The sequence below is a fragment of the Nocardia sp. AB354 genome (genome assembly GCF_049538315.1).
GTDB lineage: Bacteria > Actinomycetota > Actinomycetes > Mycobacteriales > Mycobacteriaceae > Nocardia > Nocardia nova.
In genome coordinates this window covers 1-56,374 of record NZ_JBMVFU010000006.1, presented here as the reverse complement: position 1 = coordinate 56,374, position 56,374 = coordinate 1, and the positions used below count along the sequence as shown (strand labels likewise).

The following is a 56,374-nucleotide window of genomic DNA, read 5'->3' as shown; positions in this document are numbered from 1 at the left end:
CCCACGATCTGGCCTTCGGGACCAGCCGATGGAGTTCGAAACTCGTCCACGGCGGATTGCGCTATCTCGCCTCCGGCGGGGTCGGAATCGCCCACGAGAGCGCGGTGGAACGCGACATCCTGCTCACCACCACCGCACCTCACCTGACTCGTTCGATTCCGCAGCTGGTTCCGTCGTTCTCCGGCGGTTCCCTGCCGCAGCGACTGCTGGTCCGCGCGGGCTTCCTGGCCGGAGATGTGCTGCGGCGCAGCGCCGGAACCTCGCCGAGGATATTGCCGCGATCGCGCCGGGTCGCCGCGGCCGAAGCGCTGCGGCTGGCGCCGACACTGCGCCGCGCCGGGTTGCGCGGCGGGATGACGGCCTGGGACGGCCAGCTCGTCGACGACGCGCGACTGGTGGTGACGATCGCGCGCACCGCCGCGGCGCACGGCGCGACCGTGCTCACCCGGGTACGCGCCGAGCAGGTGACCGGTGAGTCCGCGGTCCTGCACGATTTGCTGACCGGTGAAACCCTGTCCGTACGAGCACATTCGGTGATCAACGCGGCCGGGGTGTGGGCCGACCAGGTCGATCCGAGCATCGAGTTGCGGCCCAGCCGCGGCACCCACCTGGTCTTCGACGCCGCGGCCTTCGGCGGGCTCACCGCCTCACTGACCGTGCCGATTCCGGGCAGCACCAGCCGTTTCGTCTTCGCCTTCCCGGCCGCGCACGGCCGCGTCTATCTGGGCCTGACCGACGAGGATGCACCCGGCCCGGTTCCGGACGAACCGAAGCCCACCGACTCCGAGGTCGATTTCCTGCTCGACACGGTGAACACCGTGTTGCGGGAACCGTTGCGGCGCAGCGATATCCGCGGGTCGTTCGCCGGCCTGCGGCCACTGCTGCGCACCGCCGAGGATTCCACCGCCGACATCTCGCGGGAGCACGCGGTCCTGCACTCCCCCGGCGGCCCGATCACCATCGTCGGCGGCAAGCTGACCACCTACCGGCAGATGGCCGAGGATGCGGTCGATGCCGCCGTAGCCGCCGCCGGCCTGTCCGCCGCCCCCTGCCGGACCAAGCGAATTCCGTTGGTAGGAGCGGTGTCCGGACGCTCACGCGACCGGATCGCGGCACCCGGGGTGCTGGTCGAACGATACGGAGACCAGGCCACCCAGGTGCTCGCCGCACTGCGGGACAATCCGGGCCTCGCCGAACCGGTCGCACCCGGTATCGACGTCCTGCGCGCCGAATTCGCTTATGCGACAACTCATGAGTGCGCGCTGGACGAGAGCGACCTGCTGGATCGACGCACCCGGATCGGCCTCGTCGACAGTGACCGAGCCGCAGCCCTCCCGGCCGCACAGGAGGCACTCGCCGCCAGCCGGGCCTGAACCGACCGCAGCCCGTCGTGACATCGTACCGGGACGGCTGCGCGCCGATCCCGAGGCGGATCACATACCGAGCCGCTCACCGCGGAATCGGTTCGCGACGTCGGCGCTGCGGGTCAAGACCCCGAAACGCCGCCTAGCCCCACAGTTCGGCGATCCGCGCTGCCGCCGACTTTCCCTGCACCCGACCGGCATGCGCCGACGGCACGCGGGAGGCGGTGTCGAGCGGATTCGCCCCGAAGGCGGCGATCGCGGCCTCGTCGGGGACGATCGATTCCACCCGCGCGCCCCGTTCGATGAGTCCCGCGATCTCACCGTCCAGCGCCGGATCGGGCAGCGGCGCAATGATCAGCACCCGGTCGAATCCGGCCGCCAGATCGGCATTGACACTGGTCCGCACGCCACCATCGGTATAGCGCACGCCGTCGACGGTGTGCGGCGGCCAGACCAGCGGCACCGCCGAACTGGCTGTCACCGCGTCGACCAGCGCGACCCCGGAGTCGCGATCGAACACGCGCGGTTCACCCGTGCCGGCGTCGACGGCGGTGATCAGCAGCCGCTGCCGGGGCCATTCGTGCACCGGCAGCCGCGATTCGATCACCGCGCGCCGGGCGGATTCCGGCACGGTATCGGTCGCCAGGGCGAGGTTGCCGAGTCGCCGCCGCGCCACGGCCATATCGCCGCCGCTCTCGGTGATGATCTGGTTGATCGTCTCCCACACCCCCTCGAGCGGATTGCCCTCCGGCACGATCTCGGCGCTCTGCAGCGCCGGGTCGATCTGGCGGCGGAACAGCTCCTCCGGCGTCAGCCCGCTGGTCAGCTGTGCCGCCACATTGGCGCCCGCCGACGTGCCGATGTACACATCGGCGGCGGTGAGATCGATGCCCGCATCGGCCAACCCGGCAATCACGCCGTTCGCCCAGGCGATACCCGCCACCCCACCGCCGCCGATCACCAGCGCCCGTTCGTCCGACATCATCGCTCCCACATCTCGTACCGCGTTCCCGACCGCTCGGGACAACCTCGACGGTAGCGAGGACCATTCCCCCGGCGCGATTACCGGACGGGTAATGAAATGTCAGGACGCGTTACCACCCACGCTGAACGCGACACCGCTCGGATCGCGCAGCGCGGCCAACCGTCCGTACGGCGTGTTCTCGGGCTCGGATTCGACCGAACCCCCCAGGCTCACCGCCTGCTTCACCGTCGCATCGACGTCCTCGGCGCCGATGTAGACGCGCCACCCGCCGGGAGATCCCGCGGGCAGATGCGCCGCCGAGTCCATCACGCCACCGAGCATCGGCGTCGCGGAATGAATTGTCGTGTAACGGAACTCGGGTGAATCACCGACGGTGAAGGGATCGCGCCAGCCGAACACCTCGCGGTAGAACGTCAACGCCTCGGCATAGGCCGGTGTGTGCAGTTCGAACCACGACGGGTACCCGACGTGCCCGCTCCAGTTGCCGCCACCGGCGACGCCGAAGGAACCGAAACCGCGGTGGACGCCGGGCTGCCACGCACCGACACCCGCACCGGACGGATCGGCGAGGACGGCCATACTGCCCACGTCGCCGATGGCCATCGGCTCCACCACGACCCGGCCGCCGTGCTCGGCGGCGGAGGCAGCGGTGGCATGGACATCGACGCTGGTCAGATACACGGTCCACTGATCGGGCGCACCGTCGGTGCCGTCGTTGCGCATCCCGCCGGCGACGGCATTGCCGTCCTTGCGGAAGGTGATGTACCCGCCGTACTGCTCATCGCTCTCGGCGGTCCAGCCGAACAGCTCGCCGTAGAAATCGACGGCTCGATCGGTGTCGGCGGTGAACAACTCGATCCAGCACGGATCTCCGGGTTCGAAGGTGTAGGACATGATCGCTCCTCTGGATGGGATTGCGTTCTCTCACCGGTACGACGGCGCCGGACGGACAAACTCATCGGCCCCGGTCCAAGCCTGGCACGATCCAGCGGCAGTCGGCCCGATTTGTGGGTAGCGTTTGTGAACTAACTCTTCTACGCTGCTCTCATGACCGACTGGCATCCGACGGCATGCATCCTGTGCGAGTGCAATTGCGGCATCCAGGTGCTGCTGGGCGCCGACGGCCGCAGCTTCGACAAGATTCGCGGCGACAAGCTGCATCCTTCCTCGGCGGGCTACACCTGCAACAAGGCTCTGCAACTGGATCGGTACCAGAACGGGCGCACCGGCCGCCTCACCGCGCCGCTGCGCCGCAACGCCGACGGATCGTTCACCGAAATCGATTGGGACACCGCTATTTCGGAGATCTCCGCGCGTCTGCGCGAGATCGGCGCCGAATACGGCGGCGAATCGATCTTCTACTACGGTGGCGGCGGCCAGGGCAATCATCTCGGCGGCGCCTACGCTCCGGCCACCATGGCCGCCTACGGCATGCGTTATCGATCCAGCGCGCTGGCCCAGGAGAAGACCGGCGACTTCTGGGTCGGCGCTCGGATGACCGGCCATCCGGTCCGCTCGGACGTCGAACATGCCGAGGTGGCGCTGTTCATCGGTAAGAATCCCTATCAGTCCCACGGTTTCCCGCGCGCCCGCTCGGTACTGAAGGAGATCGCGCGCGATCCACAGCGCTCGATCATCGTGCTCGACCCGGTCCGCACCGAGACCGCCGAACTGGCCGATTTCCATCTGCAACTGCGCCCCGGCACCGACATCTATCTGCTGGCGGCGATGGCGGCGATCCTGATCCGTGACGACCTGGTCGACCATGACTGGCTGGCCGCGCGCACCGAAGGTTTCGACGAGGTGGCGGCGGTGCTGCGCACGGTGCCGATCGAGGAGTACTGCGCCCTGGCCGATGTCGAGATCGGCCTGGTCACCGCGGCGACTCACCGCCTGGCAGCGGCGGACTCGGTCGCCGCGCTCGAGGACCTCGGCGTCCAGATGAACCGCCATTCGACACTGGTCAGCTACGTCGAGAAACTGCTCTGGCTGCTCACCGGAAACCTCGGCAAGCCCGGGACGCAGTACGCCTTCTCCGGAATGGCGGCGATCGGGCACGATCGCGGCCATCCCGCCGACGCCGGGCCGCGCAGCCCGGTCGTGGGCGCGCGCATCATCAGCGGACTGGTGCCGTGCAACGTGATCACCGAGGAGATTCTGACCGACCATCCGGCCCGCTATCGGGCGATGATCGTCGAGAGCGCCAATCCCGTTCACTCACTGGCGGATTCGGCCCGGATGCGCGACGCACTCGCGGCGCTGGAACTGGTGGTCGTCATCGACGTGGCGATGACCGAAACCGCTCGCGCCGCCGACTACGTCCTGCCCGCGCCGACCCAGTTCGAGAAGTACGAGGCGACCTTCTTCAACTTCGAATTCCCTCGCAACATCTTCCACCTCAGGCATCCGGTGCTTGCGGCTCCGCCCGGCGTCCTCGCCGAACCCGAGATTCACGCCCGGCTCGTCGAGGCCGCCGCGGCGCTGACCGAGGACGATTACCGGCCGCTGCGCGCGGCGCTCGACCAGGGCCGCGAGGCCTTCGCCATGGCATTTCTCGCCGTCCTCGCCGATCCGGCGAAGGCGAAGCTGGCTCCGATCCTGCTCTACCGCACCCTCGGCCCGACACTGCCCGACGGCGCCGCTGCCGCCGCGGTGTTGTGGGGCGCCGCCTACACCTGCGCCCGGAAGAACCCGGCCGGCGTGGAGCGAGCCGGCTACGGCACCGGCCTCGCTGCCGGGGAGCGGCTGTTCGAGGCGATCCTCACCGGCGAACACGGCGTCGTCATCACCGACGACGAGGTCGACGAGACCTGGAACCGGGTGCGCGGCGGCAAAGTCCGGCTCGCCGTTCCGGAACTGCTGTCGGCATTGGCCGCACTCCCCGCACCGGACGAGGACCACGATTGGCCGTTCGTCCTGGCCGCCGGGGAGCGGCGCGCCTTCACCGCCAACACCATCATGCGCGATCCGGCCTGGCGCAAACGCGATCCCGCAGGCGCGCTGCGCATCAGCACCGCCGATGCCCTCCGGCTGGGCCTGACCTCCGGCGACGAGGTGCGGCTCACCACCCGCAACGGCAGTGCGCAGGTGACCGTCGAGCCGACCGACCGCATGCGCAGCGGACATCTGGCGCTGCCCAACGGCCTGGGCCTGTCCGTCGTCGAGGCGGACGAGGTCCTCACCAGCGGGGCCGCCCCCAACGAGTTGACAGCTTTCGACGATCGCGACGAATGGGTCGGCACCCCGTGGCACAAGTACGTGCCCGCCCGGATCGATACGGTGGGTACATGAAGCGCACCACCTTCGCCACCTGGCCCTGTTCGGTCGCCCGCACGGTCGATCTGATCGGTGACTGGTGGACGCCGCTGGTGTTGCGCGAAGCGTTCTACGGCACAACGCGTTTCGACGATTTCGAACGCACGCTGGGCCTGAGTCGCAATGTCCTCACCCAGCGCCTGACGCGGCTGGTCGGGGAGGGGATGCTGGAGAAGGTCCCCTATCAGGATCGTCCGGTCCGCTACGAATACCACCTCACCGACAAGGGACGCGATTTCTTCCCGGTGCTCACGGCCATGATGCGCTGGGGTGACCGCTGGCTCGCCCCGGAAGCCGGACCGCCGGTGGTCGTCCACCACGACACCTGCGGGCACGACACCCACGCCGAAGTGGTGTGCGCACAGTGCGGAGAACCGCTGCGGCACGCCGAAGTATCGGCTCGGCTGGGTCCGGGCTTTCCGCCGCAGCACCGCGAAAGCGCGCTGCGCAGCGGACGATTCGCCTCCTGAGAGCAGTGCCGCCGCGGCGCTAATCCGCGTTCTCGAGTTTCGGAACCAGACGTTCCAGCAACTCCCGCAGCACCTCTTCGTCCTCCGGCGCCAATTCGGCCAGCGCCTTGTACGCGCGCACCTGTGAGCCGCGGATCTGCGCGGCCAGCTCACGGCCGGCATCGGTGGACACCAGGTATTTGACGCGCCGATCGGCGGGATTCACCGTGCGCTGGACCAGACCGCGCGATTCCATGCGATCGGCGACACCGGTCAGATTCGACGGGTCGCACGCCATCCGGTCGGCCAGTACCCGCATGGGTAGCTCGGCGGGCGGTTCGTTGAGCGCCAGCAGCAGTTTGGCCTGCGTCAGCGTGAGTCCGTGCCCCTCGGCCGCGGTCAGGAAATCCTGCAGGTAGGCCGAGACGAAGCGCGCGATCAGCAATGCCAGCGGGCTCTGCGCTGTGTCCGGTGACATAGCTCCGATGCTACCCAAACGATTGACAACGGCTATCGTCGACTCCTTAAATACTTGAGGTCTTCAAACATATAGGTCTTCAATTTTCTGGAGGTGGCTGTGGAGCGCAGAGGTTCGCTGCTGACCGGCGTATTGGCCTTCGCGGCGATGATCGTCACGGTCATGCAGACTCAGGCCGTGCCGATTCTGGGCCTGATCGCGACGAAGTTGCAGGTCTCGACCACATCGGTGAGCTGGGTGACCACCGCGACCCTGCTGTCGGCCGCGGTCTTCACACCACTGCTGGGCCGCATCGGCGACCTCTACGGCAAGAAGCCCACCCTGCTGGGCGTGCTCGCGGTGGCCACGGCCGGTTCCGCGGTCTCGGCACTGGCGAATTCTCTGAGCGTGCTGCTGGTCGGCCGGGTGCTGCAGGGCGTCGCGACGGCGATCTTCCCGCTGGCCCTGGCCGTCCTCCGGGAGGAGATTCCGGCTCGGCGCCTGCATCACGCGATGGCGATCGTCAGCGGCACACTCGGTTTCGGCGGCGGCCTCGGCCTGGTGTCGACCGGTCTGCTGACCAAGGGGGCCGACCCGGACTACCACATCGTGTTCTGGTTCACCGCGGTGCTGTCGGTAGGGGCGCTGGCCGCGGCCGCGGTGGCGGTGCCGGCCACGGGTAAGCGGCATCCGGGCAGTGTCGACCTGCCCGGCGCGGTCACGCTCGGCGGCTTCCTGGTCCTGCTGCTGTTGCCCATTTCCCAAGGGCACGAATGGGGTTGGACCTCCGCGAGTACGATCGCCTGCTTCGCCGGCGCGGTCGCGACGGCGGTGGCCTGGGTGGCGACCGAGCGTCGTGTGCGTACCCCGCTGGTCGATCTGCGGATGTTCACCCACCGGCCGGTGCTGTTCACCAATCTGTCCGGCATGTTCATCGGCTTCGCGATGTTCATGCAGTTCATGGGCGTGTCATATCTGGCCCAGATGCCGTCACGGGTGGCCGGCTACGGATTCGGCGCCTCGATCCTGCGCGCCTCGGTCGAATATCTGCTGCCCGCGACACTCTCGTCGATGCTGGCCGCACCGGCCGGCGGAATCCTGGTCGGCCGGCTGGGCGGCCGTCGCGTGCTGGCCCTGTCGGGCGTGATCGGTGCGGCCGGATTCGGCGGGCTGGCACTGGCACACGACGCGACCGGTTCGGTGATCGCCGCGAGCGTGGTGATCGGCGTCGCGATCAGCTTCGCGTACGCGGCGATGCCCGCACTGATCGCGGCGAGCGTCCCGCACCACCAGAGCGGAATCGCCAACGGCATCAATTCGATCTCCCGCACTGTCGGCAGTTCACTGGCCAGCGCCATCATCACCACCCTGCTGACGGCGAAACTGCTGCCGCATCTGCCGCTGCCGCAGGAGAGTCAGTTCACCGTCGCGTTCTGGGTCGGCGCCGCCGCGTGTGCGGCGACCGTGCTGGCCGCCCTGTTCGGCTTGCGACCGGAAGGCCGCGAGGCCGGGGCCGACGAGGTCGAACTCGGCGCGAACGAAACCGCCGGTGGCACAGCATCGTTCGAGCGGCACGAGCTTCCCAGCAGGGTCGGTTGAGATCACCGAGCGCATCCCCCGGCGGTATGGCCGTTCACCGCGCGAACAGCCATACCGCCGTGGCCAGGTGTACCGCCGCCAATCCGACGCAGGTGATCGCCATCGGCGTATTCCGTTGGCGCACACCGATGATCGCGTCGCCCACCTGGGCCAGACCCGCGATCACCAGCACGGGCAGCGTGGCCGCCTCGCCTCCCGCGACCAGCACGGCCACGGTCACCACACTCAGCGGCAGGGCCCGCGCGGCATAGGCGCCGAGAAAGAACATCGCCGCCGAGGTCAGCTCCTCCCCCTCCGCCAGGGCCAGACGCGGTCGCGCCAGGCCGATCAGGCACGACACACCGGAAATCACGGCCACCAGCGAATTGGCGACCACAGCCAACACCAACATAATCATTCTCCCCACAAATCATTCACACCCTGAATCGTTCAGGCAAAGATATACTCGTGGGCGTGACGCACGTCAAGACCGCGGTTCCCGCGACGATCGCCTTCCGCCTCGGCACGCTGGGCGCGATCGTGACCGATCGGTTCGCCGTGGCGATCGAGGAATTGGATCTCAAGCCGAAACACGTCGGCGTGCTGGTCGCTCTCGATCACGGCGTCGCCGCCTCACAACAGGATCTCGCGACCCGGCTGGGAGTCGCTCCCAGCCTGGTCGTCGCCCTGGCCGACCATCTCGAACGACTCGGCGCGGTCCGTCGCGATCGCGATCCGGACGACCGCCGGCGCCAGATCCTCACCCTCACCGACCACGGGCGCGCATTGCTCGCCGCGACCGAGGAGCGGGCGCGGCGGCTCGACCGCGAATTCACCGGGTCCTTGACGGCCGCACAGCGCACCGCACTGCAGTCGGCCCTGGCCGTCCTCGCCGCCGACGCGGGGCTACCGGGCGCGGGCGGAGTTCATTCGCCGGGGTGAGCCCTAACCGCCGGCGACCAGGCAGGCATACCCGAGGTGGATGCCGGTGCCGACCGGAAGAACGAGCGTCGCCGCCGGCATCTGCGCCGGCTGGCCGGCCTGCACCGCACTGAGCGTGTGCTGCCCCGGAACCGCCGGAACCCACGTGATGAGCGCATACGCGCCGCCGGGCGGCGCCACGCCGATGGGAGCTCCGTTGTCGTAGAAGGTGACCGGCGCGACCGGATCGGTGACATTCGCCTGCAGCGTGTAACTGCATCCGCTGCCGTAATTGGTGGCGATGCCGAAGTTCATGTCGGGGGTGGCGCCGAGTCTGGTCACCGCCGCGCTCGCCGTCTGCGGGATCGCCACTGCGAACACCGCCGCGGCGCCGAGGATGCCGCCGGCCGCTACGGTGGCGGCCCGACGGCGCACCCGCTGCCGCGGCGGCCCGCTGATCGTCGTCTCGTGCATGATGCCGTCCTCGTCGTAGGCGCCGCAGCGCGAACCGAGACCGTCTGTCGTGCGCGAACATCCCCGACGGCGCCGCACGGTCTGTCGGCACGATACCCCGTAGGCTCGGCCGCGCGGCCCGGTTCGCGGTGTCGATGTCGAGCGATCGGCGGGCCGCAGACGGCGCCCGCACGCGCAGGAGGACGATGGGGCTATGCACCGCACACCGCCGACTCGCGATATCGATGAAGCCAAGCTGGCGGTGACCCCGCCGAAAGAGCAGGCCGCCGGCGTCACGGCCGTCGCGGTCGCCCTCGACCGGGCCGTCGAGGAGATGGGCATCGTTCGCACGGCTCGCACCCTCACCCGGGTCAATCAGCGCCACGGCTTCGACTGCCCCGGCTGCGCATGGCCCGAACCCACCGGCCACCGCCGCCCGGCCGAATTCTGCGAGAACGGGGCCAAGGCCGTCGCCGAGGAGGCGACCCTGCGCACGGTCACGCCGGAGTTCTTCGCCACTCACTCGCTGGACGATCTCGCGGGCAAGACCGGGTACTGGCTGGGGCAGCAGGGACGCCTGACCCATCCGATGGTGTTGCGGCCCGGCGACACCCACTACTCCCCCATCGCGTGGGAGCAGGCCTATCGGCTGATCGCGGACACCCTGCGCGGCCTGGCCTCCCCGGACGAGGCCGTGTTCTACACCTCCGGGCGCACCGCCAACGAGACGGCCTTTCTCTATCAGCTGCTGGTGCGCAGCTTCGGCACGAACAATCTGCCCGACTGTTCGAACATGTGTCACGAATCCTCCGGCGCGGCGCTCACCCGGTCGATCGGCATCGGCAAGGGGTCGGTGTCGATCGACGATTTCGCCGCCGCGGATCTGATCATCGTGGCAGGACAGAATCCCGGCACCAACCATCCGCGCATGCTGTCGGCGCTGAGCACCGCGAAAGCGCACGGCGCCACGGTGATCGCGGTGAATCCGCTGCCGGAGACCGGACTGATCGGCTTCCGGGATCCGCAGACGGTGAAGGGTTTCACCTCCGGCGTCACCATCGCCGACGATTTCCTGCAGATCCGCCTCGGCGGCGATATGGCCCTGTTCCAGGGCCTGGCGAAACTGCTGGTCGACGCGGAGGATCGCGCACCCGGCACGGTGGTGGACCGGGTCTTCGTCGACGCGCACACCGCCGGATTCGCCGAATACGAAAAGCATATGCGCGCAGTCGATCTCGACGAGGTCGTCGAGGCGACGGGTCTGACCCGCGAACAGCTCGACCGCACGGCCGGGCTGCTGGCCCGCTCGAAGTCCACCATCATCTGCTGGGCGATGGGTCTGACACAGCAGCGCCACGGTGTCGCCACCATCGAGGAGGCGACGAATCTGCTGTTGCTGCGCGGCATGATCGGCAAACCGGGCGCGGGCGTCTGCCCGGTACGCGGGCATTCCAACGTGCAGGGCGACCGGACCATGGGCATCTGGGAGAAGATGCCCGAGAGCTTCCTCGACGCGTTGGATTCCGAATTCGGTATCACCGCCCCGCGCGAACACGGCTGGGACACGGTCGATTCCATCCGCGCCATGCGCGACGGGCGCGCCCGGGTGTTCATCGGCATGGGCGGCAACTTCGTCTCGGCGACGCCGGATACCGAGGTCACCGAGGCGGCTCTGCGCGCGTGCGAGCTGACCGTGCAGATTTCGACCAAACTCAACCGCAGCCACGTCGTGCACGGCCGTACCGCCCTGATTCTCCCGACCCTCGGCCGCACCGATCTCGATCTGCAGGACGGGACCAGACAGCAGGTGTCGGTGGAGGATTCGATGTCGATGGTGCATCTGTCCACGGGCCGGCTGCAGCCGGTGAGCGACGATCTGCGCAGCGAGGTCGCGATCGTCTGCGAGCTGGCCGCCGAGTTGTTCGGCCCCGATCACCCCGTGCCGTGGGAGCGGTTCCGGCGCGACTACGACCACATTCGCGACGCTATCGCCCGGGTGGTGCCCGGCTGTGCCGACTACAACCGGAAGGTGCGCGGCCGCAACGGTTTCCAGCTGCCACATCCGCCCCGCGACAACCGCGAGTTCCGCACCGCCTCCGGCAAGGCCAACTTCGCGGTCAACGACCTGCACTGGCCGCGGATCCCGCAGGGGCGGCTGTTGTTGCAGACGCTGCGCAGCCACGACCAGTACAACACCACGATCTACGGCCTCGACGACCGCTATCGGGGCATTCACAACGCCCGCCGCGTCGTGCTGGTGCATCCGGACGATATCGCCGAATTCGGTTTCGCCGACGGCGATCTCGTGGATCTGATCTCCGAATTCAGCGACGGCGTCGAGCGCCGGGTCACCGGTTTCCGGATCGTCGGCTACGCCACGCCGCGCGGCAACGCCGCGGCCTATTACCCCGAAACCAACCCGCTGGTCCCGCTCGACCACGTCGCCGAGCGCTCCAACACCCCGGTGTCCAAGGCGGTCGTGATCCGGCTGGAGCCGCACCGCCACATCACCGCGTGACCGCACGGCGGCACCGACCAGAACTGCGAGGCAGCTTGTGAGCAGAGTAACCGCGCGCAGACCCACCCGGCGCATCACACCCGCCGGCATCGTCTCCCGGCCCGATACGCTGGCCGTGGAGGAGCCGCTGGAACTGCGCGTCGACGGGACGGCGCTGACCGTCACCATGCGCACCCCCGGCCACGACATCGACCTGCTGCACGGATTCCTGTTCAGCGAGAACATCATCGAGTCGGCCGACGACATCGTATCGGCGAGGTACTGCGCGGGCACCGACGACGACGGCCGCAACACCTACAACGTGCTCGATATCCAATTGCGCCGCGCGGTCACCGTCCGGCCCCGCGGATTCGTGACCAACAGTTCGTGCGGGTTGTGCGGCACCACCGCGCTCGATCAGGTGCGCACGCGCAGCCGCTTCCGGCCGCCGGCCGACGCGCCGCGCGTCGATCCGACGCTGCTGGCCACCCTTCCCGGTGAGTTACGTTCGCGTCAGGCGGTTTTCGATGCCACCGGCGGACTGCACGCGGCCGGGCTGTTCACCCCCGACGGCACCGCACTGGTCGTACGCGAGGACATCGGCCGGCACAACGCGGTGGACAAGGTGGTCGGCTGGGCGCTGCGCGAAGGGCGCGTACCGGCTCACGACACACTGCTGATCGTCAGCGGCCGGGCCTCGTTCGAGCTCGTCCAGAAGGCCGTCATGGCGGGCATTCCGGTCCTCGGCGCGGTCTCGGCGCCCAGTTCGCTGGCCGTCGACCTGGCCGCCGACAACGGGCTCACGCTGGCCGGCTTCCTGCGCGGCGACACGATGAACATCTACAGCGGGGTCGACCGGCTCGAGACCGCGCCCGCGGCGGCCACCGGCACCTGAGCCGCGAACCGGCGACCGGATCGACGCAACCCTGCTACCCTGCCAACTAGAACACGTTTCAATTTTCTTGGGAGTTCACATGGCAGCGCAGCAGATCCGCGAAACGGCCGAACGCTACGTGCAGTTGGTGGCCACCGGTCCGACCTCGGAGATCCTGTCGCTCTACGCGCCCGACGCCGTCGTCGAGGATCCGATCGGCAGCGACCCGCGCCACGGTCACGAGGCCATCGGCCAGCTCTATCAGGCGCTGGAGTCGATGGAGCGCAAGACCGAGCTGCACGCCGCCCGGATCGTGGGCAATCACGCCGCCGTCTCGTTCACCCTCGTCGGCGAGGCCGGCGGCCACCGGATGACGCTCTCCGCGATCGACGCCATGGAATTCGACGAGCAGGGCCGGATCACGAGCATGCGGGCCTACTGGGGCCCCGACGACCTGATCAGCGAGCAGATCTGAGTCCCGCGACCGCATCGCTGTCACGGTAGGCGTTCCACCTCTTGTTCATCCGTTTTGCCCGGCTTACCGTAAGGCGACAACCGGCGGACGGGAGGGCGCGCGATGCGGATTTCGGTACACGGCACGGGTGAGGGGGTCCGGGTGCGCATGCGCCTGGACGTCAATCGCCGCCGCTGGTTGATCACCAGAATCTCGTTGTGGCTGTTGGCGATCAACGGCGTCGTGGTCGGACTCTGGGCGCTACTGCTGCCGGAACCGTGGTTTCGCAGTTTCCCCGGCTTCGGGCTGAACTGGGTGGGCATGGACGGCCCCTACAATCACCATCTGGCCACCGACGTCGGGGCATTCTTCCTCGGCTTCGGCGCGGTCAGCCTGGCGGCGCTGTACTACCGCGACAGTGTGGTGGCCCGGGTCGCCGGGATCGGCTGGCTGGTCTTCGGAATTCCCCACCTCATCTACCACGCCGCGCACAAGCCGGAACAGATGAGCGGCGGCAATTTCGCCCTCAGCCTGATCGCCGCCGTGCTGCTGCCGGCACTGGCCGCCGCCGTCGTCGTGGCGGCACCCCGGGAGCGCGCGCAACTGCGCGATCCGGCGCCGATGAATATCCGGTTCCCGCGCCGTCGTAGTAGGTGAAGCTACCGCCCAGCCGCCGCCGGGAAAGGCCCTCCGAACAGCAGTAACGGGCTCGCTCCCGTCGGCGATGAGCAAGCATCGGAGAAAAGGTTCAACGGCGAACCACGGAAGGTCAACGGCGATCTTCGGCAACGGGCGCGACGGGGCAACCGGTCGTCACCGCCTCCGACCAGCTCCACGCGCTACCGCCACAACTCGATACTTCTACTGCGAATCCGCGCCGGCATCGACGATGTCGGCGCGGGGAACCACCGCAAGCACCATCAGGGCGTTGAGGAATCCAGCCCGGTCCGCCGCGTCCAGGCGGTCGAGCAGCGCTTCTTCCTTGGCCTGGATATCTGCCTGTGCCGCCTGCACCAGGGCCTGCCCCGCCTCGGTCACGGCCAGCAGGCGGGCCCGCCGGTCGGCCGGATCGGGATAGCGCTCGATCAGCCCGCGTTCCTGCAGATCGTCGAGGACGGCGATGATGCGGGTCTTGTCGGCGCCGATCTCCTCCGCGAGCACGCCCTGCCCTCGCGCCGGCCCCCGGCCCAGCGCCAGCAGCACCGAATACGCCCACATCGTCAGCCCGTGCGATTCGAGTACCGGCCGCTCGGCCGCCATCAGGGCACGTCCGAGCGGCACGATCATCGCCGCCAGATCGGGTCGCTGCGCATCCGCCATGCCGAACAAGATACGTGCTCGCCGGTCCGCTTCCGCCGCGGTCCGGCCGACTTCGCCGGCGCCGCCGGGAGCTCGGGCGCCGGGATACGCAATTCCATTGGGCGAACGCCTATTTCGCGCCTACCGGCCACGACGGCGATCGGCCCAGCAGGCCGAGGATCCGAGCGAGCGGATCGGAGGGGTCGGTATTCGGCACCGCGGGCGCGAACGCCGAACCCGGCTGCAAGCGAAAGTCTCCGTCGGGCACCGCCTCGGCGATCCGCAGCGCGGGCTCCGCCAGTTCCGGATCCAGCTCGTAGGGCAGACCGATCGCCCGGGCCACATCCCACCCGTGTACGACGTAGTCGATGAGATGGAAGCCGATGGCCTGATCGCCCGCAGCGGCGAACCCGGGCCCGAATTCCGGAAGTGCGAAATCCCTTTCCAGCACACCGGTTTCGGAGAAGGCCGCCGTCACATCGGCCGCCGCCTCGCGATACACCGCCACCGGATCCGCCGGCGGATCCAGCTGCCAGACGGCCGGATCGCCACCGTGGCCGCGCGCGGCGGCCGCGAAGCCGCGGTGCTGCGCGGCCATATGGGTGAGCAGTTGGGTCAGATCCCATTCGCCACAGGGTGTGGGCCGGTGCAGATCGCCACGGGCCACCTTCGACACGATCGTCACGCTGTAGTCGACCGCCTTGCGATCGAGTTCGGAAATACTAGTCATGAACTTATCGTATGCTGGCGCAGATCATATGTCTACGCTTATGACTTTCTGGCTCACCGCGACTACGCTCGGAATTGATGAGACCGGCATCACATTTCTGCCCCGTCACATCGACGGACGGCGTCTCGTCCAAGGGGTGAACCGTCTTCCGAAGGGAGAATCATGAGTGCCACCCGCATCCCCCCGGTGCCGCCGCAGCAGGCGGGCCCGCTGACCCGGTTCATGTACCGCGTCGGCAAGCGCAGGTTCGGCGAGGTGCCCGAGCCGATGGCCGTGCTCGCCAATCATCCGAAAATGCTCACGGCGTACGCGGCCCACGAGTCTTTGGTCGGCCGCGCCACCTCCGTCGTCCCCGACGATGTTCTCGAGATCGCGGTCTACCGGGTGGCCTGGATGATCGGCTGTTCCTGGTGCGTCGATTTCGGCACGATGCTCATGCGGCTGAGCCACCTCGATATCGACAAACTGAAGCAGATCGCGGACTACCAGACCTCGGCGGCCTACAGCGCGGACGAGCGCGCCGCGATCGCCTACGCCGACGCCATGACCGCCACTCCCACCACGGTCACCGATGAGCAGATCGAGGACCTGCGGGCCCGCTTCGGCGACGCGGGCGTGGTGGAGTTGAGTTACCAGATCGCGCTGGAGAATTCCCGCGCCCGAACATATTCCGCGCTCGGCATCACCGCGCAGGGCTTCAGCACCGATTCCTGTCGAGTGCCCTGGGCGCAGGACTGAGCGAGAAGCGATTCCGGATCGCGGGCACGAAAAAGGGGCGGGAGGTTCAGACCTCCCGCCCCTTTCGCAGCTTTCGGAAATGCTCCGGCGGTCAGGCCGACTTCTCGCGGCGCTCGGCCGCCTGGCGCTTGCGCGGCACGATGGTCGGCAGCACGTTGTCGTTGACCGTATCGGCGTTGATGACCACCTTGGCCACATCGTCGCGGCTGGGGATGTCATACATCACCGGCAGCAGCACTTCTTCCATGATGGCGCGCAGACCGCGAGCGCCGGTGCCGCGCAGGATGGCTTGATCGGCCACGGCCTCCAGCGCGTCCTTGGTGAACTCCAGGTCCACACCGTCCATCTCGAACAGCCGGACGTACTGCTTCACCAGAGCGTTCTTCGGCTCGGACAGGATGCGGACCAGCGAATCCTTGTCCAGGTTGGTCACCGAGGCGACCATCGGCAGGCGGCCGATGAATTCGGGGATAAGACCGAACTTGATCAGATCCTCCGGCATGACCTCGGCGAAGTGGTCCGCGGTGTCGATCTCGGCCTTGGACCGGACCTCGGCGCCGAAACCGATGCCGCGCTTGCCGACCCGGTCCTGCACGATCTTCTCCAGTCCGGCGAAGGCGCCGGCCACGATGAACAACACGTTCGTCGTGTCGATCTGGATGAACTCCTGATGCGGGTGCTTGCGCCCGCCCTGCGGCGGCACGCTCGCCTGGGTGCCCTCCAGGATCTTCAGCAGCGCCTGCTGCACGCCCTCACCGGAGACGTCACGGGTGATCGACGGGTTCTCGCTCTTGCGGGCGATCTTGTCGACTTCGTCGATGTAGATGATGCCGGTCTCGGCCCGCTTGACGTCGTAATCGGCGGCCTGGATCAGCTTGAGCAGAATGTTCTCGACGTCCTCGCCGACATAGCCGGCCTCGGTCAGCGCGGTGGCGTCCGCGATGGCGAAGGGGACGTTGAGCATCTTGGCCAGCGTCTGCGCGAGGTAGGTCTTACCGCAGCCGGTGGGGCCGAGCATGAGAATGTTCGACTTCATCAGCTCGACCGGCTCGCCGCGGCTGTCGCGGCCCTTGTCACCGGCCTGGATGCGCTTGTAGTGGTTGTAGACGGCCACCGCCAGCGTGCGCTTGGCCGAATCCTGGCCGATCACGTACTGCTCGAGGAATTCCCGGATCTCGGCCGGCTTGGGCAGCTCGTCGAGTTTGACCTCACTCGACTCCGCCAGCTCCTCTTCGATGATCTCGTTGCAGAGGTCGATGCACTCGTCGCAGATGTACACCCCTGGTCCCGCAATGAGCTTCTTGACCTGCTTCTGACTCTTTCCGCAGAACGAGCATTTCAGCAGATCGCCGCCATCACCGATGCGCGCCATCTCGTGGGTCCCTACTTCCTTGTCCGCGTGCAACCGTCTGTCCCGGATGCCGACAAGCCGCCTTCGAACAACGCTACCCGCCGTGCATCCGATCAGTGTCGCGCGTCGATCGGATTCTCGCACTTCGGCGTATGTCGTCCGGGTCGGTCGTTTGTGCCGACACCCCATGAGCCAAGGTCCCTAGACCGACCGTACCCGGTCGACGCGACGGAGGTCGACAACTCGAGGATGTTTCTCGCGGAGAGAGTGTCGGAAAGCTCACCCGACACGCTCGCCACGACCCATCCCGGCTGCCGATCCGGGCGGTGCCGACCTCGCTCCGCCGCCCGGACCAGCGTCCGCGGAGCCCGCTCGCGAGCTCCGCGGCGGGGTCACTTCTTCTGGGCGCTCAGCTTGCGGTAGTCGAACACCGTGTCGATGATCCCGTAATCCTTGGCCTCGTCGGCGGTCAGGATCTTGTCGCGATCGGTGTCCTTGCGGATGGTGTCGGCGTCCTTGCCGGTGTGGCGGGCCAGCGTGGTCTCCATCAACCGGCGCATGCGCTCGATCTCGGCGGCCTGGATCTCCAGATCGGAGACCTGGCCCTGGATGCCACCCTCCAGCGACGGCTGGTGGATCAGCACGCGCGCGTTGGGCAGGCAAGCCCGCTTACCCGGAGTACCGGCTGCCAGCAGCACCGCCGCCGCCGAGGCCGCCTGGCCCAGGCAGACCGTCGCGACATCGGCACGCACGTACTGCATGGTGTCGTAGATGGCCATCAGCGAGGTGAAGGAACCACCGGGCGAGTTGATGTACATCGTGATGTCGCGGTCGGGATCCAGCGACTCCAGCACCAGCAGCTGCGCCATGATGTCGTTGGCCGAGGCGTCGTCCACCTGCACGCCGAGGAAGATGATGCGCTCCTCGAACAGCTTGTTGTAGGGGTTGGACTCCTTGACGCCGAAGCTCGAGTGCTCGATGAACGACGGCAGAATGTAGCGGGCCTGCGGGCTCGCCGGTGCGATACCGGACAGACCGGCACGCGGATCGATCAGGGTCATCTTCTTCTCCAAAGTCGATGGGGGATGAGCGATTTCGCGCTCAGTTACCGGCGCCGTTCGCCTGCCGTGCATTGGTGATCACGTGGTCGATGAAGCCGTACTCCAGGGCCTGGGCCGCGGTGAACCAGCGGTCGCGGTCGGCGTCGGCGGTGACCTGCTCCACGGACTGGCCGGTGTGCAACGCCTGCAACTCGTTCAGTTCCCGCTTGGTGTGGGCGAGCTGTTCGGCGTAGATCGAGATGTCGGCCGCGCTGCCGCCGATGCCGGCGGAGGGCTGGTGCATCATGATCCGGGTGTGCGGCAGCGCGTAACGCTTGCCCTTGGTGCCCGCGGTGAGCAGGAACTGGCCCATCGAGGCCGCCAGGCCGAACGAGATGGTCGCGATATCGCACTCGGCGAACTGCATGGTGTCGTAGATGGCCATACCCGCGGTGACCGACCCACCGGGCGAGTTGATGTAGAGCGAGATGTCGCGGTTCGGGTCCTCGGCCGTGAGCAGCAGGATCTGCGCGCACAGCTTGTTGGCGATGTCGTCGTCGACCTGGGTGCCCAGGAAGATGATGCGGTCGCGGAGCAAACGCTCGTACACCGAATCACTGAGGTTGAGCCCAGCAGTCGCGGATGTCATGACCGGCCCCGACTTCAAAGGTGCCACAGCCTGATTGATTGTCACGGATACCTGCCCTCTCTCGCCGGCACGATGCCTGCCGGCACAGCCTCTGTCCAATATGCGGTCTTCCGGGGCCCTTCGTGGTTACGCAAGCTACCGCCTCCGTCCCCGACGCTCGACCGCGGCCTGATTCGGTTGACACAAACCCTAACGAAACAAGGCGGCACCGAACTCCCGGTACCGCCTTGCTTCGCTTACAGCTGACTCATATGTCGCCGATGGCTACTCGGCGGCGTTCTCGGCGCCCTCGGAATCGGACACCGCCTCGGCGGGCTCACCGAACATCTCGGCGGTGTCGACCGCGTTGCCCTCGGTGTCGGTGACCTTGGCCTTGATCACCACGCCGGCCAGCGCCTTACCGCGGCGCACGTCGGCGAAGATCGCGCCGAGCTGCCCGGCCTGCTGGATCTGCTGGATGAACTGTTCCGGCGCCATGCCGTAGCGCTGCGACTGGAACAGGATCCGCTCGGTCAGCTCCTGCTGGCCGACCTCGGTGTTCTCGGCTTCGGCGACCGCGTCCAGCAGCAGCTGGGTCTTCACCGACTTCTCGGCGGCCTCCTTGGAGTCCTTGTCGAACTCCTCGCGGGTGCTGCCCTGGGCCTCGAGCGCCTCGGCGAACTTCGCCTCGTCGTGGTCGAAGCCGTGCACCGCGTCGTGCAGCACGGCGTCGACCTCGGCCTGCACCGCGGCCTCGGGCAGCGGCACCTCGGTCTTGTCCAGCAGCGCCTCGAGCACCTTGTCCCGGATCTCGCCGGCCTGCTGCACCTTCTTGCTCTGCTCGACCCGCTTGCGCAGGTCTTCCTTCAGCTCGTCGATGGTGTCGAATTCGCTTGCCATCTGGGCGAATTCGTCGTCGGCCTCGGGCAGCTCGCGCTCCTTGACCGAGTTCACCTTCACGGTGATGACGGCTTCCTTACCGGCGTGCTCGCCGGCCACCAGGGTGGAGGTGAAGTCCTTGGACTCCTCCGCCTTCAGGCCGACGAGGGTGTCGTCCAGGCCCTCGATCAGCTGGCCGGAGCCGACCTCGTGCGACAGCCCGGAGGTGGTCGCCTCCGAGACCTCTTCGCCGTCCACGGTGGCCGACAGGTCGATGGAGACGAAATCACCCTCCTGCACGGCGCGCTCGACGCTCTTCAGGGTGCCGAAGCGCTGGCGCAGCGACAGCAGCTGCTGCTCGATGTCCTCGTCGCCGATGCTCAGCGGATCGACGGTGACCTCGATGCTCTCGAAGTCGGGCAGCGCGATCTCGGGACGGACGTCGACCTCGGCGGTGAAGGCCAGTTCGTCGCCGTCCTCGATCTTGGTGATCTCGATTTCCGGCTGGCCGAGCACCTTCACCTCGGAGGCGGTGACGGCCTCGCTGTAGCGCGCCGGCAGCGCGTCGTTGACGACCTGCTCCAGGATGGCGCCGCGACCGAGGCGGGCCTCGAGCAGCTTGGCCGGGGCCTTGCCCGGGCGGAAGCCGGGAATGCGAACCTGCTGCGCCAGCGCCCGGTACGCCTTGTCGAAGTCCGGCTTCAGCTCCTCGAAGGGCACCTCGACATTGATGCGGACCCGGGTCGGGCTCAGCTGCTCGACGGTGCTCTTCACGGACATGCTCCTTGTTCGTTGTTCACTGGTCTGTGTGGCCGCCGGACGGAGGTGTGATCCGCCGGCGACGATGTTCGGGTGCCGTGTGACGACGGCGTCGTTTCCCCCCGAAATCGCATCCCGATCAGGGTAGCAGCGCCGCCTCCCCGGGCCTCTGCGTGCCGTTGGGAGCCGGAAGCATCCCTGCCCGGGCTTACGTCGGGTGCGGAAAACGTCCTGGGCGTACCCGGTGAGTTACCGATGTACGTGCGAAACCTGTTGTCCGGTTTCGGACAACCTCGCAATCCTACGATGCCCCGCCGACCTTGACCGCGTCGGTGACGAACACCAGGGTCTCGTTGGGCTTGACGCCCTGCCCGCCCTGGCCGTAGCCGAGGTCCGGCGGGATGATCAGCAGGCGGCGGCCGCCCTGTTTGATGCCGATCAGACCCTGGTCCCAGCCCGGGATGACCTCACCGGTGCCGAGGGTGAGCGGGAAGGTCTGGCCGCGATCGAAGGAACTGTCCAGCTTCTTCTTGTCCGACCAGGTGACCAGCGAATAGTTCATCTCCACCGGACGGCCGCTCGCCGCCGCCGGGCCGGTGCCCTCGACGAGATCCTTGGTGACCAGCTGCTTCGGCGGATCGCAGTTGTCGGGAATGGTGATGGTCGGCGCCTGGCCGAAGCCGCCGGTGACGCCGATGTCGTCGGCGGTGCATTCGCGGCCGTGGCTCGCCGTCGGAGCCGCGGCGGCCGAGGTCGCGGCCGGGGCCTGGGTGCCGGGCGCGGTGGTCGACGGGCTCGCCGAGTTGTTGTCGTTGCCCCCGCAGGCGGTGAGGGCGACCGCGGCCACCGCGACGGCGGCCGAGCCGATGATCCTGGCCAAAGTCTGCATGCGCGGCACCCTAATCGGTGCGCACGGCGCTCTCGCGGTGGGCCCGGTAGCCTGGCCTCGAGTCTCCATCCGAAGCGGTTACCGAACACCCCAGTGTGAGGAGCACGATCGTGACCGACTTGGCGAGTTCGGAAGGACGGGTCCCGGCCACCGATCCGACCGGAGCCGATACGGCGGCCGACAATATCGGCGGCAGCGGTGGCGCCACGATCGCGCCCGAACCGTATCGGCTGGCCGAGGTTCCCGGCCCGCTGTCACCGGACGAACTCGCCGATCTGGACGCGTGGTGGCGCGCGGCGAACTATCTCGCGGTGGGCCAGATCTATCTGACGGACAATCCCCTGCTGCGCACCCCGCTGACGGCCGAGCACATCAAACCGCGGCTGCTGGGGCACTTCGGAACCGTGCCGGGACTGAATCTGGTGTGGGCACATGCCAATCGGGCGATCCGGGCCCGCGATCTGGACGCGGTCTTCGTCGCCGGACCCGGCCACGGCGGCCCCGGACCCAACGCGTGTGCCTGGCTGGAAGGCACGTATTCCGAGCTGTACAGCAATATTTCGCGCGACGCGACGGGAATGGGCGCGCTGTTCGCGCAGTTCTCCTATCCCGGCGGCGTACCCAGCCACTGCGCGCCGGAGACGCCGGGCTCCTTCCACGAGGGTGGCGAACTCGGCTACTCCCTGTTGCACGCCTACGGCGCCGCGCTCGACCATCCCGACCTGACCGTGTTCTGCGTGGTCGGCGACGGCGAGGCCGAAACCGGGCCGCTGGCGACCAGCTGGCACGCGAACAAATTCCTGAATCCGGCGCGCGACGGCGCGGTACTGCCGATTCTGGCGCTCAACGAATACAAGATCGCGAATCCGACCCTGCTGGCCCGCATTCCGGAAGCCGAACTGCTCTCGCTGCTGCACGGTTACGGCTACGACCCGATCATCGTCGCCGGGCACGACCCGGCGACCGTGCACCAGGCGATGGCCGCGGCGCTGGATCGCGGCCTGGACCGCATCGCCGAATTCCAGCGCGCCGCGCGCGAGAGCGCCGACGGCACCCGTCCCCGCTGGCCGATGATCGTGCTGCGCACGCCGAAGGGCTGGACGTGCCCGCCGGTGGTCGACGGCGACCGCGTCGAGGGCACCTTCCGCGCCCATCAGGTCCCGCTCCCGGCCGCGCGTACCGACGACGATCACCGCCGCGTGCTCGGGCAGTGGCTGCAGTCGTATCGCCCCGCGGAACTCTTCGACGAGGACGGCCGGCCGTATCCGCAGTTGCTGCGCCAGGTTCCCCCGGGGCCGCGGCGGATGAGTGCCAATCCGGTGGCCAACGGCGGCGCCACGATGCAGGATCTGCGACTACCCGACTGGCGCCGCTACGGCGTCGAGGTTCCCGCGCCGGGCGCCACCTCGCACGAGGCCACCCAGGTGCTGGGCACCTGGCTGCGCGATATCACCGACGCCAATCGCGACAATTTCCTGATCTTCGCACCCGACGAATTGGCCAGTAACCGGCTTCAGGACGTGCTCACCGTGACGGGCCGCAATTGGCAGGCCGAAATCGGTGAATTCGACGTGAAATTGGACCGCCGCGGCCGCGTGATCGAGGTGCTCTCGGAACATATGTGCCAGGGCCTGCTGGAGGGATATCTGCTCACCGGACGGCACGGCGTCTTCACCTGTTACGAGGCGTTCATCCACATCGTCGACGCGATGTTCAACCAGCACGCGAAATGGCTGGACGCCAGTGGCGCGGTGCCGTGGCGCCGGCCCATTCCGAGCCTCAATTATCTGCTGACCTCTCACGTGTGGCGGCAGGATCACAACGGATTCACCCATCAGGACCCCGGTTTCCTCGATGTGGTGATGAACAAGCAGCCGTCGATCGTGCGCGTCTATCTGCCGCCGGACGCCAATACGCTGCTGTCGACCTACGACCATTGCCTGCGCTCCCGCCATTACGTGAACGTGGTGGTGGCCGGCAAACAGCCGCAGGCGGATTGGCTGTCGATCGAAGAGGCGAGGCTGCATTGTGCCCGCGGCGCCGGAATCTGGGAATGGGCCGGCCACAACGACGAGTCGGGCACGACACCCGATGTGGTGCTCGCCTGCGCCGGTGACGTACCTACTCTGGAGACGCTGGCGGCCGCCGCCATTCTGCGAGAACGGCTGCCGCAGTTGCGCATTCGCGTGGTGAACGTGGTCGATCTGATGCGGCTGCTGCCGGCGGACGAACATCCGCACGGCCTGCCCGATCGCGAATTCGACACCCTGTTCACCCGGGATCGGCCGATCATCTTCGCCTTCCACGGCTATCCCTGGCTGATCCACCGGCTCACCTATCGGCGCACCAACCACTCCGAGTTGCACGTGCGCGGATACAAGGAGAAGGGCACCACCACGACTCCGTTCGACATGGTGATGCTCAACGACCTCGACCGCTATCACCTGGTGATGGACGTGATCGACCGGGTTCCGGGGCTGGGCACCCAGGCGGCCGGCCTGCGCCAGGAAATGGCCGACGCCCGGTTGGCCGCGCGCATCTGGACGCGCGAGCACGGCGCCGATATTCCGGAGGTCGCCGACTGGCGCTGGCCGTACGGCCGATAACCCTCGTCGTACCCGTCGAACAGCGCGGGCGGCCGTTCGGAGTTAGGCTCCGCATGTGCCCGCCGGGACGGGGGTGCGAACGAGGAACGGAAATACCGCATGGAACTGCGCTCTACCCCCGCGGTGGTCCCCGCCGTGCCGCCTGTCGATCCGACGCCCGCGGGCACGGCATCGTTCACCTTGCATTTCACGGGTTATCTCTACGCCGTCGGATTGCGCGACGCCTTCGCCGATCTGATCGCACGCCACGAACAGTTGCGGACGGTATATCCGATGCCCGGCTCGAGTGCCGCGCCCCGGGTTTTGTCCGCGACCACCGCGGTGTTGCCGCGACTGGTGCCGACACCGGTGCCCGCGGCCGAATTATCGGCGGCGATCACCGAATTCGTGGAGACGGAAACGGCGGCGCCACTGTCGGTTCCGGTGCGGGCGAGAACTTTCCGGCCGCTCGGCGACGCCGAGGAGATTCCGCAACATCTGCTGGTGGTGATTCTGCGGCAGGCCGCGGTCGACCGCGTATCGCCGGCCCGGCTGGCACGCGATCTCATGACCGCCTACGCCGCCCGCCGCCGCAATCTCATCCCGGCCTGGGACACGGGGCGCCCCACGCATCGGCTGACCGTCCACGAACTCCAGGGCGTACGGCTCATCGAAGCCGGCGGCGAGCGCTTCGCGGACACCTACCGCTGAACCTCAGCCGGCGGCGAGTACCTCGGTGAGCCGGTCCAGAAACAGCCGCTGACCGGCGACGATCTTCTCGCGAGCGAGTTCCGGTTCGAGCCACTCGACCCGATCGATCTCCGGGAACGTCTGCATCCGACCGGATCTCGGCGGCCACTGCATCTCGAAGGTGCCGGGGACCACCTGCTCCGGATCCAGGTCACCGGCCACGGCCCACACGGTGACCTGCTTGCGGGAACGACCGCTGCCGTACTGCGACTCCCCCAGCGCGATCCACTCGCCCTCGGGCACGGGCAGGCCCAGTTCCTCCGTGAACTCCCGCGCCGCGGCGGTCCGGGCATCCTCGGAATCCGGCTCGTACTCCCCCTTCGGCACCGACCAGGCGCCGGCATCCTTGCGTGCCCAGTACGGACCACCCATGTGCCCGAGCAGGACCTGCAGCCGCGGAGCCTGCCGGAACAGCAGAACGCCCGCACTGTATTTCGACGCCGTGGCCATGGTCGCAGTCTGCCGTACCGGACGGGGGTCGTGGCAGTACAGGGCCGCCACCGCCGCCCTGTACCGCCCGGATTACCGGGTCGGCGCCGTCAGGTCGTACACCTTGGTGCCGCCGACATCGGTGGCCGCGTAAGTACTCTCCACCCACTGGGCGATCCGGCTCGCCTCCGACGTCGCACCCGATCCGGGGCCGCGGCGCTCGGAACCGACGAAGTAGTGGATCCGTCCCTGTGCGACATCGGCACGGAATCGATCGAGGGTCGGGGACGGATCGCCGCCACCGAAGCCGCCGATCGGCATGACCGCGTAGCCCGAATCGAGCTGCAGGTCCGCGGCACCCATCGAGCTGATGGCCGCGGCCGCCCACGTGTAGCCGGCGCCGTTGTTCTTCAGCAGATCGATCAGCTGCTGATTCGTCCGCTGCCCCATACCCGGACCGGACGGACGGTCGGCGGCACCGCCTTCCGTGGCACCGGGTCCGGCGGCCGCCGGGTCGCCCGGTCGCGACATCCGGCCCGGTTGTGCGGGAGATCGGTTGGCGCCGGCCGAATCCGAGCCGTCGTCCGCCGGCCCGCCGCTGGGCCCCGCCGGGGCACATCCGCTCGGCCCAGCGGAACCGCACGCGCCGGCCGGCCCGCCCGGTCCGAAACCGAATCCGAAGCCACCGCTGGTCTTCGGTCCGGCGAGGACGATGCCGCCGTTGTGGGCGGAGGCGATGGTCTGGATCGAATAGGCCACCGGTGCGGCGATCGCGACGAGCACCGCGAGAACGGCCGTCCAGGCCGCCGTCCGGCGCGGCTGCGGCATCACCAGCGCGACGGTCGCGACCGCGCCCGCGACGCCGACGATCCACCGCAACCACGGCACGAAATCCGGAGTGCGATCGAGCACGATCACCGCTGTGACCGTGGTCAGCGCGGTGACCGCGGCCAGCACGACGCGGACGCCGAGCCGATCACGCTTCCGCCACAGCACCACCGCCCCGATCGCGGCCGCGCCGGCGACACCGGGTGCCAGGGCGACGGTGTAGTACTGGTGGAAGATTCCCTTCATGAAGCTGAACACCAGGGCGGTGACCAGCGCCCAGCCGCCCCACAGCAGCAGTGCGGCGCGCCGGGTATCGGTGCGGGACGCTCTGCCGCACAGCACGACAGCCGCGACGCACAGGATCAGCGCCGCCGGAATCAACCAGGCGATCTGACCGCCGACCGTCTCGCTGAACAGTCGCGTGATCCCGGCCTCCGAACCGAACGACGGTCCGTGGCCGCGGCCGCCGGGTCCGGGCGGACCGCCGAACCCACCGCCGGAATCAACCCCGAGTCGCTGCAGCCCGTTGTAGCCGAGGGTCAGCTCGATGATCGAATTGTGTTTCGAACCACCGAAATACGGCCGTGAATCGGCCGGCCACAACTGCGCGACCAGCACCCACCAGCCGGCGCCGACCACCACCGCGGCTCCGGCGGCCAGCAACTGCAGCAAGCGCTTACCCAGCCGGGGCGGCCCGGCGAACAGATAGGTCAGCGCCAGCGCGGGCACGACCAGCAGCACCTGCAACTGCTTGGCCAGGAAGCCGAGTCCGACGAAGCCGCCGCACAGCAGCAGCCAGCGCCACCGGCCGTCCTCCAGGGCACGCGTCATCGCCCATACGGCGGCGATCATCAGCAGAACCAGCAGCGCGTCCGGGTTGTTGTAGCGGAACATCAGCGTGGCCACCGGCGTCACCGCCAGCGCGAGCCCGCCGAGCAACCCGGCGCCGGGGCCGAAGGTCCGGCGTAGCGTCGACCAGAGCAGGGCGACCGCGGCGACCGCGATCAGCACCTGCGGGATCAGCATGCTCCAGCTGTTCATCCCGAAGAGTCGGGCCGAGATCTCCATCGGCCACAGCGACGCCGGCGTCTTGTCGACGGTGATCGAATTGCCCCAGTCCGAGGAACCGAAGAAGAACGCCTTCCACGATTTCGCCCCGGACTGCACCGCGGCGGCATAGAAGGAATTGGCCCAGCCGTTCGCGCTCAGATTCCACAGATAGGCGATCGCGGTGCCGCCCAGCAGCGCGGCGAGTCCCAGATACTCCCACGGCAGGCTCCGGGTCCCGCCCCGGCCGGGCGTCGCCACCCCGTCCGCGGGGCGGCCGGGCGCGATAGCAGTTTCGGTCATGGCTGCCATGATGGTCGGCCGTGCCCCCGCTGTGCTGGGACGCCGCTGGGAGAAACCTGTGAACCCGCCCCGTGACATCCCCCGCCGCCCGGTCATCCACACCGGTTGTCGAGGAGAGAACCGTCACCCTCGCGCGATGGGGGAGAAACGGCCCCGACGGGATAGTCTTAACGGGGAGTATCGGTTATTCGCACTCCCTCCGTCGTGGATGTCTACTCTTCGCGTCGGCCACCCAGCGGTCAGCCCTCGTGCGGGCCACGAAGCTCAGCGTCGCTGCAACCGCGGCTCCGCTGCCAACCCAGCGCCGCTGCGGTTCACCTCTGCTGCTCGAAAGGCACCACGACTACTCATGACGACTCGTTCATCGACGCCTGCCGCCACCTTCGACACTCTCGGCGTCGGCGCGCCCCTGTTGCGCGCGCTGGCCGCGCAGGGTTTCAGCGCACCGTTGCCGATTCAGGCCGCGACGCTTCCGGACACGCTGGCCGGCCGCGATGTGCTCGCTCGCGGGCGTACCGGCAGCGGTAAGACCCTCGCCTTCTCGATCCCCATGGTCGACCGGCTGCACCGGCTCGGTCACCGGCGCCTCCCGGGCCGCCCCGCGGGTCTGGTGCTGGCGCCCACCCGCGAGCTCGCCACTCAGATCGCGGCGACTCTCGAACCGCTGACCGATGCGTGCGAGTTGCGGGTGGTGACGGTGTTCGGTGGCGTGCCGCAGGCCCGGCAGGTCCGCGAATTGCGTTCGGGCGCGGATATCGTCGTCGCCTGCCCGGGCCGCCTGGAGGATCTGATCAAACAGGGCCTGGTCGCCCTGGACGAGGTGCGGATCACCGTGTTGGACGAGGCCGACCACATGGCCGATCTCGGCTTCCTGCCCGGTGTCACCCGAATCCTCGCCGCGACCCCGGCCGGCGGTCAGCGGATGCTGTTCTCCGCCACCCTGGACAACGGGGTGAACAAGCTGGTGCAGCGCTTCCTGCGAAACCCGTTGTCGCACACCGTCGACGAGGCCCACTCCCCGGTGCCCGCGATGACCCACCACGTCTTCGAGATCGGCGACAGCGAGGCCAAGCGCGAACTGGTCCACACCCTCGCCTCCGGAACCGGGCGGCGAATTCTGTTCATGCGCACCAAACATCACGCGCGACGGCTGGCCAAGCAGCTCACCACCGCCGGAATTCCGGCCGCCGATCTGCACGGCAATCTGTCGCAGGTCGCACGCGACCGCAATCTGGCGGCCTTCGCCGACGGCACCACACGCGTGCTGGTCGCGACCGATATCGCCGCCCGCGGCGTCCACGTCGACGACGTCGAACTCGTCGTGCACGTCGATCCGCCCGCCGAGCACAAGGCCTACCTGCACCGCTCCGGGCGCACCGCCCGCGCCGGCAGCAGCGGCGACGTGGTGACGATCATGCTGCCGGAACAGCGCAAGGACGTCGCGGTCCTGCTGCGCAAGGCCGGACTCGACGTCCGCCCGCAACAGGTGCGTCCGGATTCCGCTCAGGTCACCGCACTGGTCGGCACGGTCGCCGCGCCGGTGGCTCCCACCGCCTCGAAACCCGGACGCGCCGAACAGGATTCACGCCGTCCCGCCTCGGGCGTCAACAGCCCGTCTCGCAGGCCGAGGCGGAGCCGCGGCCCGGCGGCGCGGAGCGAACGCCGCGAATCCGCGAACCACAGCGCCGCGACGGTATCCGCGGGCCGCACGGCAGCCGGACGCCACCGATCCGGGCACGACGGCGACCGAATGACGACGGCCACCACGGATACCGCGGCCGGCGGCCGAACCACGGCAGCGCGAAACCGGCGCACCACCGCCGGCGAGCGCCCGGCCGCATCGGACAACGGACGCGCGGGCGCGCGCACGGGTCGCGGACACCGGGGCACCGCCGACGTGCCCGCCCGCACAGGTGGCAAACCCGCGCGCGAACGCACGGCGGCGGCCCCCGGCCGGACCGAGCGCGGCTCGTCCGCCCGCTCGACCGGCGGAACGAAACATGTTCAGGCGCATGCTCGTTCGGCCGGATCACCGCGGCCGGCGCGCGGCAATCGATAAGGAACTTCCGCCGACCGGCGGTCCCCGAGCGCTCGCCCACCCGGGTGAACGTCGCGCGCCGGGACACCGCCGGCGGGTTCGGTGATCCTCGACCGGCTATCCGGTCAGCTTCAATCCCACGACGCTCGCAACGATCAACAGCAGCAGAGCGATCTTCACCAGCGACGCTTGTTCGGTCCCGGTGACCATCGCGTACAGCACGGTGAGCGCGGCCCCGATACCTACCCACACCGCGTAGGAGATGCCCACGGGCAGAGTGCGCATCGCATAGGCGAGACCCGACATCGAGGCCACCAGCGCGGCCGCGAAGACGCCCGACGGCACGATGCGGGTGAAGCCGTGTGATTTCCCCAGCGCGGTGGCCCAGACGGCCTCGAAGACTCCGGACAGCACCAATACGATCCAGGCCATAGTTTCGGCATTCCCTTCGGAAATACCGTCTTGTCGGGGTCCGGGTACGGTTGCGATCGTCCGGTCGGCCGCAGACCGCGGCCTCACAATTCCAGCGCCCACGACCGGGCGAAAATTCCCGGTCGTCCGTGGTCGGGATGACAGGATTTGAACCTGCGACCCTCCGCTCCCAAAGCGGATGCGCTACCAAGCTGCGCTACATCCCGTTTCCGTCCAGCGGCTCCGCTGGCGCCTCCCGATGGACGGGATCCGGCGGCCGGGGATTGCCGACAATCCCCTCATCGGAGCGGGTGACGGGAATCGAACCCGCACCATCAGCTTGGAAGGCTGAGGTTCTACCATTGAACTACACCCGCAGGCATACGACACCAATGGGATCGCCACGATGTCGTCTGCGTGTAGGACTGTACCGAACTTCACTTCCGGAATGCCAATCGCACACCCGGTTTTCGCACGGCGCGTCCGCCGGACTGCGCACCGGCGCTCCCGGCTCCCTCCGCAGCCGGCCCACAGCGACTGCACAGCAACCGCGTCGGCCGGTCGAGGTGGCGCCTTCCGAGCGGTTCACGGCACGACCGCCGTCACCGCCGAAGGCAAGGTCGCCACCGGCGGTCGGGCGCACCCATCCGCCGCCTGTTCCCACACCTGGGCACAACCCGATGCCGCAGCGACCCCCTCCCACAGGCGGAGCATCGAACGTTCACTCCACGACCGAACCTCGCCAGCTCGCTGTGATACTCGTCACCAGCGACTCGCCGCCGCCGCTCGATCCGGTGCGATGTCGAGCCCTCTGGCCTGCGATAAGAACGATTCGCGAAGACGCGCCCACCCGCGGGTGAACGTCGGCGCCAACACACCGGGCGCGACACGCTGGGGCAAGGTGTAACGCCGCAGGCCCGGCGTCGATCACACTGCCGATCGCCATTCGCGACGTATCGGAACAGGTTGTAAAACAGCGTTTTTCGGTGCCGGGTGGCTTGCTAGGATCCTTTTTGCCGGACGGGGGTATCTGGAAAGGGGGCGGTGAGCGTGCGCCGAAGGTGTACTCGACCGCGAAGCAGTGAGCGCGTTCCGGAGGGCGTGACCGGCCGGAGCGCCGGCGTCGACGACGTCTGCGCGAGGTGATCGGCGATGCCTGCCGAACTCGACACGCAGACCGCCGCCATCGTGGCGGCGACGACACGGGACTGGGTTCGTGCCGTCTATCCCGGCAGCGGGCTGACAGTCGGTCCGGAACACCTCGAGCAGGTGTTCGCGGCCATCGTCGACGAATTGTTGAATCTTGCACAGTCCGAACCGTTTCCGGTATCCGCTGCCCGCGCGATCGGGCGACGGCTGGCCGAGGCGCCCCTGGACCGCACCCGCATGCTCGCTCCTGCCACCAGAGCGCTGCTGGGCTTCGCGCCGGGTGATTCCGGCTCCCTGGTGGCGACCCGGTGGCCGTTCGTGGCCAGCCATGCCATCGACAGCTATGCCGAGGCCCTGCAGCAGCGCGCCCTGGCCCAGCAGGAGCGGAATCTGACGGCGGCGGTTTCGGTGCGAGTGCAGGAGATCGCCGCACTGCAGGACCGGCTGCGGCACGAGGCGACGCACGACGCGCTCACCGACCTCGCCAACCGCTCCCTGCTGCAGGAGCGAGTGCGGCTGATGGCCACCGACCACACCCGCGGTGTCGGCTTGCTGCTGATCGATCTGGACGATTTCAAGCAGATCAACGACGGCTACGGCCATTCCGTCGGCGACGAGGTGCTGGTGGAGATCTCGCGGCGGCTGCGGGCGGCCTGCCCGGACGAAACGGTCGTATGCCGCTACGGCGGCGACGAATTCGTCATCGCCCTGCCCGCCCGCCGCAATACGCTCGCCGAGGTGGCGATGCGCGTGCTGACCGCCCTGCACGATCCGGTACCGACCGATGCCGGGCCGGTGCCGGTGTCCGCGAGCGTCGGCACGGCGTTCTCCCCGCCCGGACGTCCGTGCGACTTCTCCGATCTGCTGCGCAGCGCGGACCGGGCGATGTACTCGGCCAAGACGGCCGGCAAGCGGCAGTTCGCACTGTCCGAACTGAGCGATTCCGACGGCGAGCCGGGCGGTTACGGCGCCGCCCGACTCGACTACGACGCGGCTGTCGCAGGCTGAGAGCAAGCCTCGGGCAAACCGTCGACGCGTACCCTGGTCGATGTGTGGCTCCTGCTGATTCTTCTGGTCGTCGTGCTGATCGCGTTCGTCGCGATGGCGGTCGCGGGGCGTTCGAACCAACGCACCCGGGAGAACAACCAACTCGCCGACGCGAAGGCCGACGCCCGCCGGTTGATCGAACGCCTCGGCGGCCAGGTCTACAACCTCACGGGCACCGATCAGGCCTCCAAGCAGGCGCTCGCGGATGCGGGTGAACGGCTCAACGCCGCCGGCTCGCAGATCGATCAGGCCACCACCGTCACCCAGGCGCGGCTGGCAAAGGAAACCGCGATCGAGGGCCTGTACTACGTGCGCGCGGCGCGGACCGCGATGAATCTCGACCCCGGCCCACCGGTCCCCGAACTGGACGGGCAGCGGTCCGCCGGACGCGTCACCGAGGACCGCACCGTCGACTTCGACGGTCGCCGCATCGAGGCGTCGCCCACACCCTCCCCGCAAACTCCGAACTACTACCCGGGCGGCCGGGTCGCCGGTCGTCCGGTGCCGGCCGGCTGGTACTCCGAGCCGTGGTGGAAGACCGCACTGGTGGCCGGCGCCTGGGGCGTGGGCTCGGTGCTGCTGTTCGACGCGCTGTTCGGCGGCATGCACGGCGTCGGTTACGGCGCGGCCGGCTTCGAAAACGGTTACGGCGCAGGGTATGACGCCGGATTCGACGCGGGGCAGGACGCCGGTCAGGATCCCGGGCAAGGCTTCGACGGCGGTGACCAGGGCGGATACGACACCGCCGGATACGACGGCGGCGGCTACGACCAGGGCGGCGGCTACGACGGTGGTGGCTTCGACGGGGGCGGCTTCTTCGACGGCGGGGGTGGCTTCGACGGGGGCGACTTCGGCGGATTCGACGGAGGTTTTTAGCTTTCCGGTAACCGGAAGTTGCGCCTCCGTTTACGTTGTGTTATCGATCTTCAGTGTTGATCGACCACGAGGCGAGGGTAGTTCCCTCGTCGTCGTTATCCGGGGGTGGGAAAAAGCCCCGACTACGGGCCGCTGCCGCATTCGCCGCCGCTGTGGCCCTGCTCACCATCGCCCAGGTGTGGGCATCCGACCACGGCGCCCTCGGGCCCTTTCGTAGTCTCCTCGCCGATTACGCGGCCGATCCGCAGTCGGCGTTCGTCTCCTGGGCGGGGCTGGGCCTGGCCTGTGTCGGTGTGCCCGCGCGCATCCGGGTCGTCAGCCTCGCCTCGGCGGCGGTGCTGGACCTGCTGGTACTCGGCGTGCAGGCGCTGTGCGGCTGGCACCTTTCGATCGGAACCGGACCCACGCTCGTCTTGACCGCGCTGGCGCTGACCGTCGCCCGGTGGCATGGCCGGCCACGGCGGATCGCCCTGCGCGCCATCGCCTTCGGCGTGTTGCTGATCATGGCCTCGAAGCTCGCCGATACCTGGCTGCTGGTGAGCATATCCGCCGGTCCCCGCGTACTGGATCAGTACGTGCAGTATGCCGATCGGGCACTGGGAGATCCGGCCTGGGTGGTGGGCAGCATGCTCGACACCGCGGGCCCGATTCCGTCGAATGTGTTGCACGCGGTGTACATCCAATTGCCGGCGGCGGCCGTGGTGGTCGCGGTCTGGCAGCTGCGCCACGTGACGACGAAACCGTGGCCGCGGCACAACCTGCTGCTCACATTCCTGGCACTGGGCATCGTCGGGCCGCTCGTCTACGTACTGTTTCCCGTGGTCGGCCCGGTCTTCGCCTACGGTCCACTCGGCCACGGCCTGCAGATCGGCGACTGGCCGCATACGGTGCCGGTGATATCCGGCACCCCGGCGCCGATGCTCTTCGATTCCGGCACCGCTCGCAACTGCATGCCGTCGATGCACACCGCTTGGGCCACAGCGCTGTTCGTTCATTCCCGCTCCGGGCCGCGGTGGCTGCGCTGGGGCGGGGCGGTGTGGCTGGTATGCACGCTGCTGGCGACGCTGGGCTTCGGCTACCACTACGGCTGCGATCTCGTGGCGGGGGCGGTCCTGTGCCTGACCGTGGAATCCGCACTGCGCGAACCCGAACGCGGCTGGGACGGCCACCGGATCCGGATGGTGACGCTCGGCGCCGGGGTTTTCGCGGGGCTGCTGCTGTCCTATCGTTTCCTCGCGGAGACCATGGCCGCCCACCCGCTGCCGTCCGGACTCGCCGTCCTGGCCGCGCTGGCCGCCGTGATCTCCCTCTTCTACACGACGTGGTTCGCCGCGCCCGAGCGCCGAACGGCGAACATCGAAAGGTCGGTCTCAGCTTCATGATCACGGTGCGGACGGAGCGGCGCCAACTGCTCCGCCACCAGCATTCGGACGACACGAGATATTTCCCCCGCATTCCGATCGTGATCGGAATTCTGCTCTCGGTGTCGGCCGCCCTGCTCATCTCGGCGCTGCACGGTTTCCTCGATCTGCAGGTCTATCGGGTCGACACCCTGGCCTGGTTGCACCGCGGCGCACTGTACGGTCCGCCGCTCCCGGTGGCCGGCCATACCGACCTGCCGTTCACCTATCCCCCGTCGGCGGCGGTACTGATGGCGCCACTGGCCGTAATGCCGCTCTGGCTGGCGGAGATCGCGGTGACGGCCAGTTCGCTGGCCTGTCTGTCGGTGACCGTCTGGCTCGTGCTCTCCCGGATCCGGCCCGATCTCAGCCCCCGGTCGAAAGCAACCCTGACCACCCCCGTCGTCATCGCGATGGCGGCACTCGAACCGGTGCACACGACGCTGTGGTTCGGGCAGATCAACATCATCCTGATGGCCGCGGTGGCGCTGGACTGCCTGACCGTGAAACCCCGCTGGCCCCGAGGAGTGCTGATCGGCATCGCGGCCGTCACGAAACTGACTCCGGCGGCCTTCGTGCTGTATCTGCTGATCCGCCGGGACTGGAAGGCGGCGGGAACGGCGGTGGCGACCGCCGCGGGAGTGGTGCTCGCCGGATTCGTGCTGTTCCCGCGGACGTCCACGCAGTACTGGCTGCACGCGATCGTCGAAACCGGGCGCATCGGCGCGCCCTACTACGCCGGTAACCAGTCCCTCAAAGGCATGATCTATCGACTCGGCCTGCCCGAATCCGCGGCCGTGGCGGTTTGGCTCGGACTCGGGCTCGCCGTCGTCGCCGCCGGCGCGGTCGCGATGCACCTGCTCCTGCGCGCCGAGCGCACCGCCGACACCGGCCCGCTCGCATCCGGGAATTCCCCCGCGATCACGAAATTCTCGGTCGCGGCCCTGCTGCTGAATGCCGCAGTGCTGCTACTGGTTTCGCCGGTCTCATGGACCCATCACTGGGTCTGGGTGGCGCCCGCACTGGTGACCGCCGCCCTGTGGTCCGCGAGCAGATCCGCGGCGGCGTTGGCCGGCGCGATCGCCGCCGTCACCGCCCCGTTCCTGATCGGACAGGTGCTGGTGCCGGGCGGCGGGGACCGGGAGCTCGACTGGAATTGGTGGCAGCACCTGCTGGGCAATACCTACGTCCTCGTCGCCGTCGCGCTGCTCGGACTCGCGCTCACGCGTCTGCTCCGGCGCCGCGCCCCGGCGATACCGGCTGCTCAGTCCGGCTGACAGGTGGGGCACCAGAACAGGTTTCGCCCCTCGAGCACGGCATGGGCGACGGTGGTTCCACAGATCCGGCAGGGCTCTCCGGCACGCCGATAGACGTAGGTGCGGGGTTTGCCGACCGCATAGGACGGCGCGCCGCGGTCGTGTTCGGGGCGCACCACCACGATGGCGCCCCGGCGCACGCCGACCTTCATCAGCGCGACCAGGTCCGCCCACAGCGCCTCCCACTCCCCGGCCGTGATCGCGCGGCCGGGGCGTTGCGGTGACATGCCGTGCCGGAAGAGCACTTCCGCGCGGTAGACATTGCCCACGCCCGCCACCACCGACTGATCCATCAGCAGCGCCGCGATCGACCGGTTCGAGCGGCGGATCCGCTGCGCCGCCCGATCGGGATCGGCATCGCGCCGCAGCGGATCCGGCCCGAGCCTGGCGGTGAGGACGTCGACTTCCGGTCCGTGCAGGACCTCGCACGCGGTCGGCCCGCGCAGATCGGTCCCGTACAGCGTGGTCGCCGACTTCCCGGCGCCGATCATCCGCATCCGCACCTGGCCGACCGGGTCGCTCAGGGGCGCGGGCGATTCGGTGAAGGTGCCGTAGAGACCGAGGTGCACATGGACCACCAGGCCCGAATCGTAATGGTGCAGAAGGTGTTTACCCCACGCCTCGGCCTTGGTCAGCGTGGCTCCGTCGACCAGGGCGGCACCGTCGGCGAAGCGCCCCTGCGGACTGGATACCCGCACGACACCGCCCGCGAAACGCTGCTGATGCAGCTTCGCCAGGCGATGCAGCGTATGCCCCTCAGGCATCGACCGAATTCCGTTCCACTCCCACCGGCCCGCGGCCGGACGGCGCCGCCCGGCCCGGTTCGGTACCTGCTAGCTCTGCACCGCCGGCGGCTGACCGGTCTTCTCGTATTCGGCGATGATGTCGATGCGCCGCTGATGCCGCGCCTCGTCCGACCACGGCGTCGCCAGGAACGCATCGATGATCGCGAAGGCCTCCTCGGTGCTGTGCATCCGGCCGCCGATGCCCATGAGCTGCGCATTGTTGTGCTCACGAGCCAGTTTCGCGGTCTCCACGCTCCAGGCCAGCGCACAACGCGCGCCCGGAACCTTGTTCGCGGCGATCTGCTCGCCGTTACCGCTGCCACCGAACACGATGCCGAGGCTGCCCGGGTCGGCGACGACGCGACGGGCGGCGTCGATGCAGAAGGCCGGGTAGTCGTCGACGGCGTCGTACTCGTGGGCTCCGCAGTCGACCACGTCGTGGCCGGCCTGCGTCAGATGATCCTTCACTTGGTTCTTCAATTCGAAGCCGGCATGGTCGGCACCCAGGTATACGCGCATGGCTGAGATTCTGTCAGGTGGGTGGTTTCGCTCCACATGGGGTCGTTTCCCGATCCTCTATAGAGTTCAGCCCATGCAGTCCGAAGATCAGTGGGCCGATCAGTCACCACAGCAGGGGCGCGGACCGGGGTGGAATCCGGTGACCGGTATGGCGGGGTGGGATCCTCGGCTGGGACCGCCGGGATGGGGTCCGCAGCAAGCGTTTTCGCCGCCGCACATCCCTCCGTACCAACCGACGCGGGGACTGTCCCCGTGGGGTATGCCGGCCCGGCACAGCTGGGAGATCCCGCTGCTGATCGTCGTGATTCTGGCCACCGTCAGCGGATATCTGATCGCGCTGCTGTTCCTGCTCGTCGGTGCGGTGAACTATTACGTCCTGCTGCTGATCCTCGCGCCGCTGCTGCTGTGGTTCGGCCGCGGCACCAATTATTCGATGCAGCGGCTCAATGCCGTGAAGATGTCGCCCACCCAGTTCCCGGAGGGATACCGGATGGTGGTCGAGGCGGCCGCGCGCTTCGGCATGGCGACCGTCCCGGATGCCTACGTGGTCCTGGGCAACGGGCAGATCAACGCCTTCGCCTCGGGACACGGATTCCGCCGCTACGTTGTCGTCTACAGCGATCTGTTCGAGATCGGCGGTCAGGCTCGTGACCCCGACGCGCTGGCCTTCATCATCGGCCACGAGGTCGGACATATCGCGGCCGGCCATGTGTCGTACTGGCGCCAGCTGGGCATGTTCCTCGTGCCGTTCCTGCCGATCATCGGCAACTCGCTGATTCGCGCGCAGGAGTACACCGCCGACAATCACGGTTTCTGCAACCGTCATCTCGGCGCTCCGGGCGCGATGAAAACCCTTGCGGGCGGCAAATACCTGAACTCGCTGGTCGATTTCGACGAGATGGCCGACCGCGCGCCACAGGACAAGGGGTTCTTCGTCTGGATGGTCAACGCCATGTCCTCGCATCCGGTGCTGACCTGGCGGATGTGGGCGCTTCGCGACCGCAGCCGGCACGGGCGGATGTTCCTGCGGCCGAGCGGTCCGCCGGCGGCCCCGCCGCCGCCGATGCCACCGGCCGGACCGCCCGTCCAGATGGGCAGCTACCCCGGATACGGCGAAGTTCCGGGGCTGCCGCCGCGGTAGCCGTGCGCCCGGCACGGGGCGCGCGGCGCCCCGTGCCGTCGATGCACTAGTCGAACTGCGGGTCCTCGGTACGGGTCCGCTTGAGCTCGAAGAAGTGCGGGTAGGACGCCAGGGCGACCGCCCCGTCCCACACCTTCCCCGCCTCCTCGCCGCGCGGGATCCGCGACAGCACCGGGCCGAAGAAGGCGGTGTCGTTGATGTGGATGGTCGGCGTGCCGACATCCGGCCCGACCTTGTCCATGCCGGCGTGGTGGCTCTTGCGCAGCGCCTCGTCGTAGTCGGTGCTCGTAGCTGCCTCGGCCAGTTCGGCGGGCAGCCCCACCTCGGCGAGAGCGTCGGCGACGACCGCGGCCAGGGTGTCGGCCTGGTTCTCGCGCTCGTACTCCTCCCGGCGATTGTGGATACGGGTGCCCATCGCGGTGTACAGCGGTGAGAGCACCTTCTCACCGTGCTGCTCGGCCGCGGCGATGGCCACCCGGACCGGCCCCCACGCCGATTTCATCATCTCGACGTAGCGCTCGGGGAGGTCCTCACGGCCCTCGTTGAGCACGGCCAGGCTCATGACGTGGAAGTGCGTGTCGATATCGCGGACCTTCCCGACCTCCAGAATCCAGCGCGAGGTGATCCAGCACCACGGGCACAGCGGATCGAACCAGAAATCGACGCGGTCCCTGGAACCGGCGGTGGTCGTCTGATCGCTCACATTTCGTCCCTTCGAAGAAGCAGTGGGGAGGCCGCACGCCACCCGCCCTCAGCATTGGTCAACGCCGCGAAGTTGGCGATATTTCCCGATCGCCGCGGGATCGCACAGTAGGGTCGGATGCGACCCTGGTTGCCCGCTGCCCGGAGGTTTTCCCCAATGCCCACAGATTCCAGGTTCGTCATCGTCGGTGGCGGTCTGGCCGCCGCGAAGCTGGCGGAGTCGTTGCGCGACAACGATTTCGACGGCGCCATCACGTTGATCGGCGAGGAGGCGCAGCTACCCTACGAGCGGCCGCCACTGTCGAAGGAACATCTGCTCGGCAAGAAATCGCTCGCCGATTTCACCGTGCACACCGAGCAGTGGTATCGCGATCACGAGGTCGAACTGCTGCTCGGGACCACCGTGACGGCCATCGACCGCTCGTCGAAAACGGTTGCGCTGCCGGACGGTTCGACCCGGCCCTACGACAAACTCGCCCTCGCCACGGGCTCGCGCTCGCGTCGATTGCCGATCCCCGGCGCCGATGCCGAGGGCGTGCACATGTTGCGCACGATCGGGCAGTCCGATGCGCTGATCTCACTGTTCGGCTCGGCTCGGCGGCTGGTCGTCGTCGGCGCGGGCTGGATCGGCCTGGAGGTCACCGCGGCCGCGCGCACCGCAGGTCTCGAGGTGACCGTCCTGGAGGTCGGCGTGGTTCCCCTGCAGGGCGCGCTCGGCGAGGAGATGGGCGCGGTCTTCGGCGAGTTGCACCGCGCGCACGGCGTCGACCTGCGCTGTGGCGTGAAGGCCGCCGAGATCGTGACCGCCGACGGGAAGGCCACCGGCGTCCGGCTCGACGACGACACGGTCGTGGACGCCGATGCGGTGCTGATCGCGGTCGGCGCCCGGCCGAATATCGAACTGGCCGCCGACGCGGGTCTCGCGGTCGAGGGCGGCGTGCTGGTGGACGAGAGCCTGGCCAGCAGCGATCCCGATATCGTCGCGGTGGGCGATATCGCCGGCCAGCAGCATCCGGTGCTCGGGCAGCGAGTGCGGGTCGAACACTGGGCCACCGCCCTCAATCAACCGGCCGTGGCGGCGCTGACGATGCTCGACCGGCCCGCGACCTACGATCGGCTGCCGTACTTCTTCACCGACCAGTACGACCTCGGCATGGAGTACACCGGTTTCGTCGCGCCGGGCGCGACCACGTCCGTGGTGGTGCGCGGCGACACCGCGAGCCGCGAATTCGTCGCCTTCTGGCTGGACCAGGGCAATCGCGTGCTGGCGGGGATGAACGTCAACGTCTGGGACGTCACCGATCGGATCAAGGAACTGATCCTCGGCGGCGAACCGGTGAATCCGGACGCGCTGGCCGACACGAGCACCACATTGTGACCACAGTCACAGCCGAGGTAGGTCGAGGAGTCGCGGCCCGCTCCGACCCGACCGTGAGCGCGCCGCGGTGGCGCGCCGGCGAGCCGAGGAGATCATCGTGAAGTACATGCTGCTCAAGACCTACCGCCCCGCCGCGCACTGCGATACTCCGATCGGCGAATGGCCGCCCGAGGACATCGCGGCCCATATCGAATTCCAGCGCGCGCTCGGTGCGGCACTGCGCGAATCGGGCGAGCTGGTCGACGCCCAGGGCCTGGCATTTCCGGATCAGGCCCGCATCGTCAGCGCCGACGGGCGGTCCGCGCCGGTGGTCACCGACGGTCCGTTCCCGGAGACCAAGGAATTCCTGGCGGGCTACTGGATCGTCGACGTGGACAGCGCCGATCGGGCGTTGGAGATCGCCGCGCAGGCATCGGCCGCACCGGGCCCGGGCGGCACACCCATCGGTGAATACATCGAGGTGCGCGCGGTGATGGATGCCCCGGCGACCGAAGCCTGAGCCGCCGAGCCATGCCCGGATCACAGGTACCGGCCGTCCCTGTCGGGCAGCCGTCGGAACGCGATGCGCGGCGCGGCGAGTCCGCACAGGAGGTCGCGCTGCTCCTGCGTGAGGTCGCACCGGTCGTGCTGGGAATTCTGGTGCGCCGATACGGCGATTTCGATGCGGCCGAGGACGCGGTGCAGGAAGCGATGCTCGCCGCGGTCACCCGGTGGCCGGACAAGGGCTACCCGGACAATCCGCGGGCATGGCTGCTCCAGGTCGCGCAGCGGCGATTGATCGACTCGGTGCGCGCGGAGATCGCACGCCGCACTCGCGAGACGACGGTCGCCCTGCGGGACGTGCCACCCGCGGAGACGGATCCGGCCGCCGATGACACATTGACGTTGCTGCTGCTGTGCTGCCACCCCGCATTGTCGCCCGCCAGTGCGATCGCGGTGACGCTGCGCGCGGTGGGCGGTCTCACCACCGAGGAGATCGCCCGGGCCTTCCTGCTGCCGGAAAGCACCATGGCCCAGCGTATTTCACGCGCCAAGAAGCGGCTCGCCGCACTGCCGCGCCCGTTCGCCGAGTCCGCTGGGGCCCCGGAAGAATGGGGGCCGCGACTCGGGCCGGTCCTGCATGTGCTGTACGTGATGTTCACCGAGGGGCATACCGCGACCGGCGGCTCCCGGTTGTTCCGCACCGATCTCGCGGCGGAGGCTATCCGCCTGGCCCGCAAGGTCCACCGGCTGCTCCCGGACGATCCGGAGGTCACGGGGCTGCTCGCGCTGATGCTGCTCACCGACGCCCGCCGCGCGGCACGCCTGGGCCCCAGCGGTGAATTGATTCCGCTGGCCGAACAGGACCGCACCCGCTGGGACTGCGAACGTGCCCGGGAGGGAATGCGGCTGGCGACGACGGCGGTCGAGGCGGGATTGGGCGGTCCGTATCGTGTCCAGGCCGCGATCGCCGCACTGCATACCCGGGCGCCGAGCGCCGAGGAGACCGACTGGGCGCGAATTCTGCTGCTGTACAACGTCTTCGAACGGCTGTCGGACAATCCGATGGTGAGCCTGAACCGCGCCGTGGCGGTGGCCATGGTGCACGGGCCCGCCGCCGGACTGGAGTCGGCGAACGCGCTGGCGGATCGCCTGCGAGGCAGCCATCGACTCGAGGCGGTACGGGGACATCTGCACGAGATGGCGGGTGATCGCGCGGCGGCGATCGAGTCCTATACGGCAGCGGCTCACCTGACCACGAGTACGCCCGAGCGCGACTACCTCATGCTGCGCGCGGCCGAGCTGCGCGCATCGTAGCCGGCGGGCGCTCGCCGATCATCGAAACTCGATGCGACCCAACCGGTTCCGAACACGAAGCGACCGATCTCACGACCAGGTGTTGCCGGTGATGCGCTGATAGGCATCCATGTACTTCTCGCGGGTCACGGCCACGACATCGGCGGGAATCTCCGGGCCGGGCGGCTCCTTGTCCCAGCCGGTGGAGGTCGCCCAGTCGCGGACGAACTGCTTGTCGAACGAGCGCTGCGCGCGACCGGGCTCCCATTCGTCGGCCGGCCAGAACCGCGACGAATCGGAGGTCAGGACCTCGTCACCGAGAGTGAGAACATCACCGTCCCAGCCGAATTCGACCTTGGTGTCCGCGATGATCACCCCGCGCCCCGCGGCGTGCTCGGCGCCGCGGGTGTAGATCTGCAAGGTCAGGTCGCGCAGTTTCTCGGCGACCTCGCGACCCTCCTGATTCACCACATCGTCGAAGGTGATCGGCTCGTCGTGTCCCGCGGACGCCTTGGTGGTGGGGGTGAAGATCGGCTCGGGAAGTTTGTCGCCCTCCCGCAGCCCGCCGGGCAGCGCCACCCCGGAGACCGCGCCGGTGCGGCGGTACTCCTGCAGGCCGGAGCCGACCAGGTAGCCGCGGGCGATGCACTCCACCTGCACCATCTTCAGCGGTCGCACGCGCACCGCCCGCCCGGCGAATTCGTCGGGCACGTCGGTGGTCGAGAGCACGTGGTTGGGCACATCGGAGAAGTAGTCGAACCACCAGTTCGACAACTGGGTGAGCAGCGCGCCCTTGTCCGGAATCGGCGTCGGCAGCACCACGTCGTAGACCGAGACCCGATCGGAGGCGACCAGAATCAGCGATTCCCCGTCCTCGTAGAGATCGCGCACCTTACCGGCGTGGATGTGCTTCACCGGCCCTCCTCGCTTCGCTGTCCGCCGCACACGAACGCCCAGCCTACCGAGCGCCCCGGCGGGCCCGGACGCTCGGTGGCGTGGCGCGCGGCGTTTCGTCACGCACGGGGTGCGGATACACGGTCGGCCCAGCCGTGCGGTCGCGAACGTGGCATTCTGAGCACCGTCAGCGACTGCATCCGCAGCGTGGTTCACACGACCGGTCCGAGCGAAGGAGTCTCCTTGTCTGCACCGAACCTCACCCGCGACCAAGCCATCGCGCGGGCCGCGACGATCAGTGTGGAGAACTATCGCGTCGAACTCGACCTCACCGGGCAACCGACCGGTCCCGCGGCCACCGCCGGCGAGACGTTCTTCTCGCGCTCCACCGTCACGTTCACCGCCGCCCCGGGCGCGCAGACCTTCATCGACATCGTCGCCGCGGGTGTGCGTTCGGCCGTACTCAACGGCACCGAACTCGACGTTTCCGGCTACGACGAGTCCGAGGGCCTCACCCTCACCGATCTGGCCGAGAACAACGTCCTGGTGGTCGAGGCCGACTGCGTGTACTCGCACACGGGTGAGGGCCTGCACCGCTTCGTCGATCCGACCGACGACAAGGTCTATCTGTACTCGCAGTTCGAAACCGCCGACGCCAAGCGGATGTTCGCCTGCTTCGACCAGCCCGACCTCAAGGCGACCTACGACATGACGGTCACCGCGCCCGCCGACTGGGAGGTGATCTCCAACGGCGCCGCGACCGCCACCCGCACCGTCGGCGAGGTGGTCGAGCACACCTTCGCCACGACGCCGCGGATGAGCACCTATCTGGTCGCGCTGATCGCCGGGCCGTACGCCAAGTGGATCGATGTGTACACCGACGATCAGTCCACGATCCCGCTCGGCATCTACTGCCGCGCCTCGCTCGCCGAATTCATGGACGCGGAACGGCTTTTCACCGAAACCAAGCAGGGCTTCGCGTTCTACCACCGCAATTTCGGTGTCCCCTATGTGTTCGGGAAATACGATCAGCTGTTCGTTCCCGAGTTCAACGCCGGCGCGATGGAGAACGCCGGCGCGGTGACGTTCCTCGAGGACTACGTGTTCCGGTCCAAGGTCACCCGGGCCTCCTACGAGCGTCGCGCCGAGACCGTGCTGCACGAGATGGCGCATATGTGGTTCGGCGATCTCGTCACCATGAAGTGGTGGGACGATCTGTGGCTGAACGAGTCGTTCGCCACGTTCGCCTCGGTGCTGTGCCAGGCCGAGGCCACCGAATACACCGGCGCCTGGACGACTTTCGCCAATGTGGAGAAGTCGTGGGCGTACCGGCAGGATCAGCTGCCCTCCACCCATCCCATCGCCGCCGACATTCCGGACCTGGCGGCCGTGGAGGTCAACTTCGACGGCATCACCTACGCCAAGGGCGCCTCGGTACTCAAGCAGCTGGTGGCCTACGTGGGGCTGGAGCCGTTCCTGGCCGGGCTGCGGGACTACTTCGCCGCACACGCCTTCGGCAACGCCACCTTCGACGATCTGGTCGGCGCGCTCGAAAAGTCCTCCGGGCGTGATCTTTCCGGCTGGGGCGCGCAGTGGCTCAAGACCACCGGCCTCAACACGCTGCGTCCCGACTTCGAGGTCGACGCCGACGGGAAATTCACCCGATTCGCGGTCGTGCAGGGCGGTGCCGAACCCGGCGCCGGCGAACACCGCGTGCATCGCCTCGCCATCGGCGTCTACGACGACCGCGACGGAAAGCTGGTGCGTACCAAGCGGGTCGAACTCGATCTCGACGCCGCCGAGCGCACCGAGGTCGCCGAGCTGGTCGGCGTCGAGCGCGGTCAGCTGGTGCTGGTGAACGACGACGACCTGACCTACTGCTCGCTTCGCCTGGATCCACAATCGCTCGACACCGTGGTCGCGCGCATCGCCGATATCGCCGAATCCCTGCCGCGCACGCTGTGCTGGTCGGCGGCATGGGAGATGACGCGGCAGGCGGAGATGCGGGCACGGGATTTCGTGGCGCTGGTGCAGCGCGGGATCGGCGCCGAAACCGAAATCGGTGTGGTGCAACGGCTTCTGATGCAGGCACAGACCGCCCTGGCGAGCTACGCCGACCCCGAGTGGGCCGATCAGACCGGATGGCCGGCCTTCGCCGATCGGCTCCTGGAACTGGCTCGTGCGGCCGAACCGGGTTCGGACCATCAGCTGGCCTTCGTCAACGCCCTCACCGCCGCGCGCCTGTCGCCGTGGCACAGCGAAGTGCTGGGCACGCTGCTGCTGGACTCCGATCCCGCCGCGGTCGAACTGCCCGGGCTCGCGGTGGACACCGATCTGCGCTGGCGGATCGTGCAGGCGCTCGCGGCGGCCGGTCAGCTCGATGCCGAGAGCACCGACACCCCGGTCATCGACGCCGAACTCGAGCGTGATCCCACCGCCGCGGGCCGGCGCCAAGCGGCCGCGGCCGCCACCGCCCGGCCGCAGGCCGAGGTCAAGGAGAAGGCGTGGCGGACGGTGATGGACGACGACTCCGTCCCGAACATCACCGCCCGCGCCATCGTCGGCGGCTTCGCTCCCATCGGCCAAGGCGAACTGCTCGCGTCCTATGTGCAGCGCTACTTCGACGAGATCGCCTCGGTGTGGGAACGCCGCTCCAGCGAGGTCGCGCAGACCGTCGTGGTCGGCCTCTACCCGCACTGGGCCATCAGCGAGGAAGCCGTGGCTGTGGCCGACAAATTCCTCGCCGATGAGCATCCGCCGGCCCTGCGCCGCTTGGTGATCGAGGGCAAGGCGGGAATCGAACGCTCGCTGCGCGCCCGCGCCGCCGACATCGCCTGAGTCCGGTTGCCCGTGGTGGTGCGGTCGCCACCACGGGCCCGGAATCGGGGCGTGCCGGCTCGGCTCGAGATCTGAGGGATGCGCAGCCTCGGCCGCGCATCGACTGCCGCTGCTGTGGGCAGATCTGCTGACAGCAGCATGGCGGGCGCGTGCCGGGTCCGCTGCGGCACGGTGGGCGTATGGCTCACGACGACAACAAGATTCCGTTGTTCAGTTGGCGGTCGCGCGAGCAGCTGCTCAGCCGCCGCATCCTCGTCCTCGACGGCGGGCTCGACGACGACAACGGCACGCTGCTCACGACCCAGATGCTCACCCTCGCGGCCGAAGACCCCGACGCCGACATCTCACTGTGGATTCACTCGCCGGGCGGGTCGGTGCCGTCGATGCTCGCGATTCGCGACGTGATGCGACTGGTGCCGTGCCGGGTGTCGACGCTGGCGCTCGGATTGGCCTGCAGCGCAGGACAATTCCTGCTCTCGGCCGGAACTCGCGGCCGCCGCTACGCTCTGCCGCACGCCCGCATCCTCATGCATCAGGGGTCGGCGGGCATCGGCGGCAGCGCGGGCGAGGTGGAGGTGCAGGCCGACGATCTGCGCCACACCGTGAACACCGTGCTCGGACTGATCGCCGAGGACACCGGGCAACCGTTCGACCGCATCTACGAGGATTCACTGCACGACCGCTGGTTCACCGCGACCGAGGCCCGGGAGTACGGCTTCATCGACCACATCGTCGACTCCTTCGACCAGGTCATCCCGCAGCGCCAGCGCATCGGAATCTCGGCCGGGAACGCATAGGGGGCACGACATGACCAGCTACACCATTCCCAATGTCATCGCGCAGCATCCGCGCGGCGAGCGGATCATGGACGTCTACTCGCACCTGCTCACCGAGCGCATCGTCTACCTCGGCACGCCGATCGATTCCGGGGTGGCGAATGCACTGATCGCGCAGATGCTGCATCTGGATGCCGAGAGCGCGGGCCAGGAGATCAACCTCTACATCAACTGCGAGGGCGGCGATCTGTCGGCGATGCTGGCGATCTACGACACCATGCAGCACATTTCGTCGCCGGTGGCGACCACCTGTGTCGGCCAGGCCATCGCGGTCGGCGCGGTGCTGCTGGCCGGCGGCGCGGCGGGCCGGCGGGCGATGCTGCCGCATGCGCGCGCCGTCCTGCATCAGCCGGCGACCCGCGGACAGGGAGCGATCCCCGATCTCATCATCCAGGCCGACGAACTCGTCCGGATGCGCGCCGAAATCGAGACGATCCTGTCCCGCCACACGGGCCAGGACGTCGCGACGCTACGACACGACACCGATCGCGACCGGGTGTTCACCGCGCAGGCAGCGGTGGAATACGGTTTGGCCGACACCATCCTCGGCGCCCGGACCTGACCGGATCGCGGTGAGCGCTCGCCGGTCCCCAGTGCGGCGCGGCGCGGACTCAGGCGGCGCGGGCGAACATGGTGGGGCCGGCCGGTGGGCGGGCGGCCAGCGGGCGTACCGGCGCCAGGCGAGTGGCACGCAGCAGGTCGGCGGCGATCTCCGCGGTCAGTTCGCCCAATGTGGTGCCGAGCGCACCGGCGAGCGCGGCGATCATCTCGCTCGAAGGTTCCTTGCGACCGCGTTCGATCTCCGACAGATACTGCGGTGAAATCCCGGCTCGGCCCGCCGTTTCGGTCAACGTCTCGCCGTGGTCGTGGCGCAGTTCGCGCAACCGTTCGCCGAGTACCTCACGCCACAGCGGTTCCCGGGCGGTGCGGGACTCCCGAGGCCGGCCGGGGCGCGACGGCACCGAACGCAGCACGTCTCGCTGCGGTCGAGGATCGGTTTCGGCCGGCGGTGCGGACTCTGCCGCAGTGTCCGCACCGGTCGAGGACGGGGACTCGAGGTCACGTCCGCCGGGGATCGAATGCAGTTGCGGATACTCGGCCATGCGGTGAGCCTACGGCCACCGGCGGGCCGGGACCGCTCGCTTACGCTCACAGCGTATTTCGGGTCGTCCGCATACAGCCGCACCCCTCCCCGGTTGTTCCGGGAAGGGGTGCGTGGCCCTGATGCGAACCGGCGCGAGCGTGCCGATCAGTGCGAACGAATCAGCTCGGGCGCCCGATCGCGGACGCCATCACGCGGACGGCGGAGACGACTCCGTCGATGAGCTGGCCCTGCCGCAGCGACGCGAGCGCCGCGGTGACGCCCAGCTGGCAGACCCGGTCGTTCACGCGGTCGGCGACATCGCGACCGGAACGAACCTCGACCGCCTTGTCGTTGGGCGAGACGGCGATGAGCACCGAACGGGCCGCCTCGGGGGTCGACGGAAACACCGCGTCGGCGCCGGCGGCGGCATCCACGCCCAGATCGCCGATGTAGATGTTGAACCGGACCTTGGTAGTGCGGGTCGCCTCGGTGAGGGTGTTGTCCATCAGCAGCCGCTCATGATCGTTGAACGGCGCTTCCTTGAACACGTCACCGGCTTCGTGCACGCCGGATACCCGGCCGCTGGGGGTGATGGCGTACCCGTGCGGCAGGGTGGACGGGTCCACCACAGGCCAATTAGAAGTTGCCACTTGCCCGGCCTCCAATCAGATCTGCCCCGGTGGATTCGATGGCCGCATGGTGCCCATGCGACGACTCAGCGACACCGTGACCGAATGCGGTCACCTCATCGGTCGCGCTCCACAGCACCGGCTCCGCGGTCCACTTCTTCCCGAGGTCGTAGTGGACCGGCTTCTCGCCGGGCAGCGGTTTGCCGAGGAACGACAGTCCGGCGATCACCGCGTAGATCACCAGCGGGATGCCGAGAAAGATCAGCACTGTTTCGAGAATGCTCACGGATCAACGGTAGACGATCGTGGTTTGCCGCTCCGCGCCGAGCCGTCGTGTCACACCAACCAGGCCGCGGACTCCGGTGCGAGCAGGCCCTCGTGCAGCGGCACGCTCGTCAGCAGCACCGTGCCCGGCGGCAGTGCGATCGGGTCCGCGGAGGCGTTGAGCACACAGATCAGTCCGCCCGGCCGGCGGAAGACGAGACAGCCGGGCGGCCCGCCGAGCCAGTCGACGGTATCGCCGTCGAATTCGTCTCGGGTGCGGCGCAGTCCGAGGGCGGTCCGATACAGCGACAGCGTCGAGGCGGGCGATTCGAGTTGTGCCGCCACGGTGCGATCGGCCCACTCCGGCGGAATGGGCAGCCAGGAGGCGGGGCCCTCGGTGAATCCGAAGGGCGGACGCACCCCCTCCCATGGGAGCGGCACCCGGCAGCCGTCACGCCCGCGTTCGGTGTGCCCGGAGCGTTCCCAGACCGGGTCGGCAAGCACGGCCTCGGGCAGGTCGTCGACATTCGGCAGCCCCAGTTCGGCGCCGTTGTAGACGAAAACCGCACCCGGAAGCGCGAGTTCGACCATGATCATCGCCCGGGCGCGAGCGATGCCGGACGCGCCGCCGCCGTAGCGGGTCACCTCCCGCTCGATGTCGTGGTTGGACAGCGTCCAGGTCGGGACGGCGCCGACCTGCGCCACCGAGTCCAGCGAATTCTCCGCTGCCGCACGAATTTTCACCGCGTCGAACGGCGTCTCGGCAAGCCGGAAATTGAAGGCGAGGTGCAGTTCGTCCGGACGCACGTACTCGCCGAAGCGGACGTTGTCCTCGACCCACACCTCGCCGATCGACACCGCGTCCGGATACTCGTCGACCACCTTGCGCAGCCGACGGTGGATGTCGTGGACCCCCGGATTGTTGAAGCGCGGATCGCTGTCGTCGTGCACCAGCAGTTTCGCGTCGGCGTCCGGCGTATGGGCCGCCGACGGGTCGGCGGAGAGGCCGACCGCGGCCACCACGGCCGGATCCAAATCGGGCAGTCCGGGCGGTTTGGCCATACCGTGCGCCACATCGATGCGGAAGCCATCGACGCCGCGATCGAGCCAGAACCGCATGGTCTGCTCGAAATCGGCGACCACCTCCGGATTGTCCCAGTTCAGATCCGGTTGTTCCGATGCGAACAGATGCAGATACCACTGTCCCGGCGTCCCGTCGGGCTCGGTGACGCGCGTCCACGCCGGCCCGCCGAAGATGCTGGGCCAGTTGTTGGGCGGTTGCGCACCGCCGGGCCCGCGACCGTCGCGGAAGATGTAGCGGGCTCGCTCGGCACTGCCGGGTGCGGCCGCCACCGCGGCGGCGAACCACGGGTGGCGGTCGCTGGTGTGGTTGGGCACCAGATCCATCGTCAACCGGATACCGCGTTCGTGGGCCTCGGCGATCAGCCGGTCCATCGTCGCCAGGTCACCGAAGAGCGGATCGATATCGCGCGGATCGCTCACGTCGTACCCGCCGTCGGCCATCGGCGACCGCATCACCGGACAGATCCACAGTGCGTCGACGCCGAGCAGTTCCAGATAGCCGAGCCGGTCGCGGATGCCGGCGAGATCGCCGATCCCGTCGCCGGAGGAATCGGCGAACGAGCGCGGATAGATCTGATAGAAGACCGCCGAACGCCACCACGGCGGCGTCGATTCCTCCGCGTGCCCGGCGACGACCCCCGCCGCGTCGAGCTCAGCCTGCTCCCCGGCCGATGACGATGTCACAGTCGTGTCCCCGGCTCGGCTCACATCGGGGAATTCATCAGCGAATTCGCGGCCATCTCCAGGTAGTCGAGCAGCGCACGCCGGTGTTCGTCGTCGAGAACGTCCGGCTCGATTTCGGCAATCGCGATATGCATGCAGCGCAACCACGCATCACGCTGAAGTGGTCCGATACTGAACGGCATATGCCGCATGCGCAGCCGCGGATGTCCGCGTTCGTCGGAATAGGTGCGCGGGCCGCCCCAGTACTGTTCGAGGAACATGCGCAACCGGCGCTCGGCCGGGCCGAGGTCCTGCTCCGGATACATCGGCCGCAGGATTTCGTCGGCGGCCACCTCCCGATAGAACGCCGCGACGATCCGCCGGAACGTTTCCGCCCCGCCGACCGCCTCGTAGAACGATGTCGCCGTCTGTTCGCCGGAAGTCATCGACCCTCTCGATCTGCTCGCCTGCCCGTATCCGCCCACCATTGTGCCCGCACCGCCCACGGACGGCCCACCCGTGCGGGAGCCGCCCGACGGTCACCGGCGGATCACGCGACGTTCAGACGACGGTCGCCGGAGGGACGGCAACACGGCAGATAATCGCCTCCGACACCGGTATCCGAGCACCGGATACCGAGCCGCACCGCGTCGACCACCGGCGATCCGCGTACCCGGCCCGAATTTCGGCACCGAAATCACTGTGCACACGGGCACGTTCCGTGGTCAACTTGGTGACAGTGTCTGCCGATCAGCACACGAACCGACCTAGCAGAATTCGGGGTCCATCAATGAAGCAGCGGCACGGCGCCCGGTCACACGAGGCGAGAACGCACCGACAACTCCAGCCCGCCGATGTCCACAATCGTGGGTCGGGGGCTACTCCGCTGCATATCCTCTCCGCATATTCCTCTCCGGGACATCCGTCCTCGTCACCGGGACGTTCGTCCCCGGGTGCGATCGCGCACCGAAATACCGAATCCGCAGCTACCGCCTGGGTGAAGAACCGGGTGCTGCTTCTGAATGCCACCTACGAGCCACTGACCGCACTGCCCGCCCGGCGGGCCATCGTGCTGCTGGTCTGTGACAAGGCCGATACCGTTCATCACAATCCCGAGGGCCCGGTCGTCCACTCCGCCGGCGCCTCGGTCGCGCTGCCGTCGGTCATCCGGCTGCGCAGCTACGTGCGGGTGCCCTACCGCGCCCGGGTCCCGATGACCCGGGCGGCACTGATGCATCGGGATCGTTATCGCTGCGCCTACTGCGGCGGAAAGGCCGAAACCATCGACCATGTCATTCCACGTAGTCGTGGGGGCGCGCACTCCTGGGAGAACTGCGTAGCCTCCTGCGCTCCCTGTAATCACCGCAAGGCCGACAAACTCCTGAGCGAGTTGGGCTGGACGCTCATGCACCCCCTGGTCTCGCCGACCGGGCCGCATTGGCGGTTGCTGTCGACCACGTCGGATCTGGATCCGGTGTGGTTGCAGTACTTGGGCGAGGGCGCTGCCTGACCCTTTCGCGGCGCAACGATCACAATAGTGAGCGCCGCTCTTGATTTCTCTACGGGCCTAGGGCAGACTCGTCCATGAACTCAAGAGCAGTGCTCACTGAAGTGATTGGAGCCCGCAATGTCGGATCTGCATGTCGTCACCGGAGCCGGACCCGTCGGCACCACGATCGCCGAACAACTCGCCGCCACCGGCGTGACGGTCCGCATCCTGACCCGGTCGGGCAGCGGTCCGGATCATCCGCTCATCGAGCGGCGCCCGGTGGACGTCAACGATCGGCACCAGCTCGCCGCCGCGGTCGACGGCGCCACCGCGATCTACCACTGCATCCACGCCTCGCGATACTCCGCACGGACCTGGCGGGCGGAACTGCCCGGCGCCGAACAGACGATCCTGGACGTCGCCGGACGCGCGGGCGCGGTCGTGGTGTTTCCGGAGAGCCTGTACTCCTACGGCCCGGTCGACCGGCCGATGACCGAAGATATGCCGCGCACCGCCGATTTCGGCAAGCCGGCGATCCGCGTGCAACTCCTGCGCGCCCGCGAAGCTTCGCCGACGCCGACGGTCAGTGTGGCGGCCTCCGATTTCATCGGGCCGCATGTGCGGACCTCGCATGCCGGTGACCGCATGGTGCCGAATATCTTGGCGGGCAAGACCGTTCAGATCTTCGGCAAGGCCGATCTGCCGCATTCGTTCACCTATATGCCCGATCTCGCCGCCGCCATGATCCGGGCGGCCGCGGACAGCTTCGTGTGGAACACCTTCCTGCACGCGCCGACCGCCCCGGCCGTCACGATGCGCGAACTGGTCGCCGCACTGGCCGAGGCGGCTCGGATGCCGATGCCGAAAGTTGTTGCGCTGCCCGGCTGGACGCTGCGCACGGCCGGCGTCGTGAGCTCGATGATGCGGGAGCTGGCGGAGATGAACTACCAGTTCGAGCGGCCCTTCCGGCTCGATTCCACGGACACTGAACGACTGCTCGGCCTGGCACCGACACCGCTGCCGGAGGTCGCGGCCGGAACGGTCGCGTGGTGGAAAACCGCGGTGGCGGAGGGAAAGTGAACGATGCGGCTCCGGTCACCCGGCCAGCAGCGGCCCGCTGCGACGACGGGCGACCGAGCCGTACCGGGCGTCCAGCCGCAGCCAGGTGCGGGTGGCGCGCACCCGCACGGTCTCGCTGGGCGCGATGCGCCGAGAGTCTGCTTCGCCTCCGGCGTGCGGAATGAAATCCATTGCGGTGAGCGCGAAGACGACTCGCATCGGCACCTCGACCCGCTCGTCGCCGCCGGTGACGGTCAGCACCGTCTGCTCCAGCAGCGAGGCCGGTGGGCCCTGCCCGCCACTGTGTTCGGCGGCCACCTGCGCGCCGCGTTCGGCGAGTTCGACCAGGCTCCGGGCCGGAACATCGTCGATATGGGCGAAGCCCACAGCAGGCGGCAGGGCGGTGCGCCAGGCCGAATCCATCGAATACCCCACCTCGATGCGCCCGTCGGCGCCGGGCCGCTCGAGTCCCGACAACGCGGCGTCGCCGGCGACGGTGACGTCCGCGACGTCCAGTTCGCCGACCACCGTGCGCGCGGCCAGTACCTCGAATCCGGTGGCCGTCCAGGCGGTGACGTAGCGATCGCCGCGGCGATGCAGCCGCACGACCGCAGCAGGATCCAGGCGGATCGCGTGGGTGAGAAAGGTTGCGAGATTCTCCCGCTCGGCGGGATCGGATATGCGCAGCATCGAACCGATGTCGTCCGTGAGTGTCGCCGCCGCTATTCGGCCCGCCACAGGCTCAGATAGTCCCGTTCGTCGTCGGTGAGCCGGCGCAGCCGCTGGGTGTCGATATCGAAGGCCGCGATCTGCGTGGTGGCGACGACGGCCGGCGGTGAATCCAGTGCCACGCCGTTCGCGCGGACCTCGTAGCCGATGGTGAAATCCACCGCGCGCAGCTGTTCGATCCACATCGCCACATCCAGCGGGGTGTCCTCGTGCCGGAGCTGGCCGCGGTAGCGGACGTGCAGATCTGCCAGCACACAGCCGGTACGCAGCCCGGCAGTGGGCCGCTCCCCCTCGAACAGCCACGGAATCCGCGCCTCTTCGAGCAGCGTCACCATGCGGGCATGGTTGATGTGCTGGAAGACGTCCATATCCGACCATCGGACATCGACCTTCGCGTGAAAACGTTTGGGCAGGACGACGGTGCCTCCCGCTCTGGGGGCTCCGTTCACCGAGCCGACACTGGTCACGCTGTTCACCTCCGATCGGATTACCGCCCCGCGCATCGTGTGGCGGTGCTGGCGCGGGCGGTCGAGCAAGCCGAAGTGGCGTCCGGCTCCGCGCCGGGACCGCTTCGGCTAACAAGTATGCAGTTCGCGGCGCAACCGCCGATCAGCGAGGCACCTCCGACTGGGCCCCCACCCCGCTGACCATGCTGCGGACCTGCCGCGCCGCCACCGAGAGGGTCGCCAGGTCGTGCGCTCCGGAGGCGAACAATTCCGACAGCGCCGCTCGCGCGCGGCCGAGCCGGGATTGGTTCTTCGACTCCCAGTACGCGATCTTCTCCTCCGCGGTCTCCTCGGGATCGCCGGCGGACAGCACGTCCAGGGTGAGCGACCGCAGTGACCCGTACATATCGTCGCGCAGGGCGAGCCGGGCCAGCGCGTGCCAGCGATCACCGCGCTCGAGATGGCTGACGGCCTGCAGCAGCCAGTCGATCTTGAGGTGCTCGTTGAGCGCGTAGTAGAGGGCGCCGACCTCCTCGCCACTGCGGTCGGTGATATCCGCGATATCGACGACATCGAGCAGCGGGAACAGGTTGAGCAGACCGAAGACCTCGGTGGCGAGGTCCTCCGGTACGCCACGCGAGACGATCTTGGCCGAAGCTTCGGACAGCGTGTCGAGGTGATGGCCGCGCAACCACCCCGGAACCTTCGGCGCGAGTTCGCGCACCGGACCGCTGTAGCGGTGGATTTCCGCACCGACCGCGACCGGCTGCGGGCGGTTGCTCAGCAGCCAGCGCGACGCACGGTCGAGGGTCCGCTTGGTTTCCAGCTCCAATTCGTCCTTCACCGCCGTCGGCACGTCGGCCGCGCGAATGCGCTCCCACAGCGAATGGAGGTCGAAGATCTGGCTGGTGGCCGCGAAGGCGCGCACCACATCCGTTGCGCTGGCGCCGATTTCCTCGTTGAGCCGGTGCGCGTAGGTGATGCCGCCGAGGTCGACCATCTCGTTCACCACCATGGTGGTGACGATCTCGCGGCGCAGCCGGTGGCGTTTGATGGCACCGCCGAATCGCTGCCGCAGCGCTGCCGGGAAGTACTTCGGCAACCGGGCGGCGAAGTACGCGCTGTCGGGCAGATCGCTGTCGAGCAGATCGGCCTTCAGCGACAACTTCACATGCGCCAGGAGATTCGCCAGTTCCGGCGAGGTGAGACCGGTCCCCGCCTCGGCACGGCGAGCGAGTTCCTTCGTGGAGGGCAGAGCCTCCAGTTCCCGATCCAGACCCCGCCGCTGTTCCAGGTCCTCGATCACCCGCATGTGCACGTTGAGCATGCGCGGCGCCTCGGTGCGCGACATCCCCATCAGGAAGTTCTGGGAGACGTTGTCCCGCAACACCATTTCCGATACGTCGTCGGTCATCGAGGCCAGCAGCGGATTGCGGTCGCCGACCGGCAGTTCGCCGGCGGAGACGACCCCGTCCAGCAGCACCTTGATATTGACCTCGTGGTCCGAGCAGTCGACTCCGGCGGAATTGTCGAGGGCGTCGGTATTGCATTTGCCACCGAGCTTGCAGAATTCGATGCGTCCCAGAGCGGTGACGCCGAGATTGCCGCCCTCCCCGATGACGCGCACGCGCAGATCGCTCGCATTCACGCGCACCGCGTCATTGGACTTGTCGCCGACATCGCCGTTCGATTCCGTACTCGCCTTGATGTAGGTACCGATTCCGCCGTTCCACAGCAATTGCACCGGTGCCCGCAGAATGGCCCGGATCATGTCCGGCGGAGACAGGTATACGACGTCCTCGTCGAGACCGAGGGCGCGCCGGATCTGCGGGCTCACCGGTACGGCCTTCACGGTGCGATCGAAGACGCCGCCGCCCTCGCTGATCAGCGACGTGTCGTAATCCGCCCACGACGACCGCGCCAACCCGAACAACCGCTTCCGCTCCGCGAACGACACCCCCGCCACCGGATCCGGATCGATGAAAATATGCCGATGATCGAACGCCGCCACCAACCGAATATGCTCCGACAACAACATCCCGTTACCGAACACATCCCCCGACATATCCCCGACACCCACCACCGTGAACTCCTCACGCTGGGTATCGACATTCATCTCCGCGAAATGCCGCTTGACACTCTCCCACGCACCCTTCGCGGTAATCCCCATCGCCTTGTGGTCATACCCCGCCGAACCACCCGACGCGAACGCATCACCCA

Annotated in this window: 53 protein-coding genes, 2 tRNA genes and 1 riboswitch (1 of these 56 cut by a window edge); of the genes, 26 read left to right on the top strand and 29 right to left on the bottom strand. The window is 68.3% G+C overall.

All coding sequences use genetic code 11. The features are described 5' to 3' along the window. Positions 1–1,373, top strand: partial view of a glycerol-3-phosphate dehydrogenase/oxidase gene (locus tag ACPCUW_RS10680; RefSeq protein ID WP_423424554.1) — the 3' portion only. The gene continues 208 nt to the left of window position 1, outside the view; the window shows 1,373 of its 1,581 coding nt (coding positions 209–1,581); its start codon lies off the left edge, out of view; the stop codon is at positions 1,371–1,373. Positions 1,374–1,506: 133 nt separating this feature from the next. Here ACPCUW_RS10680 and ACPCUW_RS10675 read toward each other — a convergent pair whose 3' ends face one another. Both ACPCUW_RS10675 and ACPCUW_RS10670 read right to left on the bottom strand, forming a co-directional pair. Continuing rightward, positions 1,507–2,349 (bottom strand): patatin-like phospholipase family protein, encoded by an 843-nt coding sequence (locus ACPCUW_RS10675; RefSeq protein ID WP_423424553.1) that lies wholly within the window; start codon positions 2,347–2,349, stop codon positions 1,507–1,509. Positions 2,350–2,448: 99 nt separating this feature from the next. Next, a complete protein-coding gene (locus tag ACPCUW_RS10670) occupies positions 2,449–3,243 on the bottom strand; it encodes a VOC family protein (protein WP_423424551.1) in 795 nt (264 codons plus the stop codon). A gap of 153 nt (positions 3,244–3,396) precedes the next feature. Here ACPCUW_RS10670 and ACPCUW_RS10665 point away from each other — a divergent pair, with 153 nt between their 5' ends. Both ACPCUW_RS10665 and ACPCUW_RS10660 read left to right on the top strand, forming a co-directional pair. Further along, positions 3,397–5,640 carry a molybdopterin-dependent oxidoreductase gene (locus tag ACPCUW_RS10665; protein WP_423424550.1) on the top strand — a complete coding sequence of 748 codons (2,244 nt, stop codon included), beginning with the start codon at positions 3,397–3,399 and terminating at the stop codon, positions 5,638–5,640. Continuing rightward, positions 5,637–6,134, top strand: coding sequence for a winged helix-turn-helix transcriptional regulator (locus tag ACPCUW_RS10660; RefSeq protein ID WP_423424548.1), 498 nt, complete (start codon positions 5,637–5,639; stop codon positions 6,132–6,134). Before ACPCUW_RS10665 ends, ACPCUW_RS10660 begins: the two co-directional genes overlap by 4 nt. A gap of 19 nt (positions 6,135–6,153) precedes the next feature. Here the strand turns inward: ACPCUW_RS10660 and ACPCUW_RS10655 are convergent, their stop codons facing one another. Next, on the bottom strand, positions 6,154–6,591 hold the full coding sequence (locus tag ACPCUW_RS10655; protein ID WP_030512732.1) for a MarR family winged helix-turn-helix transcriptional regulator: 438 nt from the start codon (positions 6,589–6,591) through the stop codon (positions 6,154–6,156). Positions 6,592–6,690: 99 nt separating this feature from the next. Between ACPCUW_RS10655 and ACPCUW_RS10650 the strand changes: the two genes are divergently transcribed. After that, positions 6,691–8,169: an MFS transporter gene (locus ACPCUW_RS10650; RefSeq protein ID WP_423424546.1), complete on the top strand. Its 1,479-nt coding sequence runs from the start codon at positions 6,691–6,693 to the stop codon at positions 8,167–8,169. A gap of 34 nt (positions 8,170–8,203) precedes the next feature. Here the strand turns inward: ACPCUW_RS10650 and ACPCUW_RS10645 are convergent, their stop codons facing one another. Then, entirely contained in the window at positions 8,204–8,560 is a 357-nt protein-coding gene (locus ACPCUW_RS10645) for a hypothetical protein (RefSeq protein ID WP_423424545.1), read from the bottom strand. Positions 8,561–8,622: 62 nt separating this feature from the next. Between ACPCUW_RS10645 and ACPCUW_RS10640 the strand changes: the two genes are divergently transcribed. Further along, entirely contained in the window at positions 8,623–9,090 is a 468-nt protein-coding gene (locus ACPCUW_RS10640; RefSeq protein WP_063017709.1) for a MarR family winged helix-turn-helix transcriptional regulator, read from the top strand. A gap of 3 nt (positions 9,091–9,093) precedes the next feature. Here ACPCUW_RS10640 and ACPCUW_RS10635 read toward each other — a convergent pair whose 3' ends face one another. Further along, positions 9,094–9,543: a hypothetical protein gene (locus tag ACPCUW_RS10635; RefSeq protein WP_155525730.1), complete on the bottom strand. Its 450-nt coding sequence runs from the start codon at positions 9,541–9,543 to the stop codon at positions 9,094–9,096. A 193-nt stretch (positions 9,544–9,736) separates the two neighbouring features. On the opposite strand from ACPCUW_RS10635, the gene ACPCUW_RS10630 reads away from it, so the two are divergent. The 4 genes from ACPCUW_RS10630 to ACPCUW_RS10615 all read left to right on the top strand — a co-directional run bounded on the left by ACPCUW_RS10630 (position 9,737) and on the right by ACPCUW_RS10615 (position 14,004). After that, positions 9,737–12,040 carry an FdhF/YdeP family oxidoreductase gene (locus tag ACPCUW_RS10630; protein ID WP_423424543.1) on the top strand — a complete coding sequence of 768 codons (2,304 nt, stop codon included), beginning with the start codon at positions 9,737–9,739 and terminating at the stop codon, positions 12,038–12,040. Between the two features lie 37 nt (positions 12,041–12,077). Continuing rightward, entirely contained in the window at positions 12,078–12,914 is an 837-nt protein-coding gene (fdhD, locus tag ACPCUW_RS10625) for a formate dehydrogenase accessory sulfurtransferase FdhD (protein WP_063018955.1), read from the top strand. 79 nt (positions 12,915–12,993) lie between these two features. After that, positions 12,994–13,368, top strand: coding sequence for a nuclear transport factor 2 family protein (locus ACPCUW_RS10620; RefSeq protein ID WP_030512726.1), 375 nt, complete (start codon positions 12,994–12,996; stop codon positions 13,366–13,368). A 102-nt stretch (positions 13,369–13,470) separates the two neighbouring features. Next, positions 13,471–14,004, top strand: a complete 534-nt coding sequence (locus ACPCUW_RS10615) for a hypothetical protein (protein WP_064907499.1) — start codon at positions 13,471–13,473, stop codon at positions 14,002–14,004. Between the two features lie 204 nt (positions 14,005–14,208). On the opposite strand, the gene ACPCUW_RS10610 is transcribed toward ACPCUW_RS10615, so the two are convergent. Both ACPCUW_RS10610 and ACPCUW_RS10605 read right to left on the bottom strand, forming a co-directional pair. Beyond that, positions 14,209–14,667, bottom strand: a complete 459-nt coding sequence (locus ACPCUW_RS10610; RefSeq protein ID WP_063018949.1) for a MarR family winged helix-turn-helix transcriptional regulator — start codon at positions 14,665–14,667, stop codon at positions 14,209–14,211. 109 nt (positions 14,668–14,776) lie between these two features. Continuing rightward, positions 14,777–15,376, bottom strand: a complete 600-nt coding sequence (locus ACPCUW_RS10605) for a TIGR03086 family metal-binding protein (protein ID WP_423424540.1) — start codon at positions 15,374–15,376, stop codon at positions 14,777–14,779. Positions 15,377–15,538: 162 nt separating this feature from the next. Between ACPCUW_RS10605 and ACPCUW_RS10600 the strand changes: the two genes are divergently transcribed. Continuing rightward, positions 15,539–16,114 (top strand): carboxymuconolactone decarboxylase family protein, encoded by a 576-nt coding sequence (locus ACPCUW_RS10600; protein ID WP_423424538.1) that lies wholly within the window; start codon positions 15,539–15,541, stop codon positions 16,112–16,114. A 91-nt stretch (positions 16,115–16,205) separates the two neighbouring features. Here the strand turns inward: ACPCUW_RS10600 and clpX are convergent, their stop codons facing one another. The 5 genes from clpX to ACPCUW_RS10575 form a co-directional block, all read right to left on the bottom strand. Next, positions 16,206–17,486, bottom strand: a complete 1,281-nt coding sequence (gene clpX / locus ACPCUW_RS10595; RefSeq protein WP_062962956.1) for an ATP-dependent Clp protease ATP-binding subunit ClpX — start codon at positions 17,484–17,486, stop codon at positions 16,206–16,208. A 371-nt stretch (positions 17,487–17,857) separates the two neighbouring features. Continuing rightward, positions 17,858–18,526 carry an ATP-dependent Clp protease proteolytic subunit gene (locus ACPCUW_RS10590; protein WP_062962775.1) on the bottom strand — a complete coding sequence of 223 codons (669 nt, stop codon included), beginning with the start codon at positions 18,524–18,526 and terminating at the stop codon, positions 17,858–17,860. 40 nt (positions 18,527–18,566) lie between these two features. Beyond that, the gene (locus ACPCUW_RS10585; RefSeq protein ID WP_062962776.1) at positions 18,567–19,154 is read right to left on the bottom strand and encodes an ATP-dependent Clp protease proteolytic subunit; all 588 of its coding nucleotides are present in this window, start codon (positions 19,152–19,154) and stop codon (positions 18,567–18,569) included. 264 nt (positions 19,155–19,418) lie between these two features. Next, entirely contained in the window at positions 19,419–20,786 is a 1,368-nt protein-coding gene (tig, locus tag ACPCUW_RS10580; protein WP_063018961.1) for a trigger factor, read from the bottom strand. A gap of 286 nt (positions 20,787–21,072) precedes the next feature. Beyond that, complete coding sequence (locus tag ACPCUW_RS10575; RefSeq protein ID WP_423424536.1) at positions 21,073–21,660, bottom strand: FKBP-type peptidyl-prolyl cis-trans isomerase; 588 nt, start codon at positions 21,658–21,660, stop codon at positions 21,073–21,075. Between the two features lie 110 nt (positions 21,661–21,770). On the opposite strand from ACPCUW_RS10575, the gene ACPCUW_RS10570 reads away from it, so the two are divergent. Together ACPCUW_RS10570 and ACPCUW_RS10565 are read left to right on the top strand one after the other, a co-directional pair. Further along, positions 21,771–24,266 carry a phosphoketolase family protein gene (locus tag ACPCUW_RS10570; protein ID WP_423424534.1) on the top strand — a complete coding sequence of 832 codons (2,496 nt, stop codon included), beginning with the start codon at positions 21,771–21,773 and terminating at the stop codon, positions 24,264–24,266. A 99-nt stretch (positions 24,267–24,365) separates the two neighbouring features. Further along, positions 24,366–24,956, top strand: coding sequence for a hypothetical protein (locus ACPCUW_RS10565; protein WP_423424532.1), 591 nt, complete (start codon positions 24,366–24,368; stop codon positions 24,954–24,956). A 3-nt stretch (positions 24,957–24,959) separates the two neighbouring features. Here ACPCUW_RS10565 and ACPCUW_RS10560 read toward each other — a convergent pair whose 3' ends face one another. Further along, the gene (locus ACPCUW_RS10560; RefSeq protein WP_423424531.1) at positions 24,960–25,445 is read right to left on the bottom strand and encodes an NUDIX domain-containing protein; all 486 of its coding nucleotides are present in this window, start codon (positions 25,443–25,445) and stop codon (positions 24,960–24,962) included. Between the two features lie 72 nt (positions 25,446–25,517). After that, positions 25,518–27,602 (bottom strand): glycosyltransferase family 39 protein, encoded by a 2,085-nt coding sequence (locus tag ACPCUW_RS10555; protein ID WP_423424530.1) that lies wholly within the window; start codon positions 27,600–27,602, stop codon positions 25,518–25,520. A gap of 349 nt (positions 27,603–27,951) precedes the next feature. On the opposite strand from ACPCUW_RS10555, the gene ACPCUW_RS10550 reads away from it, so the two are divergent. Continuing rightward, positions 27,952–29,661, top strand: a complete 1,710-nt coding sequence (locus ACPCUW_RS10550) for a DEAD/DEAH box helicase (RefSeq protein ID WP_423424528.1) — start codon at positions 27,952–27,954, stop codon at positions 29,659–29,661. Between the two features lie 96 nt (positions 29,662–29,757). Here ACPCUW_RS10550 and ACPCUW_RS10545 read toward each other — a convergent pair whose 3' ends face one another. From ACPCUW_RS10545 to ACPCUW_RS10535, 3 genes are all read right to left on the bottom strand, one after another. Then, positions 29,758–30,072 carry a DMT family transporter gene (locus tag ACPCUW_RS10545; protein WP_423424527.1) on the bottom strand — a complete coding sequence of 105 codons (315 nt, stop codon included), beginning with the start codon at positions 30,070–30,072 and terminating at the stop codon, positions 29,758–29,760. A gap of 19 nt (positions 30,073–30,091) precedes the next feature. Beyond that, positions 30,092–30,159, bottom strand: a riboswitch (guanidine-III (ykkC-III) riboswitch). 42 nt (positions 30,160–30,201) lie between these two features. Then, a tRNA-Pro gene (locus ACPCUW_RS10540) sits at positions 30,202–30,278 on the bottom strand. Positions 30,279–30,357: 79 nt separating this feature from the next. Beyond that, positions 30,358–30,428 (bottom strand) — tRNA-Gly (locus ACPCUW_RS10535). A 775-nt stretch (positions 30,429–31,203) separates the two neighbouring features. Here ACPCUW_RS10535 and ACPCUW_RS10530 point away from each other — a divergent pair. From ACPCUW_RS10530 to ACPCUW_RS10515, 4 genes are all read left to right on the top strand, one after another. Further along, positions 31,204–32,208, top strand: coding sequence for a GGDEF domain-containing protein (locus tag ACPCUW_RS10530; protein WP_063017525.1), 1,005 nt, complete (start codon positions 31,204–31,206; stop codon positions 32,206–32,208). Positions 32,209–32,301: 93 nt separating this feature from the next. After that, on the top strand, positions 32,302–33,123 hold the full coding sequence (locus tag ACPCUW_RS10525) for a DUF1542 domain-containing protein (protein WP_423424800.1): 822 nt from the start codon (positions 32,302–32,304) through the stop codon (positions 33,121–33,123). A gap of 53 nt (positions 33,124–33,176) precedes the next feature. Beyond that, entirely contained in the window at positions 33,177–34,505 is a 1,329-nt protein-coding gene (locus tag ACPCUW_RS10520; protein ID WP_423424525.1) for a phosphatase PAP2 family protein, read from the top strand. Further along, on the top strand, positions 34,502–35,800 hold the full coding sequence (locus ACPCUW_RS10515) for a glycosyltransferase family 87 protein (protein WP_423424524.1): 1,299 nt from the start codon (positions 34,502–34,504) through the stop codon (positions 35,798–35,800). Before ACPCUW_RS10520 ends, ACPCUW_RS10515 begins: the two co-directional genes overlap by 4 nt. On the opposite strand, the gene ACPCUW_RS10510 is transcribed toward ACPCUW_RS10515, so the two are convergent. Beyond that, entirely contained in the window at positions 35,788–36,603 is an 816-nt protein-coding gene (locus tag ACPCUW_RS10510; protein WP_104366660.1) for an Fpg/Nei family DNA glycosylase, read from the bottom strand. The two genes, ACPCUW_RS10515 and ACPCUW_RS10510, sit on opposite strands and share 13 nt — an antisense overlap. A 69-nt stretch (positions 36,604–36,672) precedes the next feature. Then, positions 36,673–37,143 (bottom strand): ribose-5-phosphate isomerase, encoded by a 471-nt coding sequence (locus ACPCUW_RS10505; RefSeq protein WP_062962784.1) that lies wholly within the window; start codon positions 37,141–37,143, stop codon positions 36,673–36,675. Positions 37,144–37,216: 73 nt separating this feature from the next. On the opposite strand from ACPCUW_RS10505, the gene ACPCUW_RS10500 reads away from it, so the two are divergent. Next, a complete protein-coding gene (locus ACPCUW_RS10500) occupies positions 37,217–38,284 on the top strand; it encodes a M48 family metallopeptidase (RefSeq protein ID WP_051755048.1) in 1,068 nt (355 codons plus the stop codon). 46 nt (positions 38,285–38,330) lie between these two features. On the opposite strand, the gene ACPCUW_RS10495 is transcribed toward ACPCUW_RS10500, so the two are convergent. After that, complete coding sequence (locus ACPCUW_RS10495; protein ID WP_423424523.1) at positions 38,331–38,987, bottom strand: DsbA family protein; 657 nt, start codon at positions 38,985–38,987, stop codon at positions 38,331–38,333. A gap of 156 nt (positions 38,988–39,143) precedes the next feature. Here ACPCUW_RS10495 and ACPCUW_RS10490 point away from each other — a divergent pair, with 156 nt between their 5' ends. From ACPCUW_RS10490 to ACPCUW_RS10480, 3 genes are all read left to right on the top strand, one after another. Continuing rightward, positions 39,144–40,364, top strand: a complete 1,221-nt coding sequence (locus ACPCUW_RS10490; protein WP_423424522.1) for an NAD(P)/FAD-dependent oxidoreductase — start codon at positions 39,144–39,146, stop codon at positions 40,362–40,364. 97 nt (positions 40,365–40,461) lie between these two features. After that, complete coding sequence (locus ACPCUW_RS10485; protein WP_030512701.1) at positions 40,462–40,863, top strand: YciI family protein; 402 nt, start codon at positions 40,462–40,464, stop codon at positions 40,861–40,863. An 11-nt stretch (positions 40,864–40,874) separates the two neighbouring features. Beyond that, the gene (locus tag ACPCUW_RS10480) at positions 40,875–42,161 is read left to right on the top strand and encodes an RNA polymerase sigma factor (RefSeq protein ID WP_423424520.1); all 1,287 of its coding nucleotides are present in this window, start codon (positions 40,875–40,877) and stop codon (positions 42,159–42,161) included. A 69-nt stretch (positions 42,162–42,230) separates the two neighbouring features. Here the strand turns inward: ACPCUW_RS10480 and ACPCUW_RS10475 are convergent, their stop codons facing one another. Then, entirely contained in the window at positions 42,231–43,055 is an 825-nt protein-coding gene (locus ACPCUW_RS10475) for a phosphoribosylaminoimidazolesuccinocarboxamide synthase (RefSeq protein ID WP_030512699.1), read from the bottom strand. Between the two features lie 222 nt (positions 43,056–43,277). Here ACPCUW_RS10475 and pepN point away from each other — a divergent pair, with 222 nt between their 5' ends. From pepN to ACPCUW_RS10460, 3 genes are all read left to right on the top strand, one after another. Continuing rightward, positions 43,278–45,872, top strand: a complete 2,595-nt coding sequence (pepN, locus tag ACPCUW_RS10470) for an aminopeptidase N (RefSeq protein ID WP_423424518.1) — start codon at positions 43,278–43,280, stop codon at positions 45,870–45,872. Positions 45,873–46,051: 179 nt separating this feature from the next. Next, positions 46,052–46,669 carry a ClpP family protease gene (locus ACPCUW_RS10465; protein WP_063017515.1) on the top strand — a complete coding sequence of 206 codons (618 nt, stop codon included), beginning with the start codon at positions 46,052–46,054 and terminating at the stop codon, positions 46,667–46,669. A gap of 10 nt (positions 46,670–46,679) precedes the next feature. Beyond that, the gene (locus ACPCUW_RS10460; protein ID WP_039777002.1) at positions 46,680–47,270 is read left to right on the top strand and encodes a ClpP family protease; all 591 of its coding nucleotides are present in this window, start codon (positions 46,680–46,682) and stop codon (positions 47,268–47,270) included. A gap of 49 nt (positions 47,271–47,319) precedes the next feature. Here ACPCUW_RS10460 and ACPCUW_RS10455 read toward each other — a convergent pair whose 3' ends face one another. From ACPCUW_RS10455 to ACPCUW_RS10435, 5 genes are all read right to left on the bottom strand, one after another. Continuing rightward, positions 47,320–47,811, bottom strand: coding sequence for a helix-turn-helix domain-containing protein (locus ACPCUW_RS10455; RefSeq protein ID WP_423424517.1), 492 nt, complete (start codon positions 47,809–47,811; stop codon positions 47,320–47,322). 160 nt (positions 47,812–47,971) lie between these two features. Beyond that, on the bottom strand, positions 47,972–48,418 hold the full coding sequence (locus ACPCUW_RS10450; RefSeq protein ID WP_104364151.1) for a DUF5130 domain-containing protein: 447 nt from the start codon (positions 48,416–48,418) through the stop codon (positions 47,972–47,974). Between the two features lie 10 nt (positions 48,419–48,428). Then, the gene (locus ACPCUW_RS10445; protein ID WP_030512693.1) at positions 48,429–48,707 is read right to left on the bottom strand and encodes a hypothetical protein; all 279 of its coding nucleotides are present in this window, start codon (positions 48,705–48,707) and stop codon (positions 48,429–48,431) included. A gap of 50 nt (positions 48,708–48,757) precedes the next feature. Continuing rightward, complete coding sequence (locus tag ACPCUW_RS10440; protein ID WP_423424799.1) at positions 48,758–50,341, bottom strand: glycoside hydrolase family 13 protein; 1,584 nt, start codon at positions 50,339–50,341, stop codon at positions 48,758–48,760. 131 nt (positions 50,342–50,472) lie between these two features. Beyond that, complete coding sequence (locus tag ACPCUW_RS10435; protein WP_030512691.1) at positions 50,473–50,877, bottom strand: globin; 405 nt, start codon at positions 50,875–50,877, stop codon at positions 50,473–50,475. A gap of 344 nt (positions 50,878–51,221) precedes the next feature. On the opposite strand from ACPCUW_RS10435, the gene ACPCUW_RS10430 reads away from it, so the two are divergent. Together ACPCUW_RS10430 and ACPCUW_RS10425 are read left to right on the top strand one after the other, a co-directional pair. Then, positions 51,222–51,941, top strand: coding sequence for an HNH endonuclease (locus ACPCUW_RS10430; protein ID WP_227462928.1), 720 nt, complete (start codon positions 51,222–51,224; stop codon positions 51,939–51,941). Between the two features lie 117 nt (positions 51,942–52,058). Further along, entirely contained in the window at positions 52,059–53,000 is a 942-nt protein-coding gene (locus ACPCUW_RS10425) for an NAD-dependent epimerase/dehydratase family protein (protein WP_423424515.1), read from the top strand. Between the two features lie 15 nt (positions 53,001–53,015). Here ACPCUW_RS10425 and ACPCUW_RS10420 read toward each other — a convergent pair whose 3' ends face one another. The 3 genes from ACPCUW_RS10420 to ACPCUW_RS10410 all read right to left on the bottom strand — a co-directional run. After that, positions 53,016–53,669: a hypothetical protein gene (locus ACPCUW_RS10420; protein ID WP_063017531.1), complete on the bottom strand. Its 654-nt coding sequence runs from the start codon at positions 53,667–53,669 to the stop codon at positions 53,016–53,018. A gap of 32 nt (positions 53,670–53,701) precedes the next feature. Further along, complete coding sequence (locus tag ACPCUW_RS10415; protein ID WP_267888195.1) at positions 53,702–54,175, bottom strand: acyl-CoA thioesterase; 474 nt, start codon at positions 54,173–54,175, stop codon at positions 53,702–53,704. Between the two features lie 142 nt (positions 54,176–54,317). Beyond that, the coding region (locus ACPCUW_RS10410) for an NAD-glutamate dehydrogenase domain-containing protein (protein ID WP_423424512.1) at positions 54,318–56,374 on the bottom strand (2,057 nt) is incomplete at its 5' end.

Excerpts from the sequence above, each read along its gene's own strand:
- ACPCUW_RS10510 (WP_104366660.1), bottom strand. The coding sequence starts at position 36,603 with ATGCCTGAGGGGCATACGCTGCATCGCCTGGCGAAGCTGCATCAGCAG.
- ACPCUW_RS10545 (WP_423424527.1), bottom strand. The coding sequence starts at position 30,072 with ATGGCCTGGATCGTATTGGTGCTGTCCGGAGTCTTCGAGGCCGTCTGG.
- ACPCUW_RS10615 (WP_064907499.1), top strand. The coding sequence starts at position 13,471 with ATGCGGATTTCGGTACACGGCACGGGTGAGGGGGTCCGGGTGCGCATG.
- ACPCUW_RS10530 (WP_063017525.1), top strand. The coding sequence starts at position 31,204 with ATGCCTGCCGAACTCGACACGCAGACCGCCGCCATCGTGGCGGCGACG.
- ACPCUW_RS10670 (WP_423424551.1), bottom strand. The coding sequence starts at position 3,243 with ATGTCCTACACCTTCGAACCCGGAGATCCGTGCTGGATCGAGTTGTTC.
- ACPCUW_RS10425 (WP_423424515.1), top strand. The coding sequence starts at position 52,059 with ATGTCGGATCTGCATGTCGTCACCGGAGCCGGACCCGTCGGCACCACG.
- ACPCUW_RS10675 (WP_423424553.1), bottom strand. The coding sequence starts at position 2,349 with ATGATGTCGGACGAACGGGCGCTGGTGATCGGCGGCGGTGGGGTGGCG.
- ACPCUW_RS10655 (WP_030512732.1), bottom strand. The coding sequence starts at position 6,591 with ATGTCACCGGACACAGCGCAGAGCCCGCTGGCATTGCTGATCGCGCGC.
- ACPCUW_RS10490 (WP_423424522.1), top strand. The coding sequence starts at position 39,144 with ATGCCCACAGATTCCAGGTTCGTCATCGTCGGTGGCGGTCTGGCCGCC.
- ACPCUW_RS10500 (WP_051755048.1), top strand. The coding sequence starts at position 37,217 with ATGCAGTCCGAAGATCAGTGGGCCGATCAGTCACCACAGCAGGGGCGC.
- ACPCUW_RS10620 (WP_030512726.1), top strand. The coding sequence starts at position 12,994 with ATGGCAGCGCAGCAGATCCGCGAAACGGCCGAACGCTACGTGCAGTTG.
- ACPCUW_RS10525 (WP_423424800.1), top strand. The coding sequence starts at position 32,302 with ATGGCGGTCGCGGGGCGTTCGAACCAACGCACCCGGGAGAACAACCAA.
- clpX (WP_062962956.1), bottom strand. The coding sequence starts at position 17,486 with ATGGCGCGCATCGGTGATGGCGGCGATCTGCTGAAATGCTCGTTCTGC.
- ACPCUW_RS10645 (WP_423424545.1), bottom strand. The coding sequence starts at position 8,560 with ATGTTGGTGTTGGCTGTGGTCGCCAATTCGCTGGTGGCCGTGATTTCC.
- ACPCUW_RS10630 (WP_423424543.1), top strand. The coding sequence starts at position 9,737 with ATGCACCGCACACCGCCGACTCGCGATATCGATGAAGCCAAGCTGGCG.
- ACPCUW_RS10590 (WP_062962775.1), bottom strand. The coding sequence starts at position 18,526 with ATGACCCTGATCGATCCGCGTGCCGGTCTGTCCGGTATCGCACCGGCG.
- ACPCUW_RS10460 (WP_039777002.1), top strand. The coding sequence starts at position 46,680 with ATGACCAGCTACACCATTCCCAATGTCATCGCGCAGCATCCGCGCGGC.
- ACPCUW_RS10635 (WP_155525730.1), bottom strand. The coding sequence starts at position 9,543 with ATGCACGAGACGACGATCAGCGGGCCGCCGCGGCAGCGGGTGCGCCGT.
- ACPCUW_RS10435 (WP_030512691.1), bottom strand. The coding sequence starts at position 50,877 with ATGACTTCCGGCGAACAGACGGCGACATCGTTCTACGAGGCGGTCGGC.
- ACPCUW_RS10515 (WP_423424524.1), top strand. The coding sequence starts at position 34,502 with ATGATCACGGTGCGGACGGAGCGGCGCCAACTGCTCCGCCACCAGCAT.
- ACPCUW_RS10555 (WP_423424530.1), bottom strand. The coding sequence starts at position 27,602 with ATGACCGAAACTGCTATCGCGCCCGGCCGCCCCGCGGACGGGGTGGCG.
- ACPCUW_RS10575 (WP_423424536.1), bottom strand. The coding sequence starts at position 21,660 with ATGCAGACTTTGGCCAGGATCATCGGCTCGGCCGCCGTCGCGGTGGCC.
- ACPCUW_RS10610 (WP_063018949.1), bottom strand. The coding sequence starts at position 14,667 with ATGGCGGATGCGCAGCGACCCGATCTGGCGGCGATGATCGTGCCGCTC.
- ACPCUW_RS10505 (WP_062962784.1), bottom strand. The coding sequence starts at position 37,143 with ATGCGCGTATACCTGGGTGCCGACCATGCCGGCTTCGAATTGAAGAAC.
- ACPCUW_RS10600 (WP_423424538.1), top strand. The coding sequence starts at position 15,539 with ATGAGTGCCACCCGCATCCCCCCGGTGCCGCCGCAGCAGGCGGGCCCG.
- ACPCUW_RS10455 (WP_423424517.1), bottom strand. The coding sequence starts at position 47,811 with ATGGCCGAGTATCCGCAACTGCATTCGATCCCCGGCGGACGTGACCTC.
- ACPCUW_RS10420 (WP_063017531.1), bottom strand. The coding sequence starts at position 53,669 with ATGCTGCGCATATCCGATCCCGCCGAGCGGGAGAATCTCGCAACCTTT.
- ACPCUW_RS10665 (WP_423424550.1), top strand. The coding sequence starts at position 3,397 with ATGACCGACTGGCATCCGACGGCATGCATCCTGTGCGAGTGCAATTGC.
- ACPCUW_RS10430 (WP_227462928.1), top strand. The coding sequence starts at position 51,222 with ATGAAGCAGCGGCACGGCGCCCGGTCACACGAGGCGAGAACGCACCGA.
- ACPCUW_RS10560 (WP_423424531.1), bottom strand. The coding sequence starts at position 25,445 with ATGGCCACGGCGTCGAAATACAGTGCGGGCGTTCTGCTGTTCCGGCAG.
- ACPCUW_RS10660 (WP_423424548.1), top strand. The coding sequence starts at position 5,637 with ATGAAGCGCACCACCTTCGCCACCTGGCCCTGTTCGGTCGCCCGCACG.
- ACPCUW_RS10550 (WP_423424528.1), top strand. The coding sequence starts at position 27,952 with ATGACGACTCGTTCATCGACGCCTGCCGCCACCTTCGACACTCTCGGC.
- ACPCUW_RS10585 (WP_062962776.1), bottom strand. The coding sequence starts at position 19,154 with ATGACATCCGCGACTGCTGGGCTCAACCTCAGTGATTCGGTGTACGAG.
- ACPCUW_RS10605 (WP_423424540.1), bottom strand. The coding sequence starts at position 15,376 with ATGACTAGTATTTCCGAACTCGATCGCAAGGCGGTCGACTACAGCGTG.
- ACPCUW_RS10565 (WP_423424532.1), top strand. The coding sequence starts at position 24,366 with ATGGAACTGCGCTCTACCCCCGCGGTGGTCCCCGCCGTGCCGCCTGTC.
- ACPCUW_RS10480 (WP_423424520.1), top strand. The coding sequence starts at position 40,875 with ATGCCCGGATCACAGGTACCGGCCGTCCCTGTCGGGCAGCCGTCGGAA.
- ACPCUW_RS10465 (WP_063017515.1), top strand. The coding sequence starts at position 46,052 with ATGGCTCACGACGACAACAAGATTCCGTTGTTCAGTTGGCGGTCGCGC.